General features: G+C 62.4%; 50 protein-coding genes and 1 pseudogene (2 of these 51 running past the window's edge). 31 read left to right on the forward strand and 20 right to left on the reverse strand.

All coding sequences use genetic code 11. From position 1 onward, the window contains the following. On the reverse strand, positions 1–173 hold the start of the coding sequence (locus tag INT29_RS00485; protein WP_193070419.1) for a DUF3093 domain-containing protein. The gene continues 283 nt to the left of window position 1, outside the view; the window shows 173 of its 456 coding nt (coding positions 1–173); the start codon lies at positions 171–173; its stop codon lies off the left edge, out of view. A 64-nt stretch (positions 174–237) separates the two neighbouring features. Between INT29_RS00485 and dut the strand changes: the two genes are divergently transcribed. From dut to INT29_RS00500, 3 genes are read left to right on the forward strand one after another with little or no spacing between them, the layout of a single operon-like run. Next, on the forward strand, positions 238–711 hold the full coding sequence (gene dut / locus INT29_RS00490) for a dUTP diphosphatase (protein ID WP_193070420.1): 474 nt from the start codon (positions 238–240) through the stop codon (positions 709–711). 6 nt (positions 712–717) lie between these two features. Further along, a complete protein-coding gene (locus INT29_RS00495) occupies positions 718–1,587 on the forward strand; it encodes a DUF3710 domain-containing protein (protein WP_101570418.1) in 870 nt (289 codons plus the stop codon). Between the two features lie 5 nt (positions 1,588–1,592). Further along, positions 1,593–1,967: an OB-fold nucleic acid binding domain-containing protein gene (locus tag INT29_RS00500; RefSeq protein ID WP_193070421.1), complete on the forward strand. Its 375-nt coding sequence runs from the start codon at positions 1,593–1,595 to the stop codon at positions 1,965–1,967. A 2-nt stretch (positions 1,968–1,969) separates the two neighbouring features. On the opposite strand, the gene INT29_RS00505 is transcribed toward INT29_RS00500, so the two are convergent. Both INT29_RS00505 and INT29_RS00510 read right to left on the reverse strand, forming a co-directional pair. Continuing rightward, positions 1,970–2,635, reverse strand: a complete 666-nt coding sequence (locus tag INT29_RS00505; protein ID WP_101570416.1) for a potassium channel family protein — start codon at positions 2,633–2,635, stop codon at positions 1,970–1,972. Continuing rightward, positions 2,632–3,303 carry a potassium channel family protein gene (locus INT29_RS00510; RefSeq protein WP_101570415.1) on the reverse strand — a complete coding sequence of 224 codons (672 nt, stop codon included), beginning with the start codon at positions 3,301–3,303 and terminating at the stop codon, positions 2,632–2,634. The genes INT29_RS00505 and INT29_RS00510 overlap by 4 nt, the downstream gene beginning before the upstream one ends. Positions 3,304–3,439: 136 nt before the next feature. Between INT29_RS00510 and INT29_RS00515 the strand changes: the two genes are divergently transcribed. Both INT29_RS00515 and INT29_RS00520 read left to right on the forward strand, forming a co-directional pair. After that, on the forward strand, positions 3,440–5,350 hold the full coding sequence (locus tag INT29_RS00515; RefSeq protein ID WP_193070583.1) for an APC family permease: 1,911 nt from the start codon (positions 3,440–3,442) through the stop codon (positions 5,348–5,350). 6 nt (positions 5,351–5,356) lie between these two features. Continuing rightward, on the forward strand, positions 5,357–6,670 hold the full coding sequence (locus INT29_RS00520) for a class I SAM-dependent RNA methyltransferase (protein ID WP_226841493.1): 1,314 nt from the start codon (positions 5,357–5,359) through the stop codon (positions 6,668–6,670). A 77-nt stretch (positions 6,671–6,747) separates the two neighbouring features. Here the strand turns inward: INT29_RS00520 and INT29_RS00525 are convergent, their stop codons facing one another. Beyond that, positions 6,748–6,939 (reverse strand): hypothetical protein, encoded by a 192-nt coding sequence (locus tag INT29_RS00525; protein WP_101570413.1) that lies wholly within the window; start codon positions 6,937–6,939, stop codon positions 6,748–6,750. Positions 6,940–7,214: 275 nt separating this feature from the next. On the opposite strand from INT29_RS00525, the gene acnA reads away from it, so the two are divergent. Beyond that, positions 7,215–9,899 carry an aconitate hydratase AcnA gene (acnA, locus tag INT29_RS00530; protein WP_101570412.1) on the forward strand — a complete coding sequence of 895 codons (2,685 nt, stop codon included), beginning with the start codon at positions 7,215–7,217 and terminating at the stop codon, positions 9,897–9,899. A 629-nt stretch (positions 9,900–10,528) separates the two neighbouring features. Then, positions 10,529–12,469, forward strand: a complete 1,941-nt coding sequence (dxs, locus tag INT29_RS00535) for a 1-deoxy-D-xylulose-5-phosphate synthase (protein ID WP_193070422.1) — start codon at positions 10,529–10,531, stop codon at positions 12,467–12,469. Between the two features lie 29 nt (positions 12,470–12,498). Here the strand turns inward: dxs and INT29_RS00540 are convergent, their stop codons facing one another. Beyond that, a complete protein-coding gene (locus INT29_RS00540; protein ID WP_193070423.1) occupies positions 12,499–13,674 on the reverse strand; it encodes a ribonuclease D in 1,176 nt (391 codons plus the stop codon). After that, entirely contained in the window at positions 13,671–14,285 is a 615-nt protein-coding gene (locus INT29_RS00545) for a DUF3000 domain-containing protein (RefSeq protein ID WP_101570410.1), read from the reverse strand. Before INT29_RS00545 ends, INT29_RS00540 begins: the two co-directional genes overlap by 4 nt. A 150-nt stretch (positions 14,286–14,435) precedes the next feature. Here INT29_RS00545 and hemE point away from each other — a divergent pair, with 150 nt between their 5' ends. The 4 genes from hemE to INT29_RS00565 all read left to right on the forward strand — a co-directional run bounded on the left by hemE (position 14,436) and on the right by INT29_RS00565 (position 18,619). Next, on the forward strand, positions 14,436–15,482 hold the full coding sequence (gene hemE, locus INT29_RS00550) for a uroporphyrinogen decarboxylase (RefSeq protein ID WP_101570409.1): 1,047 nt from the start codon (positions 14,436–14,438) through the stop codon (positions 15,480–15,482). A gap of 4 nt (positions 15,483–15,486) precedes the next feature. Further along, the gene (hemG, locus tag INT29_RS00555; RefSeq protein WP_193070424.1) at positions 15,487–16,890 is read left to right on the forward strand and encodes a protoporphyrinogen oxidase; all 1,404 of its coding nucleotides are present in this window, start codon (positions 15,487–15,489) and stop codon (positions 16,888–16,890) included. Positions 16,891–16,978: 88 nt separating this feature from the next. Further along, entirely contained in the window at positions 16,979–17,689 is a 711-nt protein-coding gene (gene hemQ, locus INT29_RS00560) for a hydrogen peroxide-dependent heme synthase (protein ID WP_101570407.1), read from the forward strand. 159 nt (positions 17,690–17,848) lie between these two features. Then, complete coding sequence (locus tag INT29_RS00565) at positions 17,849–18,619, forward strand: class I SAM-dependent methyltransferase (protein WP_226830485.1); 771 nt, start codon at positions 17,849–17,851, stop codon at positions 18,617–18,619. Positions 18,620–18,634: 15 nt separating this feature from the next. Here INT29_RS00565 and INT29_RS00570 read toward each other — a convergent pair whose 3' ends face one another. Further along, positions 18,635–18,847 carry a hypothetical protein gene (locus INT29_RS00570; protein WP_226830486.1) on the reverse strand — a complete coding sequence of 71 codons (213 nt, stop codon included), beginning with the start codon at positions 18,845–18,847 and terminating at the stop codon, positions 18,635–18,637. A 150-nt stretch (positions 18,848–18,997) separates the two neighbouring features. Here INT29_RS00570 and INT29_RS00575 point away from each other — a divergent pair, with 150 nt between their 5' ends. Beyond that, the gene (locus INT29_RS00575; protein ID WP_101570404.1) at positions 18,998–19,495 is read left to right on the forward strand and encodes a MarR family winged helix-turn-helix transcriptional regulator; all 498 of its coding nucleotides are present in this window, start codon (positions 18,998–19,000) and stop codon (positions 19,493–19,495) included. Here the strand turns inward: INT29_RS00575 and INT29_RS00580 are convergent. Continuing rightward, positions 19,475–19,993 carry a GNAT family N-acetyltransferase gene (locus INT29_RS00580; protein WP_193070426.1) on the reverse strand — a complete coding sequence of 173 codons (519 nt, stop codon included), beginning with the start codon at positions 19,991–19,993 and terminating at the stop codon, positions 19,475–19,477. The two genes, INT29_RS00575 and INT29_RS00580, sit on opposite strands and share 21 nt — an antisense overlap. After that, positions 19,990–20,415 (reverse strand): peptide-methionine (R)-S-oxide reductase MsrB, encoded by a 426-nt coding sequence (msrB, locus tag INT29_RS00585; RefSeq protein WP_101570402.1) that lies wholly within the window; start codon positions 20,413–20,415, stop codon positions 19,990–19,992. Before msrB ends, INT29_RS00580 begins: the two co-directional genes overlap by 4 nt. Before the next feature lie 137 nt (positions 20,416–20,552). Here msrB and INT29_RS00590 point away from each other — a divergent pair, with 137 nt between their 5' ends. After that, positions 20,553–21,752, forward strand: coding sequence for an alpha/beta hydrolase (locus INT29_RS00590; protein WP_101570401.1), 1,200 nt, complete (start codon positions 20,553–20,555; stop codon positions 21,750–21,752). A gap of 14 nt (positions 21,753–21,766) precedes the next feature. Here the strand turns inward: INT29_RS00590 and INT29_RS00595 are convergent, their stop codons facing one another. Then, positions 21,767–24,457, reverse strand: a complete 2,691-nt coding sequence (locus INT29_RS00595; RefSeq protein WP_193070427.1) for a penicillin acylase family protein — start codon at positions 24,455–24,457, stop codon at positions 21,767–21,769. Between the two features lie 26 nt (positions 24,458–24,483). Next, positions 24,484–25,198, reverse strand: a pseudogene (locus INT29_RS00600) (DUF817 family protein). A 65-nt stretch (positions 25,199–25,263) separates the two neighbouring features. Between INT29_RS00600 and INT29_RS00605 the strand changes: the two are divergent. After that, on the forward strand, positions 25,264–25,911 hold the full coding sequence (locus INT29_RS00605) for an NAD(P)-dependent oxidoreductase (protein WP_193070428.1): 648 nt from the start codon (positions 25,264–25,266) through the stop codon (positions 25,909–25,911). Positions 25,912–25,945: 34 nt separating this feature from the next. On the opposite strand, the gene INT29_RS00610 is transcribed toward INT29_RS00605, so the two are convergent. Both INT29_RS00610 and INT29_RS00615 read right to left on the reverse strand, forming a co-directional pair. Next, entirely contained in the window at positions 25,946–26,494 is a 549-nt protein-coding gene (locus INT29_RS00610) for a hypothetical protein (protein WP_101570398.1), read from the reverse strand. 10 nt (positions 26,495–26,504) lie between these two features. After that, on the reverse strand, positions 26,505–27,320 hold the full coding sequence (locus INT29_RS00615) for a L,D-transpeptidase family protein (RefSeq protein ID WP_193070429.1): 816 nt from the start codon (positions 27,318–27,320) through the stop codon (positions 26,505–26,507). A gap of 60 nt (positions 27,321–27,380) precedes the next feature. Here INT29_RS00615 and INT29_RS00620 point away from each other — a divergent pair, with 60 nt between their 5' ends. From INT29_RS00620 to INT29_RS00635, 4 genes are all read left to right on the forward strand, one after another. Then, a complete protein-coding gene (locus INT29_RS00620; protein WP_193070430.1) occupies positions 27,381–28,643 on the forward strand; it encodes a DUF6636 domain-containing protein in 1,263 nt (420 codons plus the stop codon). A gap of 181 nt (positions 28,644–28,824) precedes the next feature. Continuing rightward, the gene (gene leuA / locus INT29_RS00625; protein ID WP_193070431.1) at positions 28,825–30,591 is read left to right on the forward strand and encodes a 2-isopropylmalate synthase; all 1,767 of its coding nucleotides are present in this window, start codon (positions 28,825–28,827) and stop codon (positions 30,589–30,591) included. 111 nt (positions 30,592–30,702) lie between these two features. After that, on the forward strand, positions 30,703–31,431 hold the full coding sequence (gene recO, locus INT29_RS00630) for a DNA repair protein RecO (RefSeq protein ID WP_101570394.1): 729 nt from the start codon (positions 30,703–30,705) through the stop codon (positions 31,429–31,431). Continuing rightward, positions 31,428–32,204, forward strand: a complete 777-nt coding sequence (locus INT29_RS00635; RefSeq protein ID WP_101570393.1) for an isoprenyl transferase — start codon at positions 31,428–31,430, stop codon at positions 32,202–32,204. The genes recO and INT29_RS00635 overlap by 4 nt, the downstream gene beginning before the upstream one ends. A 174-nt stretch (positions 32,205–32,378) precedes the next feature. Here INT29_RS00635 and INT29_RS00640 read toward each other — a convergent pair whose 3' ends face one another. Then, a complete protein-coding gene (locus tag INT29_RS00640; RefSeq protein WP_193070432.1) occupies positions 32,379–34,199 on the reverse strand; it encodes a DEAD/DEAH box helicase in 1,821 nt (606 codons plus the stop codon). A 337-nt stretch (positions 34,200–34,536) separates the two neighbouring features. On the opposite strand from INT29_RS00640, the gene INT29_RS00645 reads away from it, so the two are divergent. Both INT29_RS00645 and INT29_RS00650 read left to right on the forward strand, forming a co-directional pair. Further along, positions 34,537–35,919: a glycine--tRNA ligase gene (locus INT29_RS00645; RefSeq protein ID WP_193070433.1), complete on the forward strand. Its 1,383-nt coding sequence runs from the start codon at positions 34,537–34,539 to the stop codon at positions 35,917–35,919. A gap of 239 nt (positions 35,920–36,158) precedes the next feature. Continuing rightward, a complete protein-coding gene (locus INT29_RS00650; protein ID WP_180958918.1) occupies positions 36,159–37,367 on the forward strand; it encodes a YibE/F family protein in 1,209 nt (402 codons plus the stop codon). Between the two features lie 243 nt (positions 37,368–37,610). On the opposite strand, the gene INT29_RS00655 is transcribed toward INT29_RS00650, so the two are convergent. Further along, positions 37,611–39,002 (reverse strand): aspartate aminotransferase family protein, encoded by a 1,392-nt coding sequence (locus INT29_RS00655; RefSeq protein WP_101570389.1) that lies wholly within the window; start codon positions 39,000–39,002, stop codon positions 37,611–37,613. Then, a complete protein-coding gene (locus INT29_RS00660; RefSeq protein WP_101570388.1) occupies positions 38,999–39,484 on the reverse strand; it encodes an Lrp/AsnC family transcriptional regulator in 486 nt (161 codons plus the stop codon). Before INT29_RS00660 ends, INT29_RS00655 begins: the two co-directional genes overlap by 4 nt. A 225-nt stretch (positions 39,485–39,709) precedes the next feature. Here INT29_RS00660 and INT29_RS00665 point away from each other — a divergent pair, with 225 nt between their 5' ends. After that, positions 39,710–41,038, forward strand: a complete 1,329-nt coding sequence (locus tag INT29_RS00665) for a M24 family metallopeptidase (protein ID WP_180958917.1) — start codon at positions 39,710–39,712, stop codon at positions 41,036–41,038. Between the two features lie 53 nt (positions 41,039–41,091). On the opposite strand, the gene INT29_RS00670 is transcribed toward INT29_RS00665, so the two are convergent. Next, on the reverse strand, positions 41,092–42,480 hold the full coding sequence (locus INT29_RS00670; protein WP_193070434.1) for an L-lactate permease: 1,389 nt from the start codon (positions 42,478–42,480) through the stop codon (positions 41,092–41,094). 78 nt (positions 42,481–42,558) lie between these two features. Between INT29_RS00670 and INT29_RS00675 the strand changes: the two genes are divergently transcribed. From INT29_RS00675 to INT29_RS00715, 9 genes are all read left to right on the forward strand, one after another. Further along, positions 42,559–43,107: a helix-turn-helix domain-containing protein gene (locus tag INT29_RS00675; protein ID WP_193070435.1), complete on the forward strand. Its 549-nt coding sequence runs from the start codon at positions 42,559–42,561 to the stop codon at positions 43,105–43,107. Between the two features lie 200 nt (positions 43,108–43,307). After that, positions 43,308–44,978 (forward strand): ATP-binding cassette domain-containing protein, encoded by a 1,671-nt coding sequence (locus INT29_RS00680; protein ID WP_193070436.1) that lies wholly within the window; start codon positions 43,308–43,310, stop codon positions 44,976–44,978. A gap of 57 nt (positions 44,979–45,035) precedes the next feature. Then, positions 45,036–46,226 (forward strand): tRNA dihydrouridine synthase DusB, encoded by a 1,191-nt coding sequence (gene dusB, locus INT29_RS00685; RefSeq protein WP_193070437.1) that lies wholly within the window; start codon positions 45,036–45,038, stop codon positions 46,224–46,226. Between the two features lie 2 nt (positions 46,227–46,228). Next, a complete protein-coding gene (locus tag INT29_RS00690) occupies positions 46,229–47,536 on the forward strand; it encodes a deoxyguanosinetriphosphate triphosphohydrolase (RefSeq protein ID WP_101570383.1) in 1,308 nt (435 codons plus the stop codon). Positions 47,537–47,539: 3 nt separating this feature from the next. Then, complete coding sequence (dnaG, locus tag INT29_RS00695; RefSeq protein WP_193070438.1) at positions 47,540–49,603, forward strand: DNA primase; 2,064 nt, start codon at positions 47,540–47,542, stop codon at positions 49,601–49,603. A gap of 90 nt (positions 49,604–49,693) precedes the next feature. Beyond that, the gene (locus INT29_RS00700; RefSeq protein ID WP_180958916.1) at positions 49,694–50,332 is read left to right on the forward strand and encodes a TetR/AcrR family transcriptional regulator; all 639 of its coding nucleotides are present in this window, start codon (positions 49,694–49,696) and stop codon (positions 50,330–50,332) included. Between the two features lie 44 nt (positions 50,333–50,376). Beyond that, positions 50,377–52,110, forward strand: a complete 1,734-nt coding sequence (locus INT29_RS00705) for a DHA2 family efflux MFS transporter permease subunit (protein WP_193070439.1) — start codon at positions 50,377–50,379, stop codon at positions 52,108–52,110. Next, entirely contained in the window at positions 52,052–53,017 is a 966-nt protein-coding gene (locus INT29_RS00710; protein WP_193070440.1) for a D-2-hydroxyacid dehydrogenase, read from the forward strand. The genes INT29_RS00705 and INT29_RS00710 overlap by 59 nt, the downstream gene beginning before the upstream one ends. Beyond that, a complete protein-coding gene (locus tag INT29_RS00715) occupies positions 53,014–53,619 on the forward strand; it encodes a hypothetical protein (RefSeq protein WP_193070441.1) in 606 nt (201 codons plus the stop codon). The genes INT29_RS00710 and INT29_RS00715 overlap by 4 nt, the downstream gene beginning before the upstream one ends. A gap of 147 nt (positions 53,620–53,766) precedes the next feature. Here the strand turns inward: INT29_RS00715 and INT29_RS00720 are convergent, their stop codons facing one another. Beyond that, entirely contained in the window at positions 53,767–55,194 is a 1,428-nt protein-coding gene (locus INT29_RS00720; protein ID WP_193070442.1) for a glyceraldehyde-3-phosphate dehydrogenase, read from the reverse strand. A 41-nt stretch (positions 55,195–55,235) separates the two neighbouring features. Next, on the reverse strand, positions 55,236–56,288 hold the full coding sequence (locus INT29_RS00725; protein ID WP_193070443.1) for a YhjD/YihY/BrkB family envelope integrity protein: 1,053 nt from the start codon (positions 56,286–56,288) through the stop codon (positions 55,236–55,238). 102 nt (positions 56,289–56,390) lie between these two features. On the opposite strand from INT29_RS00725, the gene INT29_RS00730 reads away from it, so the two are divergent. Next, entirely contained in the window at positions 56,391–57,137 is a 747-nt protein-coding gene (locus INT29_RS00730) for a DedA family protein (RefSeq protein ID WP_226830489.1), read from the forward strand. A 78-nt stretch (positions 57,138–57,215) separates the two neighbouring features. On the opposite strand, the gene INT29_RS00735 is transcribed toward INT29_RS00730, so the two are convergent. Continuing rightward, positions 57,216–57,671: the end of a glutathione S-transferase family protein gene (locus tag INT29_RS00735; protein ID WP_193070444.1), read on the reverse strand. 582 nt of this gene lie beyond the right edge of the window; 456 of the gene's 1,038 nt are visible here — the last part of the coding sequence; the start codon falls outside the window, past its right edge — the gene reads right to left on this strand; its stop codon occupies positions 57,216–57,218.

The following is a 57,671-nucleotide window of genomic DNA, read 5'->3' on the forward strand; positions in this document are numbered from 1 at the left end:
CACGCCAAGAGGACGAAGCTGATCACCGGAAGGATGATGGTGCCAGCCTTCCACACCGGCAGGACCATGAGCGCGGTCGAAGCCGCAGCGATCACAATGAGAATCCACATGCCGATGGATGGGCCGAGTTTTTCCGTGTAGACCACGCGTGTTTCGGGTTGAGTCGTTGCCATATGGCCATTCTCCCATAACGGACTTTTTGGAAGCGCTCAGGCTTCGGCATTAGAGTGCTTCTTTGTGGCAGGAATCCTGAAGATTGACCTCAAGCTGCTCGATGCAGGCATGACACCTCCCTCGTACGCGCACGCGTCCGATGCAGGTGCCGATCTGTGCTCAGCCATCGACTGCGTCCTCGAACCATTCGAACGGAAGGTCGTGCCCACCGGCATCGCGATCGCCCTTCCTGACCGTTGCGCCGGATTCGTCCATCCGCGCTCGGGTCTCTCGAGCAAACACGGGGTCACCGTGATCAATGCTCCAGGCACGATCGACGCCGGTTACCGTGGTGAGATCAAGGTGCCGCTGATCAACCTGGATGCGCGGGTCCCTGTGCGCATCTCGCGTGGAGACCGTATTGCTCAGCTCATCATCCAAGAAATCAAACAAACAGACTTCACCCTGGTCGATTCGCTGGACGACAGCGATCGCGGCGCAGGGGGCTTCGGCTCCACAGGTGGAGTACAAGCAGGTCTGACCGAGAGAGAGGTGTGAACGACCATGGGACTGTTCTCCCGATTCTCCAAAAAATCCTCCGCTGAGAAGATCGACGACACCGTCGACGAGGAGCACGGCGTCGACGATGCTGTGACAAATGACACAGACGCCGGCGACTCCGCCGACACTGACTCGGATGAGACCGCCACGAGCGCAACCGCTGACGCGAAGATCGACGAAGACTCCGAGGACATGACGAGCGACGACGAGCTCGACGAGGAGGCCCTGCTCGAGAAGTCAGCTCCCTACGATCGTGCAGAGAAGGGCCCGTTCGACGCTGCAGAAGACTTCCCTGAGCTCAACCGACTCGACTTGGGCGCTCTCAAGGTGCCCGTTGTCGACGGCATGCAGGTGCGCCTGGACACCGACGACGACTCTCAGCGCGTGCTGGCAGTGACACTCATTCATGAAGGCGGCGGGATCCAGCTGCAGGCCTTCGCAACACCACGCTCAGAGGGCCTGTGGAACACCGTGCGCAAACAGTTGGCGGACGGAGTCACCTCCCAGGGTGGTGAAGCCTCGGAGCTGCACACCTCACTGGGCCGAGAACTCGCAGTCGAAGTTCCCGCCAAAACCGAGGACGGCCGACCTGGAAAGCGTTCCATGCGCTTCGCCGGAGTCGACGGACCACGCTGGTTCGTCCGTGCGGTGTTCTCCGGCAAGGCCGTCACGAACGAAGAGATCCGGTCCGAACTCAGTGCACTCTTCCGCGGCGTCATCGTCGACAGAGGACAGGAGGCGATGGCTCCACGCGAGCTCATCGTGCTCACCGCGCCCGAGGTCGACGGAGATCCTGAGGACGAGGCTGGGGACGAGAACAAGGACGAACTCAATCCGTTTGAACGCGGCCCGGAAATCACCGAGGTTCGCTGAGTCCCATGCTGGACGTCATCACACGCTTCATGCGTGACTTCGGCTCCAGAGATGCTGAGGCCCGGGCCGACCTGAGACTGGTGTCCCAGATTCCTGGCGTCATCAGCGTCCAGGACCTCAACCCACGGCAGATGTCGAGGGTCGCCGGTGTCGTCAGCGCTGTGACGCAGTCATGCAGCGGAGACAATCCTAGTCTGCACATCACGGTTGCCGATGGGACCGGGGAGGTCCACGCACAGTTCTTGGGCCGCCGTGAGATCAGTGGAATCAGACCCGGTGCCCTGATCGTCCTAGAGGGGCGCTTCTGCGCTCACGACGGAGCGTTGAAGGCCCACAACCCGGTCTATGAACTGATCCATACCCGCGACGACCACGAGTGAGCTCATTCGGCGGGAGCCTGCAGCAGTTCGAGCAGTGCGCCTTCCTGATCCGGTGAGGAGAGGAAGAACAGCTCGTCTCCTGCTTCGATCACGTCATCGGAGCTGGGCGCGAATGCCCGCGAGTTGCGGATGACGGCGACGAGCACAGTGTCGAGTGGGAAGGCGATGTCGCCGATCCGTGAGGCGACGAGCGCGGAGGATTCGTGGACGGTGAACTCCATCAGTCCCGCCTGGCCACGTTCGAAGCTCATCAGATGCACAAGGCCACCGACCTCGACAGCCTCCTCGACCAGGGCAGTCATCAGTCGCGGAGTCGACACCGCCACGTCGACGCCCCAGTTCTCGTCGAAGAGCCACTCGTTCTTCGGATTATTCACCCGCGAAACGGTGCGCGGAACACCGAACTCCGTCTTGGCCAACAGCGACAGAACGAGATTTGTCTTGTCATCACCGGTCGCGGCGACGACGACATCGGCCTCTTCGAGTTTGGCCTCGCCCAATCCAGCCAGCTCGCAGGCATCCGAGAGCAGCCATTCGGCACCCGGTATGCGCTCATGACCCAGAGCTTCCTTGCTCTGATCGATGAGCATGACCGAGTGCTTCTTGTCGAGGAGCTCCCGGGCCACTGACCGACCGACTGACCCTGCCCCTGCGATGACGACTCTCATTCTTCCTCCATTGCTCGCACCGGCTGGTCCAGAATCTTCTCGATCTCGCCGAGGCGGTCCACCGGACACATCAGATGAACCAGGTCCCCGTCCTGGAGGAGCAGATCCTCATGAGCGAGGATGCCCTCGGAGAGCCGAGTGACGTAGGCGACGCGGGCCTTGGTCCTCGTCTCAATCTCCCTGATGGGCCTGGCCACCCAGCCGGGATCGAGATGGACTTCGGCGAGAACGAGCCTGCCGGAGGGCTCGCGGAATTCGGTGATCGATCCCTGCGGAACGAGTTTGCGCATCACTTGATCGGCTGTCCACCGCACCGTGGGAACGGTCGGAATGCCCAGTCGCTCAAAGACCTGGGCACGGTTGGGATCGTAGATTCTGGCAGCGACGTTGGCCACGCCGAAGGTCTCCCGGGCGACACGCGCGGCGAGGATATTGGAATTGTCGCCGCTGGACACGGCGGCGAAGGCATAGGCGTCCGAGGTCTTCGCCTGAGACAGAGTCTCACGGTCGAACCCGATGCCTGTGATGGTGGAACCGCTGAAATCTCGACCGAGCTTGAGGAATGCATCGGGGTCGCGGTCGACCACTGCCACCGAGTGCCCGTTAGCATCGAGGGCTTTGGCCAAGGACGCTCCGACTCGCCCGCAGCCCATAATCACGAAGTGCATGGGTAATCCTCTCCGCATTGATCTACCATTAGTGCCCGTGGCCAGCAGTTTTTCTGATGCCGTCAAAAGACTACTCGTTGGACGGCCCTTCCGCAGTGAGGACAGGCGTACGCCGGCGCTGAAGAAGCGCATCGCGATGCCCGTCTTCGCCTCCGACATGCTCTCGTCCGTGGCCTATGCCCCCGACGAGATCCTGTTGGCGCTGTCCCTGACCTCCCTCGTCGCCCTCACCGTGGCGCCCTGGATCGGTGTGGCCGTCGGCGCTGTGATCCTCGTGATCGTCGCCTGCTACCGCATCAACGTCAAGGCCTACCCCTCCGGCGGCGGTGACTACGAGGTCGCATCGAAGAACCTCGGACCCCGTGCCGGTCTGGTCGTCGCCGCGGCTCTGCTGGTGGACTACGTGCTGACCCTGGCCGTGTCGATGACGGTCTTCGCGGCCTACATCACGACGGCCTTCCCGCTCCTGGCCCCCTACCGCGTCCCCGTGGCGATCATCGGGATCCTGCTCATCACCCTGGCCGGGCTGCGCGGTTCACGTGCCACGCCGGTGCTGCTGGCAGTCCCGACTTACCTGTTTCTGGGCGCAGTCTTCCTCACCATGTGTGTGGGACTGCTGCGGGTCGGCGCCGGAGACCTCCCACAGGCGGAGACAGCCGGCTACACCATCGCTCACAGCGGAATCAACGACGAAGCCACGCTGGGGCTGGCGACGGTCCTCATCGTCCTACGTGCCTTCTCCTCGGGATCGGTGGCATTGGCCGGTGTTCAGACGGTGGCCACAGCGGTGCCCGCCTTCAAGAAGCCACGCGGCAAAAATGCCGGCAACACCCTGCTGCTCTCGGGCCTGTTAGCGGCCATGATGCTCACCGGTCTGACGTATCTGGCTTCGGTGACCGGGGTCAAATACGTCGACGATCCTCATCTCTACCTCGTGCGACCCGATGGCAGCGCGGTCAGTGCCGAATACGAACAGGAACCCGTCCTCGCACAGCTGGCACACGCCATCTTCGACAACGCGCCCGTGATGTTCTACGTTGTGGTGCTCGTCGCGGCCCTTGTGCTGCTCGTCGCCGCCAACACCGCCGTCGAAGGATTCCCCGGTCTGGCCTCACGTCTGGCGCGTGATGGATTCCTGCCCAGACAGCTGGCGACGAAGGGCGACCGGCTGACGTTCTCCAACGGCATCCTGCTCTTGGCCTTCGCCGCAATCCTGCTCGTCATCGCATCCCGGGCCTCAGCGACGACGCTGATTCAGCTCTACCTCGTCGGTGTCTTCGCCAGCTTCGTCGTCGGACAAGCGGGCATGGTCCTGCACTGGAACAAGCGCCTGCGGCTGGTCATCGACTCGAAAGCGCGGGTGCGGATGCACCTCAATCGACTCGTCAACGGGGCCGGCTGCATCATCGCCTCTGGCGTGCTGCTCGTCGTCATCGTCTCCAAATTCCTCGCCGGTGCCTGGCTCGCGGTCGCGGCGATGGCCGGACTGTTCCTGATCATGGGCGCGATCCACCGCCACTACTCGCGCGTTGCCCGGGAACTGGCCCCGGAGGCTGACGGCGGCTCGCGGACAATCCCGTCGAATACCCACGCGATCGTCGTCGTCAATGAGATCAACAAGCCGACGCTGCGAGCTCTCTCCTACGCCCGAGTGACCCGTTCCAGCCAACTCGAGGCCATCACCGTCGCCATCGATGAGGATTCGGCCGGGGCACTGCAACGGCAGTGGAACGAAATGGCTCTGCCTGTGCCGCTGACGGTTCTCGATTCGCCCTACCGAGAGCTGGTCCGGCCGCTGTTGGCACACGTGCTCGCGATCCGCCGCAGGTCCCCGCGTGACCTCGTCATCGTCTACATTCCCCAATACATCGTGGGACGCTGGTGGGAACACATTCTGCACAACCAAGTAGCCTTGAAGCTGCGCACTCGTCTGCTGTTGGTCCCCAACGTCGTCGTGGTCTCTGTACCCTGGCGGTTGCGTTCCTTCTCCCGGCAGTACGGCGGCGACGGACCCGAAAACGACAATCCTCTGTACAGACAGGCTTGAACACTGATGAGCGCACCCTCAGCCGAAGAGATCCCGCCGATGGATCTGACCCTGCACATCGAGAGCCCCGCCGCTGGCGGCAGCAGCATTGCTCGCCACGAGGGACAGGTCGTCTTCGTCACCGGAGCCATTCCTGGGGAGACTGTGCGTGCTCGCACCGAGGCAGGACCGGCAGCGAAGTTCCTGCGCGCCGACGTCACCGAGGTGCTCGAAGCCTCGGAATTCCGCGTTGCTGACCGGCGCTCACATTTCCTCGCCGGCGAGGCCAGCCAAGGGCCGCTCTTCGGCGGAATGGAGTACGCCCATGTCGATCTCGCCCACAGTCGTGATCTCAAAGCCGAGATCCTGCACGATCAGCTCTCCCGCATCGGACATATCGATCGCAGCGTCGACGTTGCAGCCGCGCCGGGGGAGAGCAGCGGACTGAACTGGCGGACCCGAGTTCAGCTCGCTGTCGACGCCGACGGCCGGCTGGGGATGCTGGCACCGCGTTCCCATGATGTCGTGCCCCTGTCCATGGCCCCGTTGGCGACTTCTGCCATCGCCGAGGTTGCCCTGTCCTCGCTGTGTCTGCCGGGTGCCGATCGGCTCGAGTTCGTCTGGTCAGGTGAGCGCGGAGCAGCGATTGTGCGCGGAGACTGTGAGCGCTCGGCTCTCACCGACCTCGCCGAGGCTTTGCCTGCGCACTGGTCGGTGCTCGCCGATGCGCGCAACGGCATCGGACGCAAGGGCGCAGGCACCAAGGGTGGTCATTCGAAGCTGGGCATGGTCAGAGGAGATGACCACCTGATCGAAACGGTCTCCGGGCGTGACTACCGAGTCGCGGCTGATGGTTTCTGGCAGGTCCACGAGCAGGCGCCTGAGCTGCTGAGCGCTCAGGTCAACTCTGCGCTCGATGAGCAGACTCGGATGATCACGGATCTCTACTGCGGTGTCGGGCTGTTGGGAATCAGCGCCGCCAACGCCACCGGTGCCCGCCTCTACGGAGTTGAGGGTGCGAAGTCGGCCATCGAGAACGCGAAGGTGAACGCGAAGGGCCTCAAGGCGGCCTTCGACGCCGCCCGGGCAGACCGCGTGAGCATTCCGAACTCGGACGTCATCATCCTCGATCCACCGCGTTCCGGCGCTGGCAAAGCCGTCACCAGGGCACTTCTCGAATCGAGTGCGAAGACGATCATCTATGTCTCCTGCGACGCCGCCACTCTGGCACGCGACCTCGCGGTCCTGGTCAATGGTGGATTCACCATCGAGGGCCTCCGCGGCTTCGACCTGTTTCCGCTCACCGCACACGTGGAAACGGTCACCGTCCTCAGACGATGACCGTATCCGGCCGTCGGCCCACCTCGGCGACCTGGGGCGCCATCGGGACCTGAACCCATCTCGGCGAGGGTGGGTTGTCAGACTCGGGACTTCTGGGGGAGGAGAACGAGGACGATGAGCGCGATGAAGGTGGTCAGGAAGCCCCATAGGCCCCACCATCCTGAGGAGCGGCCCTTCTCACTGGCCAATGTTCGACAGATGACAGCGAAGATGATGCCCACGAGGAGTGCACCGAATCCGAATCCGGCTCCGAGGGTGAACGGGTCCATGAATGCTCCTAGTCCGCAGCGGCTGATATGACTCCAGATTAGGGACTTGCGGCACCTCTTCGCGCGGGAGTTGTCCGGACTGTGACTTGGGGAAAACCCGATTCTCAGTTCACCGACAGGCCACTGTCCGAAGGTGGTCAAGGGCGACCAAATGAGATAGAATTTATCTTGACGTCAAGATACTTTTGGAAACATTTGTGTCGCGTAAATCGGTGCGCGGCTCACGGGCTTGCCCGGTTTCTTGGATGAGTGTCGGATGAAACAGGAGAATCACGATGAGCAACGTCGATACGTTCAAATCGAAGAGCACCCTGACCGTAGGCGAAACGGATTATGAGATCTATCGCCTGGATCAGGTCCCAGGGTCAGAGAAGCTTCCCTTCAGCCTCAAGGTGCTGATGGAGAATCTGCTGCGCACTGAAGACGGTGCGAATATCACTTCGGAGCATATCGAAGCCCTCGGCAACTGGGATCCCAGTGCCGAACCGGCTACGGAAATTCAGTTCACCCCCGCCCGTGTGGTCATGCAGGACTTCACCGGCGTGCCCTGCATCGTCGACCTCGCGACAATGCGCGAGAAGGTCGTCGAGCTCGGCGGAAAGCCGGAGCAGGTCAACCCGCTGGCTCCGGCCGAGCTGGTCATCGACCACTCGGTTCAGATCGATAACTTCGGCACCGCCGAAGCGATCGAGCTGAACATGGACATGGAATACAAACGCAATGGTGAGCGCTACCAGTTCCTGCGCTGGGGCCAGACGGCCTTTGACGACTTCAAGGTCGTTCCTCCAGGCATGGGCATCGTCCACCAGGTCAACATCGAGCACCTCGCACGCGTCGTCATGCCGCGTGAGGTCGACGGTGTTCTCCGCGCCTACCCAGATACCCTGGTCGGCACCGACTCCCACACCACCATGGTCAACGGCCTCGGTGTCCTCGGTTGGGGCGTCGGCGGCATCGAGGCTGAGGCAGCCATGCTCGGCCAGCCCGTCTCAATGCTCATCCCTCGCGTCGTCGGCTTCAAGCTGACCGGTGAGATCCCTGCCGGTGTGACCGCAACGGACGTCGTGCTCACGATCACCGATATGCTGCGCCAGCACGGAGCCGTCGGAAAGTTCGTCGAGTTCTACGGTGAGGGTGTCTCCGCTGTGCCGCTGGCCAACCGCGCCACGATCGGCAACATGAGCCCCGAGTTCGGTTCGACCGCCGCGATCTTCCCGATCGACGAAGTGACCATCGACTACATGAAGCTCACCGGTCGTTCGCCCGAGCAGATCCAACTGGTTGAGGACTACGCCAAGGCCCAGGGCCTGTGGCATGACCCCAGCAACGAAGTTGAGTACTCGGAGTACATTGAACTCGATCTCTCCAGCGTCGTGCCTTCGATCTCAGGACCGAAGCGCCCGCAGGACCGCATCGAACTTTCCGACGCGAAGAACCAGTTCGCCAAGGACATCCACAACTACGCAAAGCCCGGCGAAGAGAACAACTCGGCTCCGGTCACCACCGGCGATGGATCCAGCTTCGAACTGGCCAACGGTGCTGTGGCGATCGCTTCGATCACCTCGTGCACCAACACCTCGAACCCCTCGGTGATGATGGCTGCAGGCCTCCTGGCCCGCAACGCCCGCAAGCGCGGACTCAACTCCAAGCCATGGGTCAAGACCTCCATTGCACCGGGGTCGAAGGTCGTCACCGAGTACTACAAGAAGGCCAACCTCATTGAGGACCTCGAAGCACTCAACTTCTTCGTCGTCGGCTACGGCTGCACCACCTGCATCGGAAACTCCGGACCGCTGGATTCCGACATCTCGCAGAGCATCCAGGACAACGACCTGGCAGTCTCTGCAGTCCTCTCGGGCAACCGTAACTTCGAGGGCCGCATCAGCCCCGATGTGAAGATGAACTACCTGGCTTCGCCTCCTCTGGTCATCGCCTATGCTCTGGCGGGAACCATGGACTTCGACTTCGAGAACCAGCCTCTGGGCCAGGACTCGGAGGGCGTGGACGTCTACCTCAAGGATCTGTGGCCATCGCCAGAAGAGGTCGAGTCGGTCATCGCCTCCTCAATCTCGACAGATATGTTCGACGAGGAATACGGCCGCATCTTCGAAGGCGACGACCGCTGGAAGGCGCTGCAGACACCTGAAGGTGCGATCTTCGAGTGGGACGACGAGTCGACCTACGTGCGCAAACCAACCTTCTTCGACGGAATGGGCCTGGAAGCAGAACCCGTTTCCGACATCAAGGGCGCCCGCGTGCTTGCGAAGCTCGGCGACTCGGTCACCACCGACCACATCTCGCCTGCAGGTTCCTTCAAGGCCGACACGCCGGCCGGCAAGTACCTCATCGATCACGGTGTCGAGCGCAAGGACTTCAACTCCTTCGGCTCACGTCGTGGCAACCACGAGGTGATGATCCGCGGCACGTTCGCGAACATCCGCCTGCAGAACCAGCTCCTCGACGGAGTTCAGGGTGGCTTCACCCGTGACTTCACACAGGAGGGCGGTCCACAGACCACGATCTTCGATGCTTCTGTGAACTACGCGAAGAACGACACCCCACTGGTCATCCTCGGTGGCAAGGAATACGGTTCGGGATCCTCGCGTGACTGGGCAGCCAAGGGCACGAAGCTGCTCGGCGTCGAGGCCGTCATCACCGAGAGCTTTGAGCGCATCCACCGCTCGAACCTCATCGGCATGGGCGTTGTTCCGCTGCAGTTCCCCGTCGGTGAGTCCGCTGACTCGCTGGGACTCGATGGCACGGAGACCTTCTCGATCTCCGGTATCACCGAGCTCAACGAAGGCACCACACCCAAGACTGTCAAGGTCTCGGCAGAGAAGGAAGACGGCACCACCGTCGACTTCGACGCAGTGGTCCGCATCGACACCCCGGGTGAAGCCGACTACTACCGTAACGGCGGCATCCTGCAGTACGTGCTGCGTCAGCTCGCGACTGCTTGATCTGAAACCGTCGTCTCTGTGGCGACGACTCGGTCTGACTGTTAACAGGTCTGACTGAGTTCAGGTCTGACCGAGTTCAGGCCTGACTGACGAAGGCCGGTGGGATCATCCCACCGGCCTTCGTTATACCCGCACGTGCTCAACGCTGGTGTCTATTCGGCCAGGTCGCAACGGCCTCAGCCGGTTGCACAGGTCGTTGCGCCAAGCGTCACAACCTCCCGCGAGCTGCACGTTCTACCCTCGCCGCCTATCGTCATCATTGCTGCCAACTCCTACCACCAGCTGCACAATGTTCGCCGTCAGCACCTAAAACAACCTCTGCTGGGGCTGTTATTGCAAGTAATGGTGTTTGGGTGCTGGGGGAGTGCTCGCGACTGAGATCGGAAATGCAGACCCTCTGCTGCCTGCCAAGTTGACGCCCGGATGCCTACGACGCGGAAACCCAGGTGCCTCCGACCCGGAAACCCTGGCACCTGGAGAACAAAAAGTCCCCGGTGCCTGTGGAACCAGACACACTCGACATCTGCCGAACCCGGGGATGAACCAACTCTGGTCCGTGAAGCGTTAAGATGATCCGAGCGGAAATTGCAGTATCAGACCATCTATTGTGCATTCAGGAGCGAGGTCGAATGACATTCCTCGAGTCGATGAACTCGCCATCACAGCTGCGTGAACTCGACGACGCCGAGTGCGAAGTTCTGGCGAAGGAGATCAGGGACTATCTGGTCACCACGGTTGCCGGCACAGGTGGTCACCTGGGGCCCAACCTCGGCGTGGTCGAACTCACCGTGGGCCTGCATCGCGTGTTCGAGTCCCCTCACGACACGATCCTCTTCGATGTCGGCCACCAGACGTACGTGCACAAACTCCTCACCGGTCGCATGGGGGACTTCTCTAGTCTGCGCCAGCGCGACGGACTCTCGGGATACCCCAGTCGGGCCGAGAGCGTACACGATGTCATCGAGAACTCGCATGCTTCGGCATCGCTGTCCTGGGCCGACGGAATCGCCAAGGCTCATCAGCTCCAGGGCGAAAGCGACCGCCACGTCGTCGCCGTCATCGGTGACGGCGCACTGACCGGTGGCATGGCCTGGGAAGCTCTCAACACCATCGCCGCCGACAAATCGACGCCACCGCGCAAGCTCATCATCGTCGTCAACGACAACGGCCGCTCCTATGCACCGACGGTCGGCGGGTTCGCAGAACACCTCGACGAACTGCGCACCACCACCGGATACGAAAAGCTCCTGTCCTGGGGCAAATCGACGCTTCGGCAGTCGGGCGCACCCGGACGAGCCGCGTACAGTGCCATCCACGGGGTCAAACGAGGACTCAAGGACATGGTCTCCGCGGATCAGGCCGGAATGTTCGACGAGCTCGGCATCAAGTACCTCGGGCCAGTCGACGGTCATGACCTGCCGATGGTCGAGAAGGCGCTGCAGCGGGCCAAACAGTACGATGGCGGTCCCGTCATCGTGCATATGATCACCCAGAAGGGCCAGGGCTACGACCCAGCGATCAACGACGATGCCGATCAGTTCCACTCCGTGGGCGTCATCGACCCTACGACCGGTAAGTCGTCTCCGTCGAAGCAGACCTCATGGACCTCGGTCTTCGGTCAGGAGGTCCTCCAGATCGCACAGTCCCGGGATGACATCGTCGCCGTCACCGCGGCAATGCTCCTGCCCGTGGGCCTTGCGAAGTTCGCCGAGGTGTACCCGGAGCGGGTCTTCGACGTCGGCATCGCCGAACAGCATGCAGTCACCTCCGCGGCCGGACTTTCCTACGGCGGACTGCACCCCATTGTGTGCATCTACGCGACGTTCCTCAACCGCGCTTTCGACCAGATGCTCATGGACGTGGCCCTGCACGGTCAGGGAGTCACTTTCGTCCTCGACCGGGCCGGAATCACCGGTCCCGACGGTGCCAGCCATCACGGGATCTGGGATATGGCGATGCTGCGCATCGTGCCTGGTCTCAAACTCGCGGCGCCTCGTGATGCCGCTCGTCTGACGGAAGAACTGGGCGAAGCTGTCGCCATCGAGGACGCACCCACCGTGATCCGATTCCCGCGCGGAAGTGTGGGAACGGACATTCCGGCGCTGCGTCGCCTTGATGATGGTGTCGACGTTCTGCGCGAGGTGCCGACAGGCACCGCCAAGGATGTGCTCATCGTTTCCGTCGGTCCGTTCGCCGGGCGAGCCCAGGAAGTCGCCGAAGAGTTGGCCGACCAGGGCATCGCGTCGACGATCGTCGACCCGCGTTGGGTACTGCCTGTGCCGGGCAGCGTCATCGACATGGCTGTTGAGCACAGTCTCGTTGCGGTGATCGAAGACGGTGTCAAGGTCGGCGGAATCGGTTCACAGGTCCGCAGCGATCTGCGTGCCGCCGACTCTCGCGTCGGAGTCCTCGAACTCGGAGCACCCGATGAGTTCCTGCCGCAGGGCACTCGCGACGAGATCCTCGAATACGCGGGACTTGACGTGGACACCATCGTTTCCGAGATCGTTCATATCCTGCCCGCAGACGTCAGGAACCGCGCTCAGCAGGGATCCCGCAGAGCAGTCTGACTGCGTGTCTGGGCCCTAGGTCGGCAGGTTCAGGCTGCGGGTAGTGTCTCGATGGTGCCTTTGAGCACCGGTGCGCTCAGCTCGACCTGCCACTTCCTGGCTCCACGCTCGAAGAGGAACTCTTCGACGTCGACTCGCGGCTGTGCGCCGAGTGCCTTGACGATGGCCGGCTGCAACAGCACGTCGTGGGGAATTGCGTGTTCTTCGGCCAGCTCTGCCATCGCAGATTTAAGAGCCGCCACTCGTTCCTTGACGTCTGTGTGACTGAACGGCGTCCGTGTCTGAACTGCGTTGGCTTCCCTTCTGCCAGGCAACTCGTCAACCGTCAGCCGAGTCGCCTTGCGGTAGGCCCGGAAGAGTCGTCCGGCGTCTGCGCGCGAGAGCCTGGGCCACGTCGCCATGATGTCGTCGCTGGACTGGACCCGTGACTGAGCCAAGGCGATCAGATCCCGATCGCGCAGGATACGCGAGGGAGCATTGTCAGTTTCCGAGGCCATCTCGTCACGGGCCGTCCACAGCTCCCGCACTTTGGCGATATCCTTGCGAGACTTGAGCTTGGTCAATCCGTGAGTCCGGCGCCAGGGCTCGGCGAAGTGCTTGGGCTCGAAATCGAGAAGATGCTCGAACTCCTGCCGTGCGAACTCCCACTTATCGGCTTCGACGAGAGCATCGTGGAGAATGTCGCGAATAGGCAGCAGAACCTCGACGTCGAGGGCGGCATAATTGAGCCATTCCTGGGGCAGTGGGCGCTTCGACCAGTCGGCCGCCGAATGCTCCTTGGCCAGGCGAACACCGAGAGTCTTCTCGGCCACGGCCGCCAGACCGAATTTGTCCCACCCGAGCATCCGAGCAGCGAGCTCGGTGTCGAAGAGCACTTCCGGTCGCATCCCGCGTTCTTGCAGGCAGGGCAGATCCTGAGTCACAGAGTGTATGACCCATTCGTCTCCACCGAATGCAGAGTTGAGGGGGCTGAGGTCCTCAAGCACTTCGGAGTCGAGGAGGAAGGTGCCAGCATTCTCGCGTCGCAGCTGAACCAGGAAGGCGCGCTGACCGTATCTGATGCCTGATGCACGCTCGGCATCGATGGCGATGGGGCCGGATCCATGTGCGAGCTCGTCGCAGGCCCTAGAGAATTCGGCTGAGGAGTCGACGAGCGGCGGAACGCCATGAGCGGGTGTGGCCAAGAGCGGTAGTTCGGTTGTCATCGACGTCGCCCGGGCAGGGCTGAAACTCCTTCAGGAAGCGGTGGCAGTCCGGCAACTGTGCACAGCAGATCGATCCAGGCTTCGAAGTGATCGCCGATCAGTTCCGGCTCCGCGATCACGGGGGTCCATGAAGCGCGCAACTCCAAGTCTATCGTGGACGACCGATCGGCAAGAGTGCCGAAGCTCTCAGAGAGGACGCGGGTTGTCGTGCCACCGGCGGCGACGACCTCACAGTCATTCGACTCGAGGGCCTCTTCGAGCCAGGTCCAGGCGACCGGACCGAGCATCGTCTCATTGCCGAGCTCGTGCTCGAGTTCGGCACGAATATAGGAAACGACTCGGAACTGACCCTCCCACTCCTCAGGAGAGCTGGGATCATAGAGGACCACGATACGGCCGGTAGCCAACTCTTCGATCGCCTCACCGGTGGCATGCAGGAAAGTCTCATCGGCCCTGACTTCGGCACCCAGAGCATAGGAATACGGCGCCAAACGGGCCGGCGCAGGTATTTCGGAAATCGAGACGTTGCTCGTGTTCCGAGCTTCGCGCAGAACCGAGGTCGCGGCGGAGAACTCCGACGGAATGCGATTGAGAGGTGAGGTGTTGACCACACTTGCCACGATAGATCAGGCCAGGGTAGAGGTGAATCGTCCACGCCGTGGCGGGACCAAGAGTTTTCGCCCGCACCTGCGATCAAGACACGGCGTCTTGAAACCGAAACCCGGTGGGCATTGATCTGCTTGTGATGGGAGGATGGGGGCATGACTTCAACCTTGTTGCCCGCCCTGCGCGGAGAGCAGATTGCGCACACTCCGGTCTGGTTCATGCGGCAGGCCGGCCGTTCACTTCCCGAATATCGCGAGCTGCGTGCAGGCACCGCGATGCTCGATGCCTGCCGAACCCCGGAATTGGTCTCAGAGATCACTCTGCAGCCGGTGCGACGACACGGTGTGGACGCCGCCATCTTCTTCTCCGACATCGTGGTTCCGTTGCAGGCAGCCGGTGTCGATGTCGAGATCGTCCCCGGCACCGGACCCGTGATCGCGAACCCGATCCGCAGCCGCGCCGACATCGAAGCACTGGCCGAGCTCGAACCCGACCAGATCCCCGACATCGCGGAATCGATCGGTCGGATCATCGAAGAACTCGGCCAGGAAACCCCGCTCATCGGCTTCGCCGGTGCTCCCTTCACGCTGGCCAGCTACCTCATCGAAGGCGGGCCGAGCAAGAACCATGAGAAGACGAAGTCCCTCATGGCCGCAGAGCCGGAGACCTTCTCCCTGCTGCTGAGCAAGCTCGCTCGGATCTCATCGACGTTCCTCGACGTTCAGCTCAACGCTGGCGCCTCCGCATTCCAGCTCTTCGACTCATGGGCCGGATACCTGTCCCGGCGCGATTACGAAGCCCACGTGTTCGAGCACTCCAGCGCGGTCTTCGAATCGTTGCGCCATCACGAGGTGCCCAGCATCCACTTCGGCGTCCAGACAGGGGAGCTCCTGACCTCCATGTCGCGGGCCGGCTCCACCGCCGTCGGCGTCGACTTCCGCGTCGACCTGGCCGATGCCTCGACACGAGTCCAGCCGGAGCAGCCCCTGCAGGGCAACCTGGATCCGGCTCTGCTCTTCGCTCCCTGGGAAGCTCTGGCACCGCGCATCGAAGAGATCGTGCGGCAGGGCCTGGACCATGAGGCCGGTTTCGTCTTCAACCTCGGTCACGGAGTCCTCCCCGACACCGATCCCGAAGTGCCCGGACGGATCGTCGCCGAAGTCCACCGCATCTCCGCAGAGATTCTGGCCGCACGGGGCTGAGCCGATGAGTCACATCACGATCGTCGGGGGAGGCATCTCCGGCCTTGTCACCGCCTATCGCCTTGCCCCCGACCATCAGGTCACTCTCCTCGAAGCAGATGCGCGCCTCGGTGGGTGTCTGCACTCGACGAACCTGGGTGGGACTGTGCCCGTGGGACTCGACACCGGTGCCGAAGCCAGTCTCTACCGTCGCCCGGAGACGAAGGACCTCGTCGCTGAACTCGGTCTGGACACCGAATTCCCCTCGACTGTGCACAGTTCGCGAGTTCTGTCGAAGGGGCAACTCCACGCGATTCCCAAACGCACAGTCATGGGAGTGCCCGGCAATGCTGCCGAGGTCAGGGACCTCCTCGGCGCCTCCGCCACGGACCGGGTCGCCCATGAGGTCATCACCGCTCCGATCGCCGGTCAGGACGTCTCCTTGGGAGAGTTCCTGGCAGACCGCCTCGGCGCCGACCTCGTTGATACGCTCATCGACCCGCTGCTCGGGGGAGTGTATGCCGGACGGTGCCGTGACCTGTCACTTGCATCGACCGTGCCCGCCCTGCTGCCGGCTGCACTCAAGGGAACCTCGGTGCTCGAACTTGTTTCCAGCCTGCTCGCCGCACGTGACGCACAATCCGCGGCACTTGCACGGGGAGAGAACCCACAACCTGTGTTCATGTCTCTCATCGGAGGGATCAACCGCCTCGTCCCGGCCCTTGAAGAACGCATCCGTGCCCACGGCGGTACGATCCACACCGGCACACACGTGAAATCCGTGCAGACCGAGAACGGACAATGGACGGTGGCCACTGTGGACGACAGCCTGGAATCCGATGCGGTCGTCCTGGCCACTCCCGCACATGTGACGAAGCATCTGCTCGCCGAGGCGGCCCCTCAATCCGCTTCATTGCTGGCATCCGTGCCCTACGCTTCGACCGCACTGATCCCGGCCCTCGTCGAGGTTGGGGATCGGGGGCTCGAAGGATCTGGATTCCTCGTCCCACCGACGGAGAAGTCATTCATCAAGGCCTCGACGTTCGTCTCGAACAAATGGCCGTGGCTGGGCGAGCGCATTCCTGAGGGCACAGCCCTGATTCGGATGAGCATCGGGCGATACGGTGACGGGCCGGGAGGCTGGCAAGAGTGGGAGGACGACGAGGTCATCGCCCGTGCCTTTGAGGATTGGCAGGCCATCGCCGAGCGCGGATCGGATCGGCTCATCGCAGCAGAGGCACACCGGTGGGAACGCGCGCTGCCCCAGTACCTGCCGGGCCACGCCGAGACGGTGGAGAGAATCGATGCGGACATCGCCGACATCGCCGGTCTCGAACTGGCAGGTTCGGCCTACTTCGGCGTCGGCATCCCCGCTTGCATCGATCGTGCCGAAACGGTGGCCCAGAGAATCACAGCCGCCCAGACGTGAACTTCACTTAAAGCTCTAGCATTTCACCGAAAACCGACCGACGAAACACCGTACTCAAGCACCGACACACAGAGAAGAAGGAGCAGGAATGAGCGAATACTCCAACCCCACCGACGAGCAGATCGAACAGGCGAACAACGACACGCGGTATATCGCATACTCGGTCTTCGCCTCGGCCGGCGAACTCGGCGATGCCGACCGAGCCGAACTCGCGAACGAGGTTCACGAAGCACTCGCTCCGCTGAAGGAGCAGGGCCTCGTCGTCCGCGGAATCTACGATGTTTCCGCACTGCGGGCAGATGCCGATGTGATGTTCTGGTGGCATGCGCCGACGATTGAACTGGTTCAGGCCGCCTACTCGGCAGTGCGTCGCAGCATGCTCGGCGGAATCCTCGAGCCGGTCTGGTCTGTCGTGGGTCTGCACCGTCCAGCCGAATTCAACAAGGCACACCTGCCGGCACTGCTGACCGATGACGAGCCGGGCAAGTACATCTGCGTGTACCCCTTCGTTCGGTCCTACGACTGGTACCTTCTCGATCCCGCTGAGCGCTCCACGATGCTGCGAGATCACGGCATGGCCGCAGCAGGATACAAGGACATCAAGGCCAATACGATCGCTTCGTTCGCCCTGGGCGACTATGAATGGCTGTTGGCCTTCGAAGCTCCAGAGCTGCACCGCATCGTCGACCTCATGCGCGATCTTCGCAATACGAAAGCTCGTCTGCATGTGCGCGAAGAGGTCCCGTTCTACACCGGACCTCTCCGCGAGCTCGTCGATATCATCAGCGACTGGCGCTGATCTTCACCGACTGACCAGAAGCGAGTGATCTGCAGCGACTGATCTCTGCAGTGACTGATCCGCATCACCTTTTCGGGGCCCCGGCAGGGCACAACGCCTTGCCGGGGCACCGAAGCGTCCGGCGGCAATGACGGAGCAAGCAGCGGGTAGCCTGTGAGCATGACTGCTGCAGATGGCTTCGCCGGCGACGCGGACTACGGCAAGATCGGTGCCGGCTACCGTCAGTACAGGCGCCCGGAACCAGAGTTTGCGCAAGCGATCCTGCACGCTCTCGGCGATGTTCGACAGGTGATCAACGTTGGTGCCGGAGCCGGATCCTACGAACCCAGCCAATGTGGCGTCACGGCGGTGGAACCATCGGCTGCGATGCGGGCACAGCGGGCGAAGGGTCAGGCATCGGTCGTCGACGCCCGTGCAGAGGCACTGCCGTTTGCCGACGATTCCTTCGACGCCGCGTTGTCGACATTCTCAGTCCATCAATGGCAGAGCCTCGACGCGGGTCTATCTGAGATGCGGCGAGTCGCTTCCGGCCCGGTGGTCATCATGACCTGTGATCCGACTCGGGTGGAGCGATTCTGGCTCCGTGACTTCGCGCCCCAAGTGTTCGAGACTGAGGCACGCCGATATCCGAGCCTCGAACGAATCTCAGAATGTCTTGGCGGCACGGTCGAGGTCACTCATCTGCCGATCCCCTTCGGCTGCGTAGACGGTTTCTCCGAGGCCTATTTCGGTCGGCCGGAGATGTTTCTCGATCCGGGAGCCAGGAAAGCGAACTCCGCGTGGAGCTTCGTCGCCGAGGACTCTGCTCTGCGATCGGTCGAAAACCTGCGCCGCAGCCTGAACGATGGAAGTTGGGATGACGCACACGGGTCGCTGCGGACTGCATCGCACTTCGATGGGTCCCTGGTCCTCATCAAAGCAGAACCGTGATCAGGGCAGAACTGATCACTCTGGCTGTTTCTTCTCCACCACATACGAGTGGCCATTGGCGTCGGTGCGCATCTCCAAGCCCATCGCGTCGAGTCGTTCGTGACGCAGATGCTCATTCTCGTAGTAGCCACCGGGGCGGGAGTTATCGACTTGTGCAGGGCCGACGATCTTGCGGAAGAAGCGGTTGAGCCATGCAACGCGTCGCTGGGAGTCGTGCGAGTCTGACATGCGAGTCCATTCGGTGGTGTCGAGCTGGTGAGGTTGGTGCTCGGCTGAGGCGATCACAATATAATCAGTGTACGCTAAACATTAGTGCACTAACTAATCAATCAGCCTGGTTGACGAACAGATCAGACTCGTCGGAAGGACACGGAATCGATGTCGACCTCGTACGATCCGCTGGCTCTGGAGAGCCAGATCTGCTTTGCTCTGACTGTCGCCTCCCGCGGAGTGATCTCTGCCTACCGTTCGGTGCTCGAGCCCCTCCACCTCACCCACCCGCAGTATCTGGTCATGCTGGCTCTGTGGCAGCACGAAACGCTGCCGGTGAGGAAGATCGCCGAGCTGCTGCGTCTTGAAGCTGCAACGGTGTCGCCACTGATCAAACGCCTCGAAGCCCTTGACTATGTGGAGAAGGCACGCAGCAACTACGACGAGAGAGTCGTGGAGGTCTCGCTGACCGAGACCGGGATCCAGCTGCGGAGGACTGCCGAGGCGATACCGGGGCAGATGATGGCCAAACTCGATATGGGCGAGGCAGATCTGCGAGAGTTGCACGCCACGATGACGCGGCTCATCGACGCCGTCGACGCTTCACACACAATTGACACAGCCAGCCCAGCCGACGCAGTGTCCTCAGACGCCGCCTCGGCGTGACATCGGGGTGTGCTCGATCCCGTCCTCAAGGAACCGGGGACCATTCGGGCTGAACCCGAAGCTCGCGTAGAAGCCCTCGAGATGAGTCTGGGCGTTCAGCGTCAGAAGACGATCCCCATGCTCGGCCACGATCTCGCCGATGAGCCTGCGGCCCCAGCCTTGGCCGCGCGCCTGCGGATTCGTGACGACGCGGCTGATGCTGCGGGCTCCCGGCTCGAAGGCAGGACCGTCGGGCAGATCGGGCGGCAGGATACGGGCATAGGCTTTGGGAGCAAGACTGCGGCCAACCTCGGTGCCATGACTGTCCTGGATTGTCCGCACCTCATCAGGGTAGAAGGCGTGCAAAGTCTGCGGGAGCGTGTCGACACCATCCTGATCGAGGAAGAGACAGTCCTGCTCGACGACGAAGACCTGAGACCGCAGCTGCATGATCCCGTAGAGCTCCGTCCCGCTCAGCTCCTCGAAGGTCTTGACGACAAGCGTTGATCCTTCGCTCATTCCTGGCCGTCGATGAGCCGCAGGGAGATCGAGTTCAGGCAGTATCGCTGGTCTGTGGGGGTGTCGTAGCCTTCGCCCTCGAAGAGGTGCCCCATGTGCGAATCGCAGTTCGCGCACCGAACCTCGACGCGCTCCATGCCCATCGAGGAATCGCGGAGGTAGCGGACCCGGTCCTCGGCCAGGGGAGCGTAGAACGAGGGCCAACCGCAGTGCGAGGAGAACTTGGTATCGGAGGGGAACAAGTCTGCTCCACAGGCACGGCACTGGTACATTCCGACGCTGTTCGTGTCGACGTATTCGCCGGTGAACGGACGCTCCGTGCCGCCTTCGCGCAGCACCGCGAATTCATCAGGAGTGAGTACGTCCTGCCAGCGGATCTCCTCGGGATTGTCTTCTGTGTTGACGTTTGGCGACTGACTCATCGCGACCTCCGGTGTTTGTCGATATCTGTTGGAGTCCATTGTCCCACTGCACTCGGGCTCTGGAGAGCCCTCTGACCTGCACAACAGCGTTTGGAGACTGCTCATTCCTTGGGTGACAATGAAGTCAGGAGGTTTTCATGGTTCGCGACACTAAATTCCCGACTCGCCTGCTTCTGGCTTCGGTGGGTGTCGGTGCTGGGATCGGCACCGTGATCTCGGTGGCGTCTTCGGGACTGGCCGCTTATTTTGCACGCAGAATCCTCGTTCCCGAGAACGCGCCGGAAGAACTCGAGATTCTCCACATCGACGGATTCCCGCCGAACATGCGCATTCACCTGCCTGCTGATGAAGAGACCACGGTGCGCGGCACCTACGGGCTTTATTTCAACCAGGGCGCCGGTCATGCCGTGATCGGCGATATCGTCGAATACGATCCGCGATCGCGAACCGTTTCCCGAGAGATCCTCTCGGTGACCCGTGGAGACATCAAACGCGCCTCGCACGGCCGGTGGACGGGCATCGTGTACCCGGAACCGTTGGCGGCAGGAGTCAACGCCGAGGACATCGAGATCGAATCCGACGCCGGACGGCTGCCTGCCTGGCTGCTGCCCACCGACCACCCCGAACCTCAGGACACGTGGGCGATCCTCGTCCACGGCCGTGCCAGTACCCGGGCCGAGGGGCTGCGTGCTGCCCCGATCCTCAATACCTTGGGTGTCCCGGCCATAGCCATGTCCTACCGCAACGACGCCGAGGTCAGGGTCGAGACTACATCTCGCTACGGCCTCGGCGACACAGAGTGGATCGACGTGGACGCGGCCATCGACTTCGCGATCTCACGCGGAGCCCGCGAGGTCGTCCTCTTCGGCTGGTCGATGGGCGGAGCCATCGCGCTGCAGGCCGCCTCCCGTGGCCGGAACCGCCGTTACGTGAAGGCCCTCGTCCTCGACGGGCCCGTCGTCGACTGGGTGAATGTCCTTGACGGCCAGGCCCGGCGCAACATGCTTCCCACACCGATCGCCAAACTCACTCTTGAGATGATCACCCAGCCGTGGGCGCGACCGATCACCGGCCTGCAGACGCCATTGGACTTGGGCAGGCTGGACTGGGTGACACGCGCGGCGGAGCTCGACGTCCCGGTGCTGCTCATCCACTCCGACGATGACGAATTCGTGCCATCCTCGCCGTCCCACGCGCTGGCGTCCGTTCGCCGCGACCTCGTGACGATGCCTGTCTATGACCAGGCGCGCCACACCAAGGAATGGAACATCGACCCCGTCCGCTGGGAAGACGATGTGGCGAACTTCCTCGAGGCGAAGATTCTGCCCAAGCCCTGAACTCGGGGCTGAGTTCAGGGCCGCAGCACCAGAGAATCTTCGGTGTGCCTACCCAGTGCATCGGGCGTGTACGGCCAGGGTCGGGTCCTGTTGGCGGCCCAGTCCTCGGTCTGGTCGGCATAGTGTGGGTGGAAGGCGTGCCCCGAGGCGCCGGTGAGGTTGATCCACTGCGAGTGGTTGAAGTCCTTGAGGTCCACAATCTGCCGCATCGAGGGCACCCAGTTCGTCTCGAAGCCGACCGAGGCGTCCCAGCCTGTGGCGTTGACCTCTCCCGACCCGCCGGCAACCTCATAGGGGCCCCGATTGAATAGCCGCTCAATGGGTTTGATCCCTGATTCGCCGAGGCTGGCGTTGCGGATGGTCAGCCTGTGCAGAATGCCCCACCGCCAGGTCACAGGCTCGGAGCCGAGCAGATCCTCGGTCGTCTCCCACGCCGAGTCCATGGCCCGAGCCAGCGCTTCGTCCCGGTTGTCGACCTTATCGTCGGCCCACCATTGCGAATCGGGTTTCTGCAGCTGGTTCTTGATGATGAGGTACCAGCGGGATCCGCCTGCAGGGGGCACCGCATCGGGCAGCTTCGGAGCGAAGACTTCATCGAGGATCGTCTTCGAGAGCACATTGAAATAGGCTGCTGCAGCACTGTTGGCATCATCGCGGCCATCCCAGTCTGCGAGCAGCTTCTGAGCCTTTGCTATGTCGGTGTCCTTGCCCGCATCGATGTCTTCCAGCAGCGGGATCAGGGTCAGCGCAAGCGGGTTGAGGTCATCACCCTGGATGCGCGACATGTCGGCGGTTGTGACGGGACCCTTCGCCATCGTGTCCCGGAGCAGCTTCGTGATCCGCCGCGCTCGGTCTCCATAGTCGAAGTCGTCGCTCAACTGCACGGACTCTCCTGGGGGCGTGACCGGGTTGTTGGCCGTCACGATCCATCCCCGATCGGGGTTGTACAGGCTCGGCAGATCCTTGAAGTCGATGTATCCCTGCCAGTCCTCATCGGTCTTCCAACCGTGGCGTGGCAGCATACCGTCGCCCTTGCCGCGCTTGGGGATCTTCCCCGGGGCCTGGTAGCCGATATTGCCGGCAGTGTCCGCGTAGATGAGGTTCTGGGAGGGCACGTCGAAGCGCGAAGCGGCCTGTCGGAATTCCTTCCAGTTCGTCGCCGCATTGAGCCCGAAGATCGCGGAGGCGGTGTTGCCCGGTTCCAACGCCGTCCATTGCAACGCCAGTTGGTAGTGTTCGTCGGCTGGACCCGACTTCGTGTCCGCGGTGTTCGCCCCGGTTGAAGCATCGAGCACACTGCGGTGAGGCCCATTGAGGTCGGAGATGAGAGGGCCGTTGCGTGTTGAACGGATCGTGATTTCGCGCGGTTCCTCTTTCGCGATCTTCACGGTCTCTTTGCGCGTGGTCACGGCTTCATCCCCGGAGTCACGAATCACCTCGCCGTCGCGGACCTTCTCCACTACGAGATCGGCGACATCGGGCCCCAGGTTCGTCAGCCCCCAGGCGATGGACTGGTTGTGTCCGATGACGACGCCGGGCAGGCCCGAGAACGAGAAACCGGACACGTCGAAGGGACATTCGGGTGTGATCTCGGTGCAGCGCAGACCGATCTGATGCCATACGGAAGGCATGGCGGGAGCCAGGTGTGGATCATTGGCCAGCAGCGGGGCACCGGTGGCCGTGTGCTCACCGGAGACCACCCACGAGTTCGACCCGATGTCATGACTGTTGACCCCCAGAAGCGCGGGCAGTGACCTCAGGTGCTGTTTGAGTTCGCCGAGGTTGGACGGCGTCTTGGTCACCTCTCCGCCGGCATGCGCTTCGTCGCCGGTCTCGTCTTCAGCGGCTTTGCTCTTCCTGGCTTTGCTGTCATCGGCTTTGCCTTTGTCTGACTTGCTGTCTCCGTTGCCCTTGCTGCCGGCGGCGCGTGATTTGGCGCCGGCATTGCCGCCGATGATCGTCGGGCGGGTGTCATAGGGATAGTCGGGGTAGATATCGGCCATCTGCTCATCGTCGAGCGTGGACTGGCTGATGGCTCGGTCGATTTCGTCTTCGACGTTCGAACGCAGGTCCCAGGCCATGGCCTTGAGCCAGGATACGCTGTCGACGGGAGTCCATTCCTCGATCTCAACCCCACCGTTTTGGAGCCCGATGACTCCGTACTCGAGGGACACCTCGGTGGGGGACTTGTCGTGGAGGTAGGCGTTGACGCCTTCGGCATAGGCCTCATAGTACGCAAGCGTCTTGTCATCAAGGGCCGCGACTTCCTTCTCGGCGACCTTCCTCCACCCCAGCGTGCGGATGAACGAGTCTGTGCTGAACTGTGATTCTCCGAAGAGTTCCGAGAGTCGGCCCGAGGTGACATGCCTGCGGAAGTCCATCTCCCAGAACCGATCCTGGGCATGGACGAAACCCTGGGCCATGAAGAGGTCGTGGGAGTTACTCGCCTCGACGGTCGGGACTCCTGAGTCATCGCGGGTGACGCTGACCTCGCCGTTGAGGCCCGGCAGCGAGATGTCACCGTCGGTGGTGGGAAAGGAGCGACGGACGAGGAAGACGCCGAGCAGGGTGAGGATGAGCACCAAGACGAGGACTGCTGCGAGGATGCGGATGAGGACTTTCGCGCTCACAAAGCGATGCGCACCTGACGGCGGACGGACGGCTGCCACCAGAGCATTGGAATCCTCTGAATCCGCGTCTGTCATGTGTCTCCTTCGACCGAGTCTGAGTTTCAGCTCAGATTATCAGGTGACCTGGCCTCATCAGGAGGTTTGGGCGGGTAGATGAAGGTGACGAGGACGACGGAGATCATCATCAGGAGGAACCATGCCACGAATTTGGTCACCGGAACCATCTCCCAGCCGTCGATCTGGGACGGGTAGAGCCATGCGCCGGTGACTGTTCCGATGTTCTCAGCGATCCAGATGAAGAACGCCACCAGCACGAATGCGAGGAGGACCGGCATGCGCAGAGTCAGCTTGTGCACACGGAAGTGCATGCGACAGCGACCCCGACAGCAAGGACGAGGAACACCCGCACGTCGACCACATAGTGGTGAGTGAAGAAATTGAGATAGATCGCTGCGGCGATGACCGCGGTGCTCCACCTCGGCGGGTAATGGCTGAACCGCAGGTCGAAGAGACGATAGACGCGCACGATGTAGGAGCCGACCGCGGCGTACATGAACCCAGAAGCAGCATCGCCGTCTGGATCAGGACTGCCAGGATGACGAGGAGATCATTGCGGGCCAGGATCGCCCCGTCCGGGTACCACCAGGCGGTGAGGATGATCGCCAGCAGCATGAGGGCCCCAAACAGACAGGCCCAGGCCTGCTTGATCCCGAAGACGAGGGACTCACGCAACCCTGCCGGCACCCGAGTGAGATGACGATTGGCAAGACTGTCGAGGAGCCGTTCGAGCCGTGTGAGTTCATGCTGATCGGCCATAAGATCCTTCGGCTGTGGGGAAGCGGTCGCGACAGAACCCTATCGCGGGCTAATAGACTCGGGGCATGCACATCGTCATCTTCGGAGCCTCAGGCCATGTCGGAACGGGCTTGGCCAAGCAGCTGTCGCCTGAGCACCACATCACCGGCATCGTCCGTTCGCAGCCGGAGGACGAAACCGCCTACCGGCCGGTCGTCGTCCCCGATTGGGTGGATCGACCGCAGGCAGTCATCGAAGCACTTAAGAAGGTGGACGCACCCCCGGTCGATGCGGTCATCGCCACGGTCGGCGGGTGGTACGTGGACATCTCGATGATCGACCGCGGAATCGACTCCTTCGACGCGGACTACTCCTCATACCTGCGGGGCCATTTCGCCGCCTGCGCGGTATCGGAGGCGCTCGCCGAGGAGGGGCGAAGTGACCGTGTCCGGCACCTCGCCCTCAACGGTGTGGCCAGCGTCGAAGCCTGCGTCGGGTCCGGTGCGATCAGCGTTTTCGGCGCGGCCCAGGAGATGCTCCTCCGGGTCGCTGCGGCAGAGACGGACTCCGTGTACTACCGCGAGCTCAAGGTCATGGCGCCCATCGGCGGTGATGACCGCAACGATCTCAGCGGGGGAGTGGAGACGATCAGCCTGCCGGCAGTCGCCGAGGCTGTCAGCTCGGTCCTGTCCCGAACGGACGAGCACGAGATCAGCACCCAGCTGGGCGTCTAGGCCGACGCAACAAGCTCGAGCCTGGTCGCGTACCTCAAGCTTTGCGGTAGCGGATGAAGACCTGGTCATCGACGGTGCGCACATCGATGAGTCGCAGGTTGAGGGTGGCCTCGAGCTGGGAGAAGTGGCTGCCTGAGTTTCGGGAGTAGAGCGGGCTGAGGCTCAGGTGCAGTTCGGCACCCGGAACGGCATCGAGGAGGCGGTAGGCCAGATTGGGTCCGGACTCGCACACCAGAGTCTCACTCGTGGACTCGATGCTGTTGAGCACCTGTGCGGCAGTTTCTGGAGTGAAGCCCTGTGCTCGATAGTCCAGGCCAGCCTCGGCTAGGTGCCTGCTCAATTTCTCCGGATCTGACTCGGTGAGCACATGCACGGGTGTGTGCTCGAGGGCTTTGCCCGGTGCGTTGATGACCGGCAGTGCGGGATTGAGCGCGGTCCTGCGATCGATGATGATGGCACCTGCCCGCTTACGCAGGGAGGTGAAATAGGCGAAGTCGGCCTTCGTGGACACACCCGTCGACCAACCGTCTTGGGCATATGAGGCGTTGATCGTCTGCACCAGGGAGATGATGAGCTTTCGCATCGAGGTGCCTCTACTTCTGCAGCTGGGACTCAGGTCCCATGGCGATACGTGGATGGGCATCGGGGTCGATGGTCTCGAGGATCCAGGTGAGGTCCTTCTCCTTCAGCGTCACGCACCCGCTCGTCCCGGAATCATGATCGATGTGCAGCCAGATCCCACCGCCCTTGTCCCACCCCAGCGGGCGAGTCTTGTCGGTGGGCGGTGTGCCCGGCACACGGTTGTAGTCGATCGCGATGATGTAGTCGAAGACCCTGTCATATTCGGGTCCGTAGGCCACGGTGGCTGACGAGGGCAGTCGGTCGTCCTGGGTGTAGGGAAGTTCGGTTCCCGGGTCCTGTTTGTAGCCGCCCGCATCGGAGAGGGTGAAGACACCGATCGGTGTTGTCTTGTCGCCCTCCCGACGATCGGCCAACCACCCGTTCTCCCCATTGTGGACGTCGAAGGTCTTGCGCTTCTTCCACGCCCCATCAGCGAAGGTGTAGAAACTCAGCTGACCGGAATCCGAGGACGCGTCCCGGCCACTGGCGACGAGGACCTGAGAGGTCTCGGCCGGAATCTGAGCTGCTGTCTCCGGGCCCAGCCCAGGGACCGGAACAGAATGGGCAGGTCCTGTTGGCTCTGCGGTTGCGGCTCCGGGCGGAGTCATCTGTGCGGGAGCTGCGAAATCGCCGAGGTCGTTCTGCTGTGCAGGTGCCGCGACCTCCCCGGACGGGGCGGTCACGCCGTCATCGTCGTCGCTGTCGGTCGGCGTTGCACATGACGACAGCGTCAGGGCCAAAACGGCGACCGTCAGGCTGGTCCCGGTTCGGGCTCCACCACTGAACATGAGGTCATCTTCTCACGAACCTTGAGAACTCAGTGGAAGTGACTATGCGAAAATGACCCCATGAGCATTCCACCTGTGCCGAATCATCCTCCGCGCCCCGGGCGTCGGAGGCCGGTCGAGGAGTCTCCAGATTCGATCACGACGCAGTTGTTCATCGGACAGGACAAATCCCCGGCCGCTGATGGTTCGACCCAAGCACTCAGCTCCGAGGAGCTGGCCAGACTCCGGTCGATGGTGTCCTCCGACGGGGCCGACGCCACCGAGGTGCTCAGCCTCGAGGAGCTGCGCCAGCTGGCCGCAGCAGAGAACGACGAAACCGGATTCAGCGGTCCGATCCCGCGCAAGGTGAGGTCCGAAGACATCGCCGAGGCAGAAGCTGCCTCGGCACCGAAGCAGTGGAATCCGCAGGGCGTGTCGGCAGAGCAATCTCCGAACCCCGAACCCTGGGATGGCGAATTCGGTGCGCCCGGACCACCTGCCCCGCAGCCCCCTCCTGAACCCCATCCCACCGAACACCCCGGAAACGAGTCGCACGTGCCCAACGGCGCATCAGCCTACGCCCCACAGACAGCAGTCGCCTACGCAGGACACGGTGGCCACGGACCCGCCGGTGGTGCCTATGGCCCCGGCGGCAGTGCTGCAGGACCCGCTGGCTCCAACGGTGGTTACGGTTCCAGCGGCGGCGGATACGGCCCCGGAAGCGGCGGATACGGCCCCGGAGGACCGGGCGGATACGGACCGGGTGGACCGGCCGGTCCCGGCGGACCCTACCGACATGACAACGAGACGAAGAAGGTCCCAGGCTGGCTCTGGGCATTGGCCGCGATCGCCCTGGTGCTCGCTCTCGGCATCGTCGGATACATCGCCTGGGATGCGACGCAGGGCCAGGACGATTCTGCGTCCGGCACGTCCTCCGAGGGGCCCTCCGAGGGTGCAGGCTCTGCAACCGATGAACCATCGACCTCGGCGCCGCCGGTCGCTGCCGAATCGTTCAAGTCTCCGTCCGGCAACATCTCCTGCACGATCGATTCAGACCGCACCCGATGCGTCATCTCATCCTTCGACTACACCAGCCCCGAGAAGCCCGACGACTGTCAAATGGAGAACTGGGGAGCTGTCGTCGTGGCCAACAATGAAGGTGCCGGCTTCTCCTGCCGTGAGGCGCCGGAGAGCTCCGGTCCCGCTCGAGTGCTCGGCTACGGCGAATCGATCACGGCCGAGGGGATGACCTGCACCTCCACCCGTGAGGGCATGACGTGCAAGTCCGACGAGACCGGAGTCGGCTTCAACATGCGGCGTGCAGCGGTCGACTTCCTCGACTAGACGGATAGCGATCTTAGGATTTGGACAGGTTTGGAACCGGCGGAGCAACCAGGGCTAAGTTGTGTGTGTGGCTTACAGGTTGCTCCTCCTTCCTTGCCGCGACGAGTCCTGAACATAACAGCACCCTCGTCGCGGAGTTTCTCCTATGCTGAAGAAGCACACGAACAATGATTGAGGAACCATGAAACTGCAGAAGCCATCCCCCATGCCATTCAGCAAATACAAGTCTTTCCAGGACCGGATCGCCCTCGATATGCGCGACCGCACCTGGCCCGACCAGCTGATCCGGAAGGCTCCGCGCTGGCTGAGCACAGATCTGCGTGATGGCAACCAGGCTCTCATCGATCCGATGACGCCGGATCGCAAACGCAAGATGTTCGATCTCCTCGTCAAACTCGGCTTCAAGGAGATCGAGGTCGGGTTCCCCGCAGCCAGCCAGGTCGACTTCGACTTCGTCCGCGAGATCATCGAACAGGATGCCATCCCCGACGACGTCCGCATCTCGGTGCTCACCCAGGCCCGTGAGGACCTCATCGAGCGCACAGTGGAATCCCTCGTCGGCGCGCAGAAGCCGACAGTTCACCTCTACAATGCGACGGCACCGGTCTTCCGCAAGGTCGTGTTCGGCTTCGACGGTGAGGGCTTCGACCAGACTCGCGACATCGCCACCCGCGGCACCCAGGCGGTCATGAAGCACGCCGAGTCACTCCTCGGCGACGTCGACTTCGGCTACCAGTACTCGCCGGAGATCTTCGTCGACACCGAACCCGAGTTCGCTCTCGACATCGTCGGCAGCGTCCTCGATATGTGGCAGCCGGCTTCCGGCCGTGAGACGGTCGTCAACCTGCCCGCCACGGTTGAACGCGGCACTCCCAACACCTACGCCGACCAGATCGAATGGTTCTGCCGGAACATGCCCTACCGCGACGAGGTGGCCGTGTCCCTGCACCCCCACAACGACCGCGGAACCGGTGTCGCAGCCGCGGAGATGGGCATCATGGCCGGTGCCGACAGGATCGAAGGCTGCCTCTTCGGCAACGGCGAACGGACCGGAAACCTCGACCTGGTCACCGTGGCGCTGAACCTCTACACGCAGGGCGTCGACCCCGAACTGGACTTCTCCGACATCGACGAAGTCATCCACACCGTCACCGAATGCAACCAGATCGGCGTCCACGAACGTCACCCCTACGGCGGTGACCTCGTCTTCACCTCGTTCTCCGGTTCGCACCAGGATGCCATCAACAAGGCGTTCGCCGACCGTGAGAAGAGAGCCAGTGAGCAGGGCGTTCCCGTGGACCTGATGGAATGGGACATGCCCTACCTGCCGGTCGACCCGAAAGATCTGGGTCGCTCCTACGAGGCGATCATCCGCGTGAACTCGCAGTCCGGCAAGGGCGGAGTCACCTATCTGCTCAAGAGCGAGTACGGCCTGGATCTGCCTCGCCGCATGCAGGTCGAGTTCTCCCGCGCCGTCCAGGTGCACACTGAAGGTGGGGGAGAGGTCTCCGCCGAGGAGATCCGTCGCATCTTCAACTACGAGTACCTTCCCAGCGATGATCAGGACAAGGCTTGGGGCCGCTTCCAGATCGTAGGTCTGCGCACCGACTCCGGCACGGTTGACGACTCGGGCACCTCGGAACGCGTCGAAGTCGACCTCATCGTCGACGGTCAGGAGCGCACCTATGAAGGTCACGGCAAAGGACCCATCGATGCGCTGGTGAAGATCCTGATCGAAAATTTCGACGTCGATGTCCGTCTCCAGGACTACACCGAGCACGCCATCGGCTCGGGCGCTGACACGATGGCCGCAGCCTACGTCGAGCTCGCTGTCGAAGACCGTGTGGTCTGGGGTGCCGGACTGCACCCCAACATCACGAAGGCTTCACTCAAGGCCGTCGTCTCGGCGGTCAACCGGGCCGCCCGCGATCGCGACGGAGAGCGCTGATCCTTCGGGGCTGAGCATCCCGGGCAGGCAGCCTGCCCGGGGAGCAATCTCACAACTGATGCATGAGTGCGGCGGGGATGATTCCCCGCCGCACTCTGCGATAATGGGCGGGTGCACAACTATCGTGATGAAGGCATCGTGCTCCAGGGGCACAAACTCGGCGAAGCCGACCGCATCGTCACTGTTCTCACCCGCAGCCACGGGCTGATCCGAGCAGTTGCGAAGGGCATCCGCCGCACCAAGTCACGTTTCGGTTCCCGACTCGAACCCTTCATGCTCGTAGACCTGCAGTGTCACGTCGGCCGCAGCCTCGACATCGTCACCCAGGTCGAACTCATCGAGCCCTTCGCCCGCGGCATCGGCGCAGATTATGACGCCTACTCCGCAGCCAGTGTGATGGCTGAGACTGCCGCCCGAATCACCGAGGTAGAACCCCAGTCGCGCACCCACTTCCTGCTTCTCGTCTCCGCCATCCGCTCCCTGTGCAACGGCGAGCACCCGCCGAGGTTGGCCCTCGACGCGTATCTTCTCCGGGCCATGTCCGTGGCCGGCTGGGCACCGAGTCTGCTCGACTGCGCACAGTGTGGCAGCCCTGGTCCCCACCGCGCGTTCTCAGCCTCCCTGGGCGGAGCCGTGTGCACCACGTGCCGACCCAGCGGCGCGGCTCTGCCAGACACCGATGCGCTCGAGCACATGGCCGCTCTGCTCTCCGGAGACTGGCAGCGAGCGGAGTCCTCGGACCTTCACGACCAGATCGACGGTTCCAAACTCGTCTCCGACTGGGTGTCATGGCATTTGGAGCGCAATATCCGATCACTGAGAGTTCTGGAGGCCAGATGAGCTACCCCGCGCCGCCCCCGCACCCCAGCGGAGCCCGACCCCCCGGCATCGAGGCGAAGTTCGTCCCGAAGCACGTCGCTGTGGTCATGGACGGCAACGGCCGGTGGGCCAATGATCGTGGACTGCCGCGCACCGAAGGCCATAAGGCCGGAGAGGCCTCACTTCTCGAAGTCATCCACGGTGCCATCGAGATGGGTGTCGACTATCTCTCCGCCTACGCATTCTCCACCGAGAACTGGAAACGGTCCCCGGATGAGGTTCGCTTCCTCATGGGCTTCAACCGTGATGTCATCCGCCGTCGCCGCGATGAACTCAATGAGCTCGGTGTGCGCATCGTGTGGGCCGGGCGTCGTGGTCGCCTGTGGCGCTCGGTCATCGACGAACTCGAATCCGCGGCGGAGATGACCAAGGACAACACCGGCCTGGTCCTCCAGTTCTGCGTCAACTACGGAGGCAGATCGGAGATCGTCGACGCGGTCAACCAGATCACCGCCGAGGTGGCCGCCGGGAAGCTCAAACCTGGAAAGGTCAGCGAGAAGACCGTTCGCTCCCGTCTCTACGCCCCGCAGGTGCCGGATGTCGACTTGTTCCTCAGGTCGTCGGGGGAGCAGCGGACGTCGAACTTCCTGCTGTGGCAGTCGGCCTATGCCGAGATGGTCTTCCAGGACGTCCTCTGGCCCGACGTCGATCGCCGCACCCTCTGGTCCGCGATCGAAGAGTATGCCCGTCGTGACCGTCGCTTCGGCGGTGCCGTGGACCGATCGAGCTCCTGAGCTCTCGGCGCCAAACGCAAGCCAAACCCTCGAAACCTGCAAACAACAAGAAGAGGTCCCGCAGCGAAAACGTTGCGGGACCTCTTCTCTATGAGCTTCGTGCCGAACCCTGCTCAGCTCTTCAGCTGCGCCGGAACTTCAGCAGCGGGCAGTACCTGCGCACTGCCCAGAACCTCAGTAACGATCGCCTGAGCGTTCGCCGCCGAAGCGGTCGTTGCTGAACTTCTTCTGGCCTCCACGACGGTCGCCGCGGAAGTTGCGGCTGTCGCCGGGCTGTTTGTCGAAGTTGCGCTTCTTGAACGGGCGAGACGGACGTCCCGAATCCGGACGAATGTCGATCGGACGACCCTGGATCTCGGTGTTCGAGAGCTTGCGCATGACCGAGGAATCGAGATCCTTGGGCAGGTCGACCAGGGTGTGGTTCGACCGGATATCGATGTGGCCGATCTCCTTCGAGGTCAGGCCGCCCTCGTTGGCGATGGCACCGACAACCGCGCCTGGCTGCAGGCGTTCGTTGCGGCCAAGGGCCAGACGGTAGGTGGTCATGTTCTCATCACGCGGACGAGACGAGCGTTCACGACCGGGCTTTCCGTCGCGTCCGCCGCCGTCACGGTCACGTCCTGGCTTGCCGCGGCTCGGCTCAGGCATGGGGTCTGCCGTGAGAGAGTTCGACTCGAGGACCATGGAGGCCAGAGCGGCTGCGATGTCCGTCGCCGGAACATTGCGGGAGAGCTCGTACTGTTCGATGACGGTCGCGAGCTCGGTCAGTTCGGTCGTGGCCAGCACATCGTCGATGCGCTTCGTGAACTTCTCCACACGAGTATTCGTCAGCTGTTCGACGCTGGGCATCGACAGCGGTTCGACCTTCTGCTTCGTTGCGCGCTCGATGGAGCCGAGCAGACGCTGTTCACGCGGGGTGACGAAGAGGATGGCCTCGCCGGAACGTCCTGCACGGCCGGTGCGGCCGATGCGGTGGACGTAGGACTCGGTGTCATGGGGGATGTCGAAGTTGACGACGAGGGTGATGCGTTCGACGTCGAGGCCGCGGGCTGCGACATCGGTGGCGACGAGGATGTCGACCTTGCCGCTGCGCAGCATATCGATCGTGCGCTCACGAGCCTGCTGCGGAATGTCACCGTTGATCGCCGAGGCCTTGAAGCCACGTGCACGCAGTTTCTCAGCGAGCTCCTCCGTGGCCTGCTTGGTGCGGACGAACATGATGATGCCCTCGTACTCCTCGACCTCGAGGATCCGGGTCAGGGCGTCGAGCTTATGGGAGTGCTGGACCATGTGGTAGCGCTGACGGATATTCGATCCGGTCTGCGATTTCGAAGCGACCCGCACCTCTTTGGGGTTGTTGAGGTACTTGCCGGTGAGGCGGTGGATCGATGTCGGCATCGTGGCGGAGAACAGAGCCACCTGACGCGAGTCACCGGATTGGCTGAAGATCTCTTCGATGTCTTCGGCGAAGCCCATCTTGAGCATCTCGTCGGCCTCATCGAGGATGAGGTGACGCAGGCTTGCGAGCTTGAGGGAGCCCTTTTTGAGGTGGTCGATGACTCGACCGGGGGTTCCCACGACGACCTGCGCACCGCGTTTGAGGCCCGACAGCTGAGGGCCGTAGGCCTGGCCGCCGTAGATCGGGAGGACAGAGAAGTCATTGAGATTCGTGGCATACGAGGTGAACGCCTCGGCGACCTGGATCGCAAGCTCACGGGTGGGGGTCAGAACGAGAGCGAAGGGGCCATCGTTGGCACGGCCAGCCTCGGCGAGGTCGGACAGTGCGGGCAGAGCGAAAGCGGCGGTCTTGCCGGTACCGGTCTGGGCCAGGCCGATGACATCGCGGCCCTCAACCAGTGCTGGAATCGTCTCAGCCTGGATCGGAGTCGGGGTCTCATAACCCTGAGCCTCGACCGCCTGGAGGACGAGCGGGTGGAGACCCAGCTCGGCGAACTTCGGTGTTGTCGGATTGTCGGATGTTGACACTTCTGTCATGAGTTTTCTCTCTCACGTCGGCACACGCTTGATCGCAGATGACTTTGGTGGCGATCTACCCTGCGGCCGCTTGTGCATTCATCGTGAGCAATCCGGGCCGAAACCGTAAGAGTTCCAAGGCTTGCTTGGACAGACTTGAAAACCGTCGTTACGGAGAAAGGTTTGGGTGTACCTCAATCGTACATGCCCCACGCCCGCCGAGGTCGTCCCAGGCCCCGGAATAAGTGTGAGTTCCGTCGCCCATGAGGGGAGACCTACTGACCGGTGGTGAACAGATAGGCTGTACCTGCGAGCCACGGCAGCCGGCCGTCGGCGAACTACCTCAAGGAGAAATAACGTGGCACAGTCCAAGTTGGATGCCGTCATCGCCCTGGCCAAACGCAGAGGATTCGTCTTCCAAGCCGGAGAGATCTATGGCGGGTCCCGGTCGGCCTGGGACTACGGGCCATTGGGTGTTGAGCTCAAGGACAACATCAAAGCTCAGTGGTGGCAGACCTTCGTCCGCGGTCGCGAAGACGTCGTCGGACTCGACTCCTCCATCATCCTGCCCAAGCGGGTATGGGAGGCCTCCGGGCACGTGGAGACCTTCGTCGATCCACTCGTCGAATGCCTCAACTGCCACAAGCGCCACCGCGAGGACCACCTCGTCGAAGCCTACGAGGCCAAGCACTCCAAGGCGCCCGAGAACGGCATGGCCGACGTCGTCTGCCCCGACTGCGGAACTCGCGGACAGTGGACCGAGTCGCAGGAGTTCTCCGGTCTGGTCAAGACCTACTTGGGCCCCGTTGAATCGGAAGCGGGTCTGAACTATCTGCGTCCCGAGACCGCACAGGGAATCTTCGTCAACTTCAACAACGTCGTCACCGCTGCACGGAAGAAGCCGCCGTTCGGCATCGGCCAGATCGGCAAGGCCTTCCGCAACGAGATCACACCCGGCAACTTCATCTTCCGCACCCGTGAGTTCGAGCAGATGGAGCTCGAGTACTTCGTTCGTCCCGAAGAGGCCGACGACTACTACCGCGAATGGGTCGAGGCCTGCTGGAACTGGTTCATCGAACTCGGCATCTCCGGAGACAACGTGCGTCGCCTCGACGTCCCCGAAGACGACCGGGCGCACTACTCGTCCGGCACCATCGACATTGAGTACCGGTTCGGGTTCCAAGGCTCGGAATGGGGCGAGCTGATGGGCGTGGCCAACCGCACCGACTATGACCTCGGAACCCACACAGAGGCATCGGGCGCAAAGCTGCAGTACTTCGACCAGGCCAGCGGTGAACGTTTCACCCCCTACGTGATCGAACCTTCCTTCGGTCTGACCCGTTCGATGATGGCCTTCCTCGTCGATGCCTACACCGAGGATGAGGCACCGAACACCAAGGGCGGAACGGACAAGCGCATCGTGCTCAAGCTCGACCCGCGTCTGGCGCCGATCAAGGCGGCCGTGCTGCCGCTGAGCCGCAATGAGAAACTGTCTCCACAGGCCAAGGAACTCGCGGCTCGTCTGCGTAAGCGCTGGAACATCGACTTCGACGACGCCGGTGCGATCGGCCGGCGCTACCGCCGTCAGGACGAGATCGGCACCCCGCTGTGCATCACGTTCGATTTCGACTCGCTCGATGACCAAGCGGTGACGATCCGCAAGCGTGACGATATGAGCCAGGAGCGTGTGAGCCTCGATCAGGTGGAGAACTACCTGGCCGAGGCGCTCGGCGGAGCCTGAGCACGTCGGCAGAGCCTTGAACGGCGGGTCCGGTCGATCGGAACGGCGGTCGGCCGGACCTGACTCGTTCGGCAGCGCTCCTTCGAGCGCAAACGGCGCGTGTGATGCACCTCGCGCATTGGGAGCCGCGCATCGCGAGTGCACACACCTGCAGTGAGTTCGCATCACCCATATGAAGGTTCGACATGCATATGCCAGCCCATCGGGGACCCAAGGCCTCGCCGAGAGTCCGTCTGATCATGACCGTTTGTCTCGTCCCACTCGTCCTCCTCACGATCGGGGGACTGCTGCTGCTGTGGCCGGACGCTCCCGAACAGGAGTTGCCGGGCGGCGGCCCGATGACAAACTCCGCCGAGGGCGTCGCCGACGCCGAGGCAAAGATCGTTGCCGTCGACGCCTCCGACTGTGCGTCGGGCGATGAGGAGGACTCGACACTCGCAGTGGACTGTATGACGTTCACGGCCGAAGTCGACGGGCAAGAGGGGAGTCTCTATGTGACTCCCGATGCGATCAAGTCCGGAATCGGCGTCGGAGACACGGTCAAGGTCCTCGACTTCACCGATTCCCCGGACAGCGCGGAGATCGGCTCAGACTATGTCTTCATCGACTACGACAGGAATGTTCCGATTCTCGCACTGGCGATCATCTACGGGCTCGTCGTGCTCTTGGTCGCGGGCTTTCGCGGTCTGCGGGCGCTGGCCGGCCTCGGCTTCGCTGGTGTCGTGCTGATCGTCTTCATGCTGCCGGCCATTCTCGACAGTCAGCCGCCGATCCTGGTGGCCATGGTCGCCGCGAGTGCGATCATGCTCATCGCCTTGTATCTGGCACACGGAGTGTCTACGCGGACGACTACAGCTCTCTTCGGAACTGTACTCGGCATCATCATCACCGGCGTGCTCGGTGCCTGGATGACCTCTTGGGCGAATCTCGGCGTTGCCTACACCGAGGATGCGTTCCTGCTCGCGGACACCGCAGACGTGTCGATGGCCGACCTCATCGTCTGTGCAATTATCGTCACCGGCCTCGGCGTGCTCAACGACGTCACCATCACACAGGCCTCGGCGGTGTGGGAGCTGGCCAGCGTGGCACCGGATCTGAAGGCCGGGCAGCTCTTCACCCGAGCCATGCGAATCGGCCGCGACCACATTGCCTCGACCGTGTACACGATCACATTCGCCTATGTGGGGTCTGCGCTGTTGACGCTCATCATCGTCTCGGCGCATGACCAGTCGTTCTTCGAGACCCTGACTCTGGGAGAGATGTCGGTCGATGTCGTGAGTATCCTCGTGTGCTCGGTCGGTCTCGTCATCGCGATTCCTCTGACGACTGGGTTGGGTGTCCTCGTTGTCAGATCCGGCCTGCGTCCTGAACGTGACCGGAGTGGCGGTGAAGCTGCTGAAGGGCCAGGAGTGCCTGGCCGAGCTGCGAATTCTTCCGGCCCGTCATAGGGCGACGTCACCGATTCGAGGGCATGAGTTCGGGCGGTGCCGACGCTGGTTCGACGACGTCAGTCGGGGTGGTCTCAACGCCCGTTCGAGGGCGCCCGTCGAGCTTCCGGCACAGGAGCGAGAACGATTCGAGAGATTCTGACGGACGCGAATCGGCCCCGACTCCTCTATGAGGCATCGGGGCCGATTCGGCTGACAGCTCCAGGGTCGCCTCGACCCGGTGCGAACGAGTCTCAGCTGGGATCAGAGCTTCGTCCAGGCCTCCGAGAGGACGCCGCGGATGATCTGCTCCATCTCGTCGAACTCCTTCTGGCCCACGGTCAGCGGAGGCGAGAGCTGGATGACTGGATCTCCACGGTCATCGGCGCGGCAGTACAGGCCGTTTTCGTACATCTTCGCGGACACGAAGTTCTTGAGGATGCGTTCGGACTCCTCCTCGGTGAAGGACTCCTTGGTGTCACGGTCCTTGACGAGTTCGATGCCGTAGAAGAAGCCCTCACCGCGAACGTCTCCGACGATCGGCAGATCCTTGAGCTTCTCGAGGGTGAACTTGAACGCAGCGGCATTTTCATGGACGTGGTCGTTGAGCTTCTCCTTTTCGAACACGTCGAAGTTCGCCATCGCCGCGGCACAGGCGACGGGGTGACCGCCGAAGGTGTAGCCGTGGTAGAAGGTCTCGTCTCCACCGGGGCCGAAGGGCTCGAACAGGCGATCCGAGGCGATCATTGCGCCCAACGGTGCATAGCCGGAGGTGATGCCCTTGGCGCTCGTGATGATGTCGGGGACATATCCGAAGTCGTTGCAGGCGAACATGTCGCCGATGCGGCCATAGGCGCAGATGGTTTCGTCGGAGACCATGAGCACGTCGTACTCGTCGCAGATCTCGCGCACCCGATCGAAGTATCCGGGTGGCGGCGGGAAGCAGCCGCCGGAGTTCTGCACCGGTTCGAGGAAGACGGCCGCGACTGAATCGGCGCCCTCGAACTCAATGGCCTCGGCGATGCGGTCCGCTGCCCAGCGGCCGAAGGCCTTCTCATCGTGGGCGTAGGGCTGCGGCGAACGGTAGAAGTTCGTATTGGGCACCTTGATCGCACCGGGCACCAGGGGCGCGAACTGTTCGCGCAGATCGGGCAGCGAGGTCACGGACAGGGCGCCGTGTGGGGTGCCGTGGTAGGCGGTGGCACGCGAGATGATCTTGTGCTTGCCCGGCTTGCCCGTGATCTTGAAGTAGTTCTTCGCCAGCTTCATTGCGGACTCGACGGAGTCGCCGCCGCCGGAGGTGAGGAAGACTCGGTTGAGGTCGCCGGGAGCGTAGCTGGCCAGGCGCTCAGAGACCTCGATGGCCTGCGGATGGGCGAAGGACCACAGTGGCATGAATGGCAGCTTCAGTGCCTGATCGTACATCGCCTTCGCGATCTCTTCGCGACCGTGGCCCACCTGGACCGTGAATAGTCCGGCCAGACCGTCGATGTACTTGTTGCCCTTGTCATCGAAGATGTGGTGGCCTTCGCCACGGGTGATGATCGGTGCTTCACCGCCGTTGAACAGTGCCTGGTGTGGCGACATGTGCATCCACATGTTGTTGCGGATGGCATCCTGATAGCCGGTGCCGGTTCTGGTGACATTCTCTGTCATCGCGTCCCCCAATTGTATTTTTGCTTTTCGAGTGAGAGGTACATGAAGAGCTCCGTGTCCACGACTGCGTCGATCGAGCGGAGTTCTTGGTTGACGAATTCGATCAGGTGGCGATCCGATTCGCAGACGATCTCGACCAGGATGTCGAACGACCCTGCGGTCACGACGAGATAGTCGATCTCGTCGTATCCGTGAAGCCGGTCGGAGACCTTCGAGATATCGCCCCGAACCTTGACCCCCACCATGGCCTGTCGGGCGAAGCCCAGACTCAGCGGATCGGTCACGGCGACGATTTCCATCACGCCGGAATCGATGAGTCTGGAGACCCTCTGACGCACGGCAGCTTCGGACAGTCCGACGGACTTTCCGATGGCGGAATAGGACTTGCGTCCGTCGTGCTGCAGCTCGACGATGATCGCTTTCGATTTCTCGTCGAGATTGCCCAGGCGGTGATTGCTTCCGCTCGGCATCAAGTGGGTCATTCTTCACCTCCGTGATTTGGATCTCAATACAATCTACCATTGAATCAGTCGGAATGCGCATGTTCGTATGCGAATTCAGTCGAATCTGAAAAATAATGGTTCTGGATTCGTCAGGATTTCACTTTTCCACGCTTAGTGCCGCCCGTTAACACGCGTGGGCGTCACTCGGCAACACGCGTGTCGGAGTGATTGACACGGTGTGATGCGACTCACCAGACTGTAATCATGAATGAGGGTGAGCTGTTCTACGCCGGAGAAGACAACCGGCCGGATGTGCAGGGAATGCGGCCCGGTGCCGAACAGGGCCGGGCAGGGCAGGAAGTCAGGGCTCGCCCCCAGCCGCGGCCGGGCGAGGTCGACACGATCGGCGCGAACGACCTGTCGTTCAGCCCTGATGAATACCTGGGGCGCATCGCCTCGGTGCGCAATCGCATGGTCGATCAGGGACTGTCGGCGCTCATCGTCACGGACCCCGCGAATGTCTATTATCTGACCGGCTACAACGCCTGGTCCTTCTATACTCCGCAGCTGCTGTTCGTGCCGGCCGCGGGTCCGCTCACGCTGTTCCTCAGGGACATGGACGCCAGGGGTGCCACGCACACGTCGTGGCTGCCGCCCGAGGACATCGTCGGCTATCCCGAACGCTACGTGCAGCGGCCCCATATTCACCCCTTCGACTGGGTATCCTTCGCGCTGCGGCAACGCTGGGAGGTCGCCCGGGCGTCCTCGTCACCGGTCGGTGTGGAGATGGACTCCCACTTCTTCTCGCCGCGGGCATTTCGATCCCTGGTCAATGGCGTCCCTGAGTGGCGCCTCGTCGACTCCTTCGAGCTGGTCAACTGGATCCGGGCGATCAAATCCCCAGCCGAGGTGGCGCTGATGCATACTGCCGCCGAGGTGACCACGGAGTCGATGGATGCCGCACTGGGAACCATCGGGATCGGGGTTGCGCAGAACGAGGTGGCCGCGGAGATCGCCGCCGCGCAGGCCCGCGGACGCGGAAATGCTTGGGGAGACTACCCGGCCATCGTTCCGCTGCTGCCCACGGGGGAGAGCGCTGACACCCCGCACCTAAGCTGGACGAACCGCAAGTTCATCGACGATGAGTCTGTGAGCATTGAGCTGGCCGGTGTCCACCGCCGCTATCATGTGCCCTTGGCGCGCACCGCGGTGATGGGAAAGCCGAAGCAGGAGCTCATCCGGCTCGAGGGCGTCGTCGCCGAGGCGCTGGCTGCCGTACTCGATGTAGCCGCGCCCGAGGTGCCCACCGCCGAACTCGCGCGGACGTGGAATCGAGTGCTGGCGCTGGCGGGGCTGGAGAAGCCGAGCCGACTGGGCTACTCCATCGGGATCGGCTATCCGCCGGATTGGGGCGAGCGCACGATTTCGATCAGGACCGAGGACGATCAGTTCCTCGAAGCGGGAATGACCTTTCACCTCATCTGCGGCATGTGGATGAACGGATACGGCTACGAACTGTCCGAGTCCATACTTATCACCGACACCGGCTGTGACACGTTCACCGCGTTCCCGCGCGAACTCATCCGGGTCTGACCGCAGCTTCGGGTCTGACTTGAGGTTCGGGTCTGGGGCGAGCCTCGGCGATATCAGACCATGAACTGGATCCAGAGCCCGAGGCAGAGCGCGTTGACTCCGGCCACGGCCAGTACCCGGCCTTGGACCCAGCCGATGTCATTCGCCGAGGCGGGGCCGGAGGAGTCGGCCATCTGCACCGACATTGCGACACGGGGAGGAGCTGCGAGGGCGGCGAGCGAGCCCGCTGCGTTTCCTGCAGCCACGACGGGCAGGGAGGAGGCGTGGGAGGCCGTGGCGGCCGCGTCGATGGTGCCGGTGAACATGGAGTTGGCGCCGGTGTTCGAGCCGGTGACCACGGCTCCGGTGGCGGTCAGCCAAGGCGTGAGCAGAATGAGACCGGCAGGCACCAGCGAGCCGATCGCAGCACTCATGCCGGTCGTCGTCATGATCCAGCCCATCAGCATGAAGGCCGCTGTCCCCGCTCCGATGGGTGCCCAGGAGCGCACGGCGGAACGGGTGACGATGCGCCGTGATGTCACCGTCAGCGCTGCGATCAGGCAGGCGGCGGCCAGCCAGACCGGGGGAGAGGCGAGGATCTGGGTCAGCAGCGAGGGGAGAGCGGAGTGGAGTGCGCGGGCCAGCAGCAGGCCGAGTGTCAGTGTTGCGTAAGGCAGCACCGCGATCCCCAGTCTCCGGGTGAAGCCGGTGCTGCGACGTCGGAGTATGAAGATGCCTCCCATCACGGTGATGACGAGGAGCGAACCGATGATGCCTGCCGGGGCCATGCCGATGGCAATGCTCGCGGTCAGGATGCCTGCCCACATGAGTGCCGCGGCCGCCGCGATTCCGAGGCAGGAGACGAGGCCGGGGCGCATGATGAGGATCACCGAGACGGCGACGATGATGACGGGGATCGCATTGATCCACGCCGTCGCCACGCCGAGCTCGTCGACATCGAGGCCGGCCAGTGCCGCCGCAACCGTCGTCCCCGGACCCAGTGCGCCCCAAGGCACAGCGATGAGCCCCAGGAGTCCGAGGATCGCCGATTGGCGCAGCGAGCAGCCAAGGAGTCGAAGCACGGGGACACCGATGGTCACACCGATGCCGAAGCCGGTGACGGACTCGGCGAAGGGGACTAGACCGAAGACGACGAGAGCCACACCCAAAGGGCGACTGGGTGCCGCCGCTTCGACCCACGCGGAGATCTCACCCATTGAGCCTGCGGCTTCGAGCAGTCGGGCCAGAACCATGCCGAAGAGGAGGATAAGGGCGACCTCGAGGATGAGAGGGAAATAAGCCGCGCCGGACTCGAGCAGAACCGACATCGGCGTGGGGAAGAAGAAGATGACCGCCAGAACGGCGGCAATCACCCCGGCCGTGGCGGAGATCCACGAACTCTGCTTGAGGATGAGCAGGGCGATGGCGAGCATAATGGGGGCAAGCGCCAGCAGCGGAGTCATATGAACAGATCCATCATGTGAAGAAGTTTACCTTGGTAGAATTGACTCTATTATTCAAGAATAAACTATAATGTCACAATGGCGACCACAGAGGACCTCGGGGCTCGAGTATTTGGCGCGCGCATCAGAGCCCGCCGCAAATACAACGACTTGACGCTCAATGAGCTCGCAGTCCGTGCCGGGATCTCCCGGGCGGCCTTGTCGAAGATCGAACGCGGCGAACAGGACACCTCCGTCTCCAACGCCATGGGCCTCTCCCGAGCCCTCGGCGTCGATGTGGGAGAACTCCTCGCTCCGCCGGAGGTGATCATCACCCCCAGCCGCTCCATCCCCTCCCACAGCACTTATGGCAGGGGCACAGTGCGACGGGATCTCCCCGCGCCGCGGGAGAACATGGAAGTCGTGCACTACAAACTCGATCCGCACTGCGAGACCGCCTCGTTCGCAGCTCACCGCAGCGGCTCACGGGAGACCTTCTTCGTCCTTGCCGGCAGCATCGAAATCGTCACCATCGATCGCCGAACCACACTGCGAGTCGGTGACTGTGCCCAGGCACCGGGCGATGTTCCCCATCAGCTGTCCAACCCGGGCGACGAGCCAGCAGAGCTGATGCTCATCATCGTCTGAAGCACCCCTCGGCCAGGTAGCTTCAGTGTCAGAAAGCCTCGGATGCAGATGGCTCTTGACGCGGTCATCCGACCTCCGGCATCCTTGTGTTGACACATTTCCGGCGAAAGACAGTCACTTCGTGAAGTAATTCCTCATTTCCGCATCAAGCGGGTGCTACGGACCCGCGCCGCACTTCTGTGCACGAAATGAGGACACATATGACTGCTGCCATATCCATCTCCAATCTCGGATACCGCCTCGGCGACGACACCGAGATCTTCACATCACTGACCGCCTCAATCCCGGCTGCCATCGTCGGGCTGGTCGGCGAGAACGGGATCGGCAAATCCACCCTCGCCAGGATCATCGCCGGTCAGATCAGACCCAGTGCCGGCCATATCACCGGTGCCGAAGGTGCCGTCTACATCGATCAGCTGCTGCCGCACACCGAGGACTCCGTCGCCACGGCGCTGGGAATCACCGACATCAGATCGGCGCTGTCGACCGCCCTGGCCGGTGACGCACAGCCAGGTGACTTCGACGTCATCGGGGATGACTGGGACATCGAAGAAAGGGCCCTGAGTGCTCTGGCCGATCTCGGCTTGACACTCGACGCCGATGCCCTGGACCGCCGACTGTCCACCTTTTCGGGAGGCCAGGCCATGCGCATCGGTCTGGCCCGGGCTGCGTTGGCGGGCGATCGCTGGCTGATCCTGGACGAACCAAGCAACAACCTCGACGAGGCGGGGCGTGCCCGCTTGGCCACGCTGCTGCGGGACAGGACGGGCCCGACCTTGGTGATCTCCCATGACCGCGGCCTGTTGACGAGCGTGACGACGATCGTTGAGATGACTGACCAGCTGCGGGTGTACGGAGGGGACTTCGACGACTATGAAGCCATGGTCGCAGCCGAAGAGGAGGCGAAACTGGCAGACCTCGTCGACGCCAAGAAGTCCCTGGCGATCGAAAAGCGCCAGCGCATTGAACTCGAAACGAAGCTGGCCCGGGCCGATCGGAAGGCGGCCAAAGACAAAGAGAATAAGCGCCGACCGAAGATAGTCATGAATGGACTGACGGATTTCGCCCAGAAGAGTGCGGCGAAGAGACGCGGAGACAAGGCAGCCGACGAGGCGGAGGCACGGTCGACGGTGAACACGGCCAAAGACGCACTGCGCAGAGACTCGAGTGTTCGCTTGGATCTGCCGGAGACTGTGATCCATTCCGGCAAACGAGTCCTCGACATCACCGGGGGAGCACTGGCCCAGCCACGCACAGTGGTCGGTCCCGAGCGCATCCGACTGACCGGCGCCAACGGCTCTGGGAAATCGACGATGATGGCAGCAATCGCCGGCCGTCACGACACAGGTGCTCCGATCGACGAGCTGTTCCCGAACCTGGCGGTCACGGTTCCGGTCTCGATCGGCATCCTCGACCAGCAGTACAGGCTGCCGCCGACGCTCACCGTCATGGAAGCGGTGAGGGAGAACAACCATAGTCTGGGGCCGCACCGCGTCCATGAGGTCTTGGCGGCGATGGGACTGAGGGCAGGTCGGACCGATCAGCTCTGTTCGACCTTGTCCGGAGGAGAACGGTTCCGTGTGGCCTTGGCGAAGAGCCTGCTCCAGGACCCTGCGCCGCAGCTGCTCGTCCTCGATGAACCCGGCAACAACCTCGACCTGTCATCGCTGAGGGCTTTGGTCACAGCTTTGGGCGGTTTCGGTGGTGCGATGATCGTCATCACCCACGATGATCGCCTCGCACAAGAACTGCGACTCGACATCGAATGGGACATTCGGGAATTTCTGGCTCCGGTTCGGGTTGATGTGGACAGGGAAGTTGATGAGGACAGAGTCGAGATCCCGAAGGAGGGCGCCTATGCGCGATCGTGAGACTGAGGCTTCTGCCTGTGCAGGTGTCTCATCATTTGACGACTCGGGGATAATGGCATGGTGAGTGTCATCAGCCCTGCCCCAGAGTCCGTATCCCCAGTGACCGTCGAGCCTCTGCGCATCGGCCCCATCGAGCTGTCCTCGCCAGTGGTGCTCGCACCGATGGCGGGAATCACCAACACAGCCTTTCGGCGCCTGTGCCGCGAGTACGGTGCCGGTCTCTACGTGACGGAGATGGTGACGTCCAGAGCCCTGGTCGAACGCAGCCCCAAGAGCATGCGCATCATCCAACACGAGCCCTTCGAGACCCCGCGATCGGTTCAGCTCTACGGCGTCGACCCGGAGACGATCGGGCAGGCCGTGCGGATGATCGTTGAAGAGGACCGCGCCGACCACATCGACCTCAACTTCGGCTGCCCTGTACCCAAGGTCACTCGTAAGGGTGGCGGCTCGGCCCTGCCGTGGAAGAAGGACCTCTTCGAGACCATCGTCACCACGGCTGTGACCGAAGCAGACCGTGGCGGCATCCCGCTGACGGTGAAGATGCGCAAGGGCATCGACAAGGACCACCAGACCTTCCTCGATGCCGGTGAGACAGCCCGCAACGCAGGTGTCGCAGCGGTCGCACTTCACGGCCGGTCCGCGGCGGACCTGTACTCGGGCCAGGCAGACTGGGACGCGATCGCACGACTCAAGGACCACCTCGGCGACACCGTTCCTGTGCTGGGCAACGGTGACATCTTCGCTGCCGAGGATGCCCTGGAAATGATGGCCAGGACCGGTTGCGATGGTGTCGTCATCGGCCGTGGATGCCAGGGACGGCCATGGCTGTTCGGCGACCTCGCCAATGCTCTGGGTGGCAGTGATGAACGCTTCCGACCGGGCCTCGCCGAGGTGGCACGTGCGGTCTACAAGCACGGTGAATACCTGGTCGAATACTATGCGGACGAGTTCTACGGTGTTCGTGACCTGCGCAAACATATTGCCTGGTATTTCAAGGGCTATCCGGTCGGGGGAGATCTGCGTCGTCAGCTGGCGATGGTCTCCTCGCTGGAGGAACTCGAGGGGCTGCTGGCTCAGCTCGATCACGAGGCACCGTATCCTGGTACCGATGCGGAAGGCTCCCGGGGGCGGACCACCCGCCCGAAGAAGCCGCATCTGCCCGAAGGGTGGCTCGACTCCCGCATCTTCGATGTCAGCGGGAAGTCACTGCTCTCCGAGGCGGAACTCGACATCTCGGGAGGATGACAATGCCATTCGAATCTCACCCACGCACATCGGTGCGCTCGGGGACCGTGGCGGTCTACACGCCGTGGGACGAAGATCGGTGGGTGAGCGAACCGGCGAAGAATCCGCGCCGATCGGCTTTTCAGCGTGACCGTGCCCGGGTGCTGCACTCCGCAGGCCTGCGCCGACTCGGCGCGAAGACCCAGGTCGTCTCGCCGGGGACAGACGATTTCGTCCGCACCCGACTCACCCACTCCCTCGAGGTCGCCCAGGTCGGACGCGAACTCGCCCGCTACCTCGGCTGCGACCCCGATATCGTCGACACCGCCTGCCTGAGCCATGACCTCGGACACCCGCCGTTCGGCCACCACGGCGAAACCATCCTCGACGCACTGTGCATCGACGTCGGCGGCTTCGAAGGCAATGCGCAGACGCTGCGACTGGTCACGCGGATCGAACCGAAGGTGATCGCTGATGACGGGCGCCCAGCCGGGCTCAACCTGACCCGAGCCAGCCTCGACGCGCTGACCAAATACCCCTGGTCGCGGAGTGAGGCATCGGTGGGTCGACGCGATTCCGGTGTACGAAAATTCGGCGTCTATGACGATGACAGAGGAGTCTTCGACTTCTACCGTGACGGCATCGAGACAGGGAAGCGGTGCCTTGAGGCCCAGGTGATGGACCTCGCCGATGACATCTCCTACTCCGTCCATGACGTCGAAGACGCGATCGCCGGCGGACATCTGCACCTGGGAGATTTCGCTGCCGAGATCCGGCGCGGAGAGCTCTTCGAAATCACCCGCAAGTGGTATCTGCCGACCACGAGTGACGAGGAGATGGACAAGGCGCTGTCACGACTGCAGGCGGCAGCCTACTGGCCATCGGAGACCTATGACGGATCCAGGCGTGCCCAAGCAACCCTCAAACACATGACCAGCCAGCTCATCGGTCGGTTCGTCGGTGCAGCGGAAGCAGCAACTCGTGAGGAATTCGGCTGGGAGCCTCTTGCTCGCTACGCGGCCTCACTGGTCGTGCCCGAACCCACGGGCGTCGAGATCGCGATCCTCAAAGGAATGGCTACGCTGACGGTGATGGTCGCCGAAGATCGTCTGCGCCTCCATGACATCCAGTCCGCGGTCATCACCGAGCTGGCCCAGTGGTATTCCGAAGCACCGATCAATCTTGACCCGATGTTCAGAGCTGACTACTTCGAGGCGAACGATGACGCTGCTCGGCTGCGTGTCGTCGTCGACCAGATCGCATCTCTGACCGACCATTCCGCCTGGGCCCTGTACCACCAGCTCAAAGCAGGGGCGGGGGATCGTCTCTAGACCATGGCCGGACTGATCAGACGCGAGGACATCGACGAGCTTCGCAATCGCACTCGTATCGACGAGGTGGTGGGTGAGTTCGTCACGCTCAAGACCGCGGGGATCGGCTCGCTCAAGGGCCTGTGCCCCTTTCACGATGAGAAGACGCCCTCGTTCACCGTCCGACCCCAGGTCGGGATGTATCACTGCTTCGGCTGCGGGGAGTCCGGCGATGTCTTCGCGTTCCTGCAGAAGGTCGAACAGCTCAGCTTCGTCGAAACCGTCGAGTCGCTGGCCGGCAGGATCGGCATGCATCTGCGCTACGAAGACGGCAAAGGACCCGACCGCGAACAGGCCAGCCGGCGGCAACGGCTGCTGGAGATGCACGAGGTCGCGCAGCGCTTCTTCACCCAGTCTCTCGAAGGCGAGCAGGGGCAGATCGGTCGGGAGTTCCTCGAAGGCCGTGGCTTCCCTTTCAGCTCGAGCAAGGAGTTCGGTCTCGGCTTCGCACTCAAATCATGGGATTCGCTGACCAAGCAGCTCAAACGGGCTGGGTTCAGCGAAGAGGAGATCCTCGCCGGTGGCTTGGCCAGCGAGGGCGGCCGCGGCATCTACGACCGTTTCCGCGGCAGGGTTGTCTGGCCCATCAAGGACATGACATCGAGGACTATCGGCTTCGGCGCCAGGCGTCTGTTCGACGACGACCAGGGGCCGAAGTATCTCAATACTCCGGAGACTGCTCTCTATCACAAGAACCAGGTGCTCTACGGGCTGGACCTGGCGAAGAAGGACATTGCGAAGACCAAACGCGTGGTCATCGTCGAAGGCTATACCGATGTCATGGCCGCCCATCTCGCAGGAGTCACACAGGCGGTCGCCACCTGTGGAACGGCCTTCGGGCCCGAGCACGTGAAGATCGTGCGGCGCCTGCTCGGCGACGATCCGACTGGCCAGGTGATCTTCACCTTCGACGGAGACGCAGCCGGACAGAAAGCGGCCCTGCGAGCCTTCGAGTTCGAAAGTGAGTTCACTGCCCAGACCTTCGTCGCCGTCGAACCCGGTGGACTCGACCCCTGCGACCTGCGGATGCAGAAGGGCGATGGTGCTCTGCGCGAACTCATCGACGGTCGCAAGCCGCTTTTCGAATTCGTCATCACCACCGCGATCTCGCGTTACGACCTCGACTCAGTTGAGGGCAGGATCGCTGCAGTCAAGGCCAGCGCCGAGGTCCTGGCAGATATCCGTGATCGCAACAGCCTCAGCCACTACTATCGCTTCGTCGCCGGTCGTATCGGCGTCGACATCGACGAAGTCGAATCCGCCGTCAGGGACGCCCGGAAGCGCCCGAAGAAGACGCAGCCGAGCCAGGCTCGTCAGCCTCAGGCCGGAGGTCCACCGGCCCCACCTCAGGCTCCTTTGCAGTCCCCTCCTGGGTCAGCGCAGCCTTCGCCCGGTGCACCGCAGAACCCGGCCGGTGGGCAGCCAGCGCAGATGAACAGGCCGCAGGCGCCCGGAGTTGGGGGAGTCCCGGGCCGAGACGACACCGCCATCGAATATGTCTATGACGAGCGCCCCGATGTATCGAACCTGTCGGCACCGATCAGCCCCGCTCGCCTCAAAACGGAGAAGGGCGCCCTGATGGTGGCGCTGCAGCATCCAGAGTTCGTCAATGCCAAGCTCTTCGATTCCCTGTCCGCACGAGCTTTCGAACACCCCGGCTATCGCCGAATCCAGGCTGCCATCAAGGCTGCCGGAGGTTTGAAATCAGCAGGCGGTTCGACATCGCCTGGAACGGCCGACGCCGCTCGGTGGGCAGATGCCGTCCTCGCCGCCAGTGACGAGGACCTCAAACCCTATGTCACACAGCTGCTGGTGACTCCTTTGCCGGTGGCCGACGGTGTCAGCGCGGAGGGGTTTGCCAGGGGCATCGTGGCCCGACTCTTCGACTACGACCTCGAACGGATCGCTAAGGAACTGCACTCACGTCTGCAGCGACAGGACACCACGGACACGGCTGCGCAGACGACGCTTCTGGGGCAGCTGCAGGTCCTCGAACAGCACAGGGCCCGTCTGAAGACACTCATGTGAGAACTGCGGTTCTCGGCTGAGAACGTGAAATAGTGCACAATTGCAATTTTGCAGTTGGTGAAAAGTTGCATGAGATGCAAAAATATTCTCATGACCGAAACCGAATCCCTCCGCTCCAGAAAAGCGCGTCTGACACGACACGCGCTGCATGAGGCTGCGATCACGAGGGTCCTCGCCGACGGTCTCGAGTGTGCAACTGTCGCGAGCATCGCTGCAGACGTGGGCGTGTCAACACGCACCTTCTTCAATTACTACGCGACGAAGGAAGACGCGATCGTCGGACTCGATGAGTCCAATATCGATGAACACGTCGTCGATGCCTACGTCCACTCCGAAACCGGAATCGAAGACCTAGCTGCAGACACGTCCCGATTCGTGCGCGAAGCGCTGCTGATGGGGTCCGTCGACCCCGCTATGCCCGCGCGGCGGAGAACGCTGTTTGCTCGATACCCGGAGCTGGTCAGCAAACGGTTCGACCGTGCCGAGGCACTCGAAGAGCTGGTGGCAGAGCATGTGCTCGCCCGCCTGCGCTTCCTGGGCCAGGAGTTCTCCTCGGAGGAATCGGCCTGGCGCAGTGCCAGGATGCTCACCCAACTATGCAGAGTGCCGCTGAACCACGCGGGCCAGAGGCTCAAACGATCGCCTGAGCTCGTGGACGAAAAGGGTGGCACCAAAGAAATCTACGAAGAATCACTGGGGCTCTTCCTCAAGGTTCTGAACCGACTATGACAAAGGCTGTGATGAGAAGTAACCAAGGACCGAGGACTGGGGAAATGACCCAAACCGTGCAAGACCACGACGATACCGAGCCGATGAAGACATCTGCGATCATCCTGCTCTTCGTGGGTCTGATGATCGCCATGTTCATGTTCTCCCTCAACCAGACCGTGCTGGCAACCGCTCTGCCGACGATCGTGGGCGAACTCGACGGCGTCGACCAGATGCTGTGGGTGTCCACAGCGTTCATGCTCGCGTCGACGATCATGATGCCTATCTACGGCAAGGTGGGAGACCTGTTCGGTCGCAAGCCCCTCTTCATGTTCGCGATCTGCTGCTTCCTGCTGGGGTCGGTCTTCGCGCTAATCGCGGGCGACATGTCGATGCTCATCTTCGGTCGTGTTCTCCAGGGCATCGGAGGTGGCGGCATGATGATCCTCTCCCAGTCGATCATCGCCTCTGTGGTCCCGGCTCGTGAGCGCGGAAAGTACATGGGCATCATGGGTTCCGCCTTCGCCGTGTCCTCCGTTGCCGGTCCGCTCATCGGCGGCTGGCTGACCGAAGGACCCGGCTGGCGCTGGGCCTTCGCCATCAACTTCCCCCTTGGCATCATTGCTCTCATCGCTGCCGCGATCTTCCTCAAAGTGCCCAAGCACACCAGCGGACACCGCCCGAAGGTCGACTTTGTGGGGATGGCTCTGATCTCGATCGTCACCTCCTGCATAGTCCTCGTTTCCGCCTGGGGCGGCCACGACTACGAATGGGGCTCATGGCAGATCAACGGACTCATCGTCGTCGGAGTCCTCGCCATTGCCGGATTCATCTTCGTCGAACTCAAGGTCAGTGAGCCGGTCATTCCGATGTTCCTGTTCAAGAACCGCGACTTCCTGCTGTGCACCATTGCCGGCCTCTTCATCGGTGTCGGAATGTTCGGTGTCCTGTCCTATATGCCCACCTATCTCCAGATGGTCCACGGTATCGACGCCACAGTCGCAGGCCTGATGATGGTTCCGATGATGGGTACGATGCTCATCTCCTCCACCCTCATCGGCTTCGTCGTCTCCCGCACAGGCAAATACAAGAAGTACCCGCTGATGGGCGTGCTCATCATGGCGGCATCGCTGGTTCTGCTCTCGCAGCTCAAGGCCGACAGCGCGGCCTGGGAGACGATGGGGTGCCTGGCGCTGCTGGGGCTCGGTCTGGGCCTGAGTATGCAGACCCTCGTCCTCGTCGTCCAGAACGCATTCCCCGTTGCTATGGTCGGAACAGCGACAGCATCGAACAACTATTTCCGGCAGGTCGGAGCGACGCTGGGCATGGCCTTCATCGGGTCTGTGTTCACACAGCGCCTCATGGACAACATCAAGGACGGGATGGGCGAGCTGGCCAAAGCCGCACCCTCGCAGCCGCTGCCCAAGGTCTCCTCGACCGGGCTGACGCCCGAGATCGTGTCCAATCTGCCCGAGCCGCTGCACTCCCTCATCATCACCTCATATAACGATGCTCTGGTGCCGCTGTTCCTGTGGGTCGCGCCTCTGGCGGTCCTCGGATTCATCTTCCTGTGCTTCCTGCCCAACACTCCGCTGGCGCAGACGCTCAAGGCTGACCCTGCGATACGCGAACTCGTCACAGTCGGGGCAGAAACGTCTGAGAGTCTCAACGATGCTTCCGCTGCTTACACCGACTCATCCGATAGTCTGGCTGAGAAGGCTAGGCTGAAGGAGTCGACTCATGACGGTACTGACAATACTCAACGCCCCCGGGACAGAGATTCCCGACCAGCTCACTGACCTCGGTCGGAGGGAGGGCATCGAGCTTCGGATCGTCGAGGCCCAGGATCTGGGCTCCTCGCTGCCCGGCACCGATGTCCTCCTTCTCTGGGATTTCTTCTCAAAGGCGCTGCGCAGCGAATTCGCACGCGCCGACAACCTGAAATGGATCCACGCGGCCGCAGCAGGTGTTGACTCGCTGCTGTTCGATGAACTCTCCGCCTCGGACGTTGTGGTCACGAATGCACGGGGAATCTTCGATCGGCCGATCGCGGAATTCGTGCTCAACTACATTCTCATCCATGCGAAGAACTCTCTGGGGTCGCTTGCGGACCAGCGCGAGTCCGTGTGGAACCGGCGCTCGACGAAGAATCTTGCCGGATCACAGGCCATGATCGTCGGCACCGGTTCGATCGGCCGGGAGATCGCCAGAGTCCTCAGGGCCCTCGACGTCAACGTCACCGGGGCAGGCAGTCACGCACGGAGCGGAGACGCGGACTTCGGGACCGTCATCGACTCGGCACAGCTGAGTTCTCATCTGTCCGGTGTGGACTGGGTGATCAACATTGCACCGCTGACGGATAAGACGAAGAACCTCATCGACGCAAAGGTGTTCGCCGCCATGGATCCGAACGCTTACTTCGTCAATGTCGGCCGAGGTGAGGGTGTCGTCACCTCCGACCTCGTGAATGCACTCGAAACCGGCGAAATCTCCGGGGCCGGCCTCGACGTCTTCGACGAAGAGCCGCTGCCTGCTGAGCACCCCTTGTGGCAGATGGACAACGTCATCGTCACCCCGCACATGAGCGGGGACACCGATGGGTGGCGCATGCGTTTGGCCAAGCAATTCGTCGACCTGTTCGAGAAGTACACAGCAGGTGAGACGTTCCCACACACGGTTGACAAGGCGGCGGGCTACGTCCGATGACCGAAAAGTCAGACCATGTTGCCCAGCGGGCGTTCCTGGCTCAGGTTGTCAGCGAACTCATTGCGGTGCGCAGGGCGCGACTGCTGAGCATGCTCGTGCTGGCTCTCGCCATGCTCGTGGCCGGACTCGGTGCGGCGATGCAGGCGCAGGGGACTCGAGTGGACACGGTTCTGCTGTTCTCCGCGTTCAGCCTCATCATGATCGGAATCGTGTGTGCACTCGGCGCGATCATCGCATGGACGAGGATCAATCGTGATGTCTTGGATTCGGTTGCCTCCGCCAGGCCGGCCCGGGCCCGCGCCCCGAGAACCCGCAATGCGGGAATGGCCGTTGCAATCGCCTTCGCCGTACTCGGTCTTCTGTTCGGATGGATGCTGTACTCGATGACGCCGATCCTGGCAGTCGCAGTCGTCCTGGCATGTGCCATTCTCGCCTGCCTGGGACCCATTTGGGCCAACGAACTCTCAAGTGCCGACGATCGTTTCGCTGTGATGCTCGACAGCGACGATGATCTGGCCAACCGGTTCCGCACCTACACCCCGATTTGGCTCCACGACGCGGTCGAGGGCGATGGGGCAGGCCACGGCAGAAACCGAGCCTGAACAGGTCCACCGACCAACTGGCCGTGGAGGCACAACCTACTGTCTGTGCGGAGACAACGAAGCGCCCGCAGCCGAATGAGACTGCGGGCGCTTGTGCATTCGATCGGAGGATCGACGCGGTCAGATCAGAGGATCGAACCGATCAGGTCAGGGAAAGGCGGGGACGTCGACCCCAGCCATCTTCGCCACACAGCGAATGACCTGGCAGCTGTATCCGAACTCGTTGTCATACCAGACATAGACGACGACACGATCCTCGTCGACGATTGTGGCTAGGCCATCGACGACTCCGGCGCGCTTCGAACCGACCAGGTCACTGGAGACCAGCTCGGGGGAGGAGACGTAGTCGATCTGGTTGCGCAGCTCCGAATTCATCGAAGTGTCGCGGAGGAACGCGTTGAGTTCATCGACGCTCGTAGACTTCTCAAGGTTGAGGTTGAGAATCGCCATCGACACGTTCGGCGTGGGAACGCGGATCGCGTTGCCAGATAGCTTGCCCTTGAGCTCAGGTAGAGCCTTCGCCACAGCCTTGGCAGCACCGGTTTCCGTCAGGACCATGTTGAGGCCGGCAGCGCGACCACGACGGGAACCCTTGTGGAAGTTGTCGATGAGGTTCTGGTCGTTGGTGAACGAGTGCACCGTCTCGACGTGACCGTTGCGGACCCCGTACTTGTCATGCAGGGCCTTGAGTACCGGTGTGATCGCGTTCGTGGTGCACGAAGCCGCTGACATGATCGTGTCCTCGTCGAGGATGGCCGCGTCGTTGACTCCGTAGACGATGTTCTTGACCTCGCCCTTGCCCGGGGCAGTGAGAAGGACCTTCGATGCGCCGGGGCAGGCCAAGTGCTTGGACAGGCTCTCCTCGTCACGCCAGATGCCGGTGTTGTCGACGATGACGGCATCGTTGATTCCGTATTCGGTGTAGTCGACCTGTGAAGGATCGTTGGAGTAGATGACCTGGATCAGGGTGCCATTGGCCTGGATCGTATTGGCCTCTTCATCGACGACGATGCTGCCGTCGAAGTTGCCGTGCACCGAGTCACGTCGCAGGAGCGAAGCGCGCTTGACGATGTCATCATCGCTGCCCTTGCGGACAACGATCGCACGCAGACGCATTCCGGTGCCGCCGGCGCGATCGATGAGGATGCGGGCCAGCAGGCGACCGATGCGTCCGAAGCCGTAGAGAACGACGTCGCGTACGGCGCCTTCTTCGCCATTGTCGCCGGCAACTGATGCGAGTTCCGTGGAGAGGAAGCTCTCAATGGAGTCCGACTGTTGCTGCTGCTTCTGGATGAGGCGGCCCAGGTCGATGCGGGTGGGCCCGAGATCAAGCTCGGACAGTGCTCGAACGATCTCCAGCGTCACCTCGATGTCGAGATCCTCGCCGAGGAAGTGGCGGGCATATCGGTGTGCCTTGATCATCCCGGTCACTGACTTATTCAGCAGTGACCGGCCGAACAGCGTCAGGAGGACGTCGTTCTCTCGGTACAGACGTCCGGTCAGTGGAATGAGTTCTTCGGCGGCAGTCTGCTTGTTCGCCCATTCGTTCAGGCGAGCCGTCGTTGCATCAGTCAAAGGTCGTGTCTCCTCGGTCAGTTAGCGAATTCTCGCCTAGTCTAACGGGTTGTCTGCTCGCGATTCGTCTGGTGTTCATCGAGTCGACGGAATCCGAGCAGCGTGAGCGCGATGATGCCGGCTCCGGCCAACAACGCACCGAGGTTCTGGATCTGAACCTGGGGTTCGACCAAGCGGTATTCGGGGGAGTCCTCCTTCCGTGGCCGAGGCGGACTCGCGGTTCCGATCCAGGCCGCAACGAAGAGGATGATACGAGCAAAGATATTCATTGTCAGCATGATCGCGATGATCGATCCGAACACGCCAGCGGCTTTGTTGCCGGAGAAGACGTCGACGAGGACTGTCGCGAGGTTGATGAGGACGGTGAAAGCCACGGCGCCGATGAGTGAGCCCCTGATCTTGGCTCTCTTGCCCACCGGGTGATCGGGCAACATGGTGAAGAGAAACATGAAGATCAGCCACGCGGCGCCCAACGTGATGATGAACGGCACCACGCGCAGTACCACCGAAGCGAATCCGCCGAGGTGAAGTGCCTCGCTGATGGCCGATCCCAATCCGGTGCCGATGACTGTCAGGGCCACTGTGAGCAGCAGGCCGATGATGAGTCCCAGGAGTGTCACAACATTGTTGAGGATCTTCTTGACGAAGGACTGGTTGGGAACGACATCGTCGAAATCTGCATGCAGCTGTGCTCTCACAGCGGCACCGAGGTTGCCGATGAATCCCTGCCCGGTATAGAGAGCGGCGAGGATGGCGATGATTCCGACCGACTGCCAGCTGGTGAGGAAGCTCTCAAGCTGTTCCGTCAGAGACGAATTTCCGCCGACCTGCTTTTCGATCTGCTCAACGACGACGGGGAGGAGCTCCGGTTTGGCGACGTCGAGGACGAAGCCGAGACTTGCGAAGGTGAACATCGCGATCGGCATGACCGCGAGAACCAGGAAGTAAGTCATGGCCGCGCCGAATTGGTTGCCCAGGCGTTCGCCGAAACGTTTGACGGCACGCATCAGGTGGGCGGGTCCCGGCTGGGTGATGGCATTGTGGCCGACTTCGGCGACCGTATTGCGTGAGGCCAGTACTTTGGCTGGTGCCACTTCATGCTCCTTCGATCTTGACCCGCAGGTGTCTGTTTCAACACTAGCCGCTGTGAGCGCCCTGAAAGGGGTGGGCCGCGCCTGTAATCTAGACTTTCGATCATGCCGACACTATTTTCGACAGTCCAGTGCGCTGATCTGAGGTTGTCCGCAGGTTCCTCAGCAGCGGACAACCTCAGCGGGTTCTCCGGTTGGGCCGTGACGCTCATGGAGACGCTGGGACCGATCGGTGTCGGCTTCTTGGTCTTCTTGGACAACATCTTCCCGCCGATTCCCAGCGAGCTGGTGCTGCCGCTGGCGGGCTTCACCGCCAGTCAGGGCAGCATGAGCATCGTTCTGGCGATCGTCCTCGCCACCGTGGGATCGGTCGTCGGCGCGGTCATCTTGTGGGCGCTGGGCAAATGGATCGGCCTTGAGCGCATAGCCCGGATCGCCGTGAAGATGCCGCTGGTCGACGTCGACGATGTACACAAAACGGTTGGGTGGTTCGACAAGCACGGTGATAAGGCTGTGTTCTTCGGACGGATGGTCCCTATCTTCCGGTCCCTGATCTCCATTCCCGCCGGCATGCGGAACATGTCGATCGTCAAGTTCCTGGCTCTGACCACAGCCGGAAGCGCGATCTGGAATACCATCCTCATCGTCGCTGGCTTCTACCTCGGTGAGAACTGGTCGATTGTCGAAACCTACGCGGGCTACTTCCAGACGCTGGTCATCGTTGCTGTGCTCGTCTTCGTCGCAGTGTGGATCGTGTTCAAGATCCGCAAACGCAGGAAGGCCAAGGCTGCCGGGCGAACCGAATTCTCCCGCGATAGCACCGAAGGCCCAGCCGGTCTGTCAGGGGACTGAGCCTTCGGCTCGGATCAATGCAGGTCGCTGCTGAGCCCGAGTAACTGCAGAGTCAGTGTCACCGCGCTGCCCGTGTCATCACAGCCAGGCTGCAGCAGTATGTTCTTTCGGAACTACTTCGCCGGCGCGGACAGGCCCGGGGGCGGTGCCCTCCCCGAAGGGCGAACCGCCCAGCTCCTCTCGGCCATGAGGTGAGAGCCAGTCCGCGAGGTCCGGTCCTCGGGGAACGATCTGTGTCGGGTTCACATCGACATGGACGATGTAATAGTGCTGTTTGATCTGAGTGAAGTCGACAGTGTCGCCGAATCCCGGCGTCTGGTAGAGATCGCGGGCGTACCCCCAGAGATTCTCGAAGTCGCGCAGCGTCTGGCGATTGCATTTGAAGTGTCCGAAGTAAACCGGGTCGAAGCGAACCAGAGTGGTGAACAGACGGACATCCGCCTCGGTGATGGAACCGCCCATAAGATATCGGGAGTGGCTCAGTCGTTCCTCAATGGTGTCCAGGGCAGTGAACAGCCGGTCGAAGGCAGCCTC

This window comes from Brevibacterium sp. FME37, assembly GCF_014897485.1.
Lineage (GTDB): Bacteria > Actinomycetota > Actinomycetes > Actinomycetales > Brevibacteriaceae > Brevibacterium.

Excerpts from the sequence above, each read along its gene's own strand:
- INT29_RS00495 (WP_101570418.1), top strand. The coding sequence starts at position 718 with ATGGGACTGTTCTCCCGATTCTCCAAAAAATCCTCCGCTGAGAAGATC.
- INT29_RS00500 (WP_193070421.1), top strand. The coding sequence starts at position 1,593 with ATGCTGGACGTCATCACACGCTTCATGCGTGACTTCGGCTCCAGAGAT.
- INT29_RS00505 (WP_101570416.1), bottom strand. The coding sequence starts at position 2,635 with ATGAGAGTCGTCATCGCAGGGGCAGGGTCAGTCGGTCGGTCAGTGGCC.
- INT29_RS00510 (WP_101570415.1), bottom strand. The coding sequence starts at position 3,303 with ATGCACTTCGTGATTATGGGCTGCGGGCGAGTCGGAGCGTCCTTGGCC.
- INT29_RS00515 (WP_193070583.1), top strand. The coding sequence starts at position 3,440 with ATGCCCGTCTTCGCCTCCGACATGCTCTCGTCCGTGGCCTATGCCCCC.
- INT29_RS00520 (WP_226841493.1), top strand. The coding sequence starts at position 5,357 with ATGAGCGCACCCTCAGCCGAAGAGATCCCGCCGATGGATCTGACCCTG.
- INT29_RS00525 (WP_101570413.1), bottom strand. The coding sequence starts at position 6,939 with ATGGACCCGTTCACCCTCGGAGCCGGATTCGGATTCGGTGCACTCCTC.
- acnA (WP_101570412.1), top strand. The coding sequence starts at position 7,215 with ATGAGCAACGTCGATACGTTCAAATCGAAGAGCACCCTGACCGTAGGC.
- dxs (WP_193070422.1), top strand. The coding sequence starts at position 10,529 with ATGACATTCCTCGAGTCGATGAACTCGCCATCACAGCTGCGTGAACTC.
- INT29_RS00540 (WP_193070423.1), bottom strand. The coding sequence starts at position 13,674 with ATGACAACCGAACTACCGCTCTTGGCCACACCCGCTCATGGCGTTCCG.
- hemE (WP_101570409.1), top strand. The coding sequence starts at position 14,436 with ATGACTTCAACCTTGTTGCCCGCCCTGCGCGGAGAGCAGATTGCGCAC.
- hemG (WP_193070424.1), top strand. The coding sequence starts at position 15,487 with ATGAGTCACATCACGATCGTCGGGGGAGGCATCTCCGGCCTTGTCACC.
- hemQ (WP_101570407.1), top strand. The coding sequence starts at position 16,979 with ATGAGCGAATACTCCAACCCCACCGACGAGCAGATCGAACAGGCGAAC.
- INT29_RS00565 (WP_226830485.1), top strand. The coding sequence starts at position 17,849 with ATGACTGCTGCAGATGGCTTCGCCGGCGACGCGGACTACGGCAAGATC.
- INT29_RS00570 (WP_226830486.1), bottom strand. The coding sequence starts at position 18,847 with ATGTCAGACTCGCACGACTCCCAGCGACGCGTTGCATGGCTCAACCGC.
- INT29_RS00575 (WP_101570404.1), top strand. The coding sequence starts at position 18,998 with ATGTCGACCTCGTACGATCCGCTGGCTCTGGAGAGCCAGATCTGCTTT.
- INT29_RS00580 (WP_193070426.1), bottom strand. The coding sequence starts at position 19,993 with ATGAGCGAAGGATCAACGCTTGTCGTCAAGACCTTCGAGGAGCTGAGC.
- msrB (WP_101570402.1), bottom strand. The coding sequence starts at position 20,415 with ATGAGTCAGTCGCCAAACGTCAACACAGAAGACAATCCCGAGGAGATC.
- INT29_RS00590 (WP_101570401.1), top strand. The coding sequence starts at position 20,553 with ATGGTTCGCGACACTAAATTCCCGACTCGCCTGCTTCTGGCTTCGGTG.
- INT29_RS00595 (WP_193070427.1), bottom strand. The coding sequence starts at position 24,457 with ATGACAGACGCGGATTCAGAGGATTCCAATGCTCTGGTGGCAGCCGTC.
- INT29_RS00605 (WP_193070428.1), top strand. The coding sequence starts at position 25,264 with ATGCACATCGTCATCTTCGGAGCCTCAGGCCATGTCGGAACGGGCTTG.
- INT29_RS00610 (WP_101570398.1), bottom strand. The coding sequence starts at position 26,494 with ATGCGAAAGCTCATCATCTCCCTGGTGCAGACGATCAACGCCTCATAT.
- INT29_RS00615 (WP_193070429.1), bottom strand. The coding sequence starts at position 27,320 with ATGTTCAGTGGTGGAGCCCGAACCGGGACCAGCCTGACGGTCGCCGTT.
- INT29_RS00620 (WP_193070430.1), top strand. The coding sequence starts at position 27,381 with ATGAGCATTCCACCTGTGCCGAATCATCCTCCGCGCCCCGGGCGTCGG.
- leuA (WP_193070431.1), top strand. The coding sequence starts at position 28,825 with ATGAAACTGCAGAAGCCATCCCCCATGCCATTCAGCAAATACAAGTCT.
- INT29_RS00635 (WP_101570393.1), top strand. The coding sequence starts at position 31,428 with ATGAGCTACCCCGCGCCGCCCCCGCACCCCAGCGGAGCCCGACCCCCC.
- INT29_RS00640 (WP_193070432.1), bottom strand. The coding sequence starts at position 34,199 with ATGACAGAAGTGTCAACATCCGACAATCCGACAACACCGAAGTTCGCC.
- INT29_RS00650 (WP_180958918.1), top strand. The coding sequence starts at position 36,159 with ATGACCGTTTGTCTCGTCCCACTCGTCCTCCTCACGATCGGGGGACTG.
- INT29_RS00655 (WP_101570389.1), bottom strand. The coding sequence starts at position 39,002 with ATGACAGAGAATGTCACCAGAACCGGCACCGGCTATCAGGATGCCATC.
- INT29_RS00660 (WP_101570388.1), bottom strand. The coding sequence starts at position 39,484 with ATGACCCACTTGATGCCGAGCGGAAGCAATCACCGCCTGGGCAATCTC.
- INT29_RS00665 (WP_180958917.1), top strand. The coding sequence starts at position 39,710 with ATGAATGAGGGTGAGCTGTTCTACGCCGGAGAAGACAACCGGCCGGAT.
- INT29_RS00670 (WP_193070434.1), bottom strand. The coding sequence starts at position 42,480 with ATGACTCCGCTGCTGGCGCTTGCCCCCATTATGCTCGCCATCGCCCTG.
- INT29_RS00675 (WP_193070435.1), top strand. The coding sequence starts at position 42,559 with ATGGCGACCACAGAGGACCTCGGGGCTCGAGTATTTGGCGCGCGCATC.
- INT29_RS00680 (WP_193070436.1), top strand. The coding sequence starts at position 43,308 with ATGACTGCTGCCATATCCATCTCCAATCTCGGATACCGCCTCGGCGAC.
- dusB (WP_193070437.1), top strand. The coding sequence starts at position 45,036 with ATGGTGAGTGTCATCAGCCCTGCCCCAGAGTCCGTATCCCCAGTGACC.
- INT29_RS00690 (WP_101570383.1), top strand. The coding sequence starts at position 46,229 with ATGCCATTCGAATCTCACCCACGCACATCGGTGCGCTCGGGGACCGTG.
- dnaG (WP_193070438.1), top strand. The coding sequence starts at position 47,540 with ATGGCCGGACTGATCAGACGCGAGGACATCGACGAGCTTCGCAATCGC.
- INT29_RS00700 (WP_180958916.1), top strand. The coding sequence starts at position 49,694 with ATGACCGAAACCGAATCCCTCCGCTCCAGAAAAGCGCGTCTGACACGA.
- INT29_RS00705 (WP_193070439.1), top strand. The coding sequence starts at position 50,377 with ATGACCCAAACCGTGCAAGACCACGACGATACCGAGCCGATGAAGACA.
- INT29_RS00710 (WP_193070440.1), top strand. The coding sequence starts at position 52,052 with ATGACGGTACTGACAATACTCAACGCCCCCGGGACAGAGATTCCCGAC.
- INT29_RS00715 (WP_193070441.1), top strand. The coding sequence starts at position 53,014 with ATGACCGAAAAGTCAGACCATGTTGCCCAGCGGGCGTTCCTGGCTCAG.
- INT29_RS00730 (WP_226830489.1), top strand. The coding sequence starts at position 56,391 with ATGCCGACACTATTTTCGACAGTCCAGTGCGCTGATCTGAGGTTGTCC.